Genomic DNA, 48,673 nt, shown 5'->3' with positions numbered 1-48,673 from the left:
TGCGCGCCCGCAGCGTCCATCTCCTGCCTGATGACGGCGCAGATCCGCTCTAGCACTATCTTTCCTAGCGGCAAAAAATTATAAAGCCCGCTGCCCAGCTGCTCGATAAATCCCGCGCGGATCAAAAGCGCGTGGCTAGGTAGTACCGCGTCTCTGGGGGCCTCTTTTAGGCTCGGAGCGAAAAGCTTGCTAAATTTCATTCTGTCTGTCCTTTTTCTCATTTTCTTGATTTAAAAATTTTTCGTAGTTTTCTTGCAGTTCAAAAATTTCGACGAGCGCGTTTACCGCGTTATCGGCATTATCCGCGTCGCCAAGGTTTTTTAAATTTATCGTCGGAGCGTGCAAAAACGCTTTAAAAACCTGATGGATAAGCTTGCGCGCCTCCTCTGCATCGCTGTGCTTTAGATAGCCCTTTTTAAGCGCTTTGGCTAGCTCTAGCTCGGCTACTTGTTTCGCGCTTTGGCGCAAAGCCTTGATGATCGGCGTGGATGCCGCTGCCTTGAGCCATTTGAAAAATTCATTCGTGCATTTCGCCACGATCGAGTAAGCGATCTGCGCCTGCTCCTCGCGAAGCAGCAAATTTTTCTTTACGATCTCCTCCAAATCATCGACGCTGTAAACCTCGACATCCTCGCTCTGACTAAGCTCTACGTCGCGCGGCACGGCTATATCGAAAAAATATCGCTTAAAGCTTTTGGGCTCAAGCAAGCTATCGGTAATGATCGGCTCTTGCGAGCCAGTAGCGCTGAAAAATAGGCTATTTACGTTTAGGTATTTTTTGAGATTATCAAGGCTATCGATTTTAATGCGGGATTGCGCCTGTGCGGAGAAATTCGCGCAGGCGGTGGAATTTTTATCGTCCTTGGGATTTTCGCCTGCTATGCGAGATTCATTGCTGTCTGCGAAAATCTCTTTATTAAAATTTACGCCGTCTTTGGAATTTTGTTTTTGCGCGGGATTTTCATCCGCGCAATCTTTCGCATCCAAGGAATTCTCGCCAAGCAACGAGGCGGCTAGCCTCTGCGCACCGGCTAAATTTCGGTTCAAGATCGTGATATTAACGCCGTTTGCGAGCAGGTGTTTGCACGCTAGCTCGCTCATCTCTCCCGCGCCCACTACCACGGCGTCCGCGCCCTGCAAGGAGCCCAGCCTGTCCTTTGCCATCGCCACGGCGACGCTTGAGACCGAGATCGGATTTTTTGAAATTTCGGTTTGGTTGCGGATGCGCGCCGCGCACTTTAGCGCTTCATCTATGGCTTTTGCGATTTGAGCGCCGGCGCGAGCGTTTTGCATCGCGAATTTATAGGCGTCTTTGAGCTGGCCTACTATCTGCGTTTCGCCCACTACGAGGCTGTCAAGAGAGGCTGCAACGGCGAAAAGGTGGTGTATCGCGCCGCGATCCTCATATATGTCGGCTAGGTTTTGCAGCTCTTCAAAGCTCACGCCGCTAATGCGCGAAAGTGCCAAAAGCACGAACTTTTGCGCTTCATCAAAGTCGCTTACGACGGTAAAAATTTCAACGCGGTTGCAGGTGCTTAGCACCAAACACTCCTCTATCGCGGAGTTCGAAGCCAAAAGGCGCAAAATTTCTTTCTTGCGCACGTCGTTTGAAAACGAAAGTTTCTCGCGCACCGTGATGTCCGTGTTTTTGTGGGTGAAGCTCACGCTCATATACGCCATCAAAACTCCCTATCTATCATATCTCGCACGATTTGCTCCAGCTTGTCGTTTTTAAATTCCGCCACGGCTTCAAGCGCCTTTTGCCCGTAGGCGCGAGCTTCGTTTATACAGCGCTCGATGATGCCGTGCTCGCTAAGCTTCGCCTTGATCCATGAAATTTCGCTCTGGCAAAGCTGCTTTTTAAAAAATGATTTTAGCTTTTGACGTTCCGAATCATCTAAATTTTCGTATAAATAGATGTAGGGCAGGGTGGTTTTGCCCTCCGCAAAATCGCTCAGGCTCGGCTTGCCCAGCGCTTCTGAGCTTTGTGTCACGTCTAAGATGTCGTCGATAATCTGAAAGGCAAGCCCCAAATTTTTGCCATATTCGCCGAATTTTGCGCTCGCGCTTGAAATTTCATCATGATCTTTCGCGGCTTTTGGATTCCTGCCCTCGTTTTTTGCGCCGTTAATATCTGAAATTTCGTCGCGATTTTCCGCGCCGCCGAATTTTAAAAACGCCCCGCAGCGCGCGACCTCTTCGATCAAAGCGGAAGTTTTTAGATAGATCATCTGCAGATATTTGCTCGCATCATCGTTGAAATCGTTGCTTAAGCTCACGTCCATCAGTTCGCCCACTGCGAGCTTCGTGACGGCGAGCGAAAGCGCAGCGGCGATGCGGCTTTCAAATTTGCTAAGCTCGAAGTATGCCTTGGAATAGAGTATGTCGCCCAGCATCACGGCGTTTTTGGAGCCGTAGGTGGCGTTGATCGAGGGTTTGCCGCGGCGCACCGAGCTTTCGTCGATGACATCGTCGTGAAGCAGGCTTGCGGCTTGAATGAGCTCGATGATCGCGCACAGACGCAGCGATTTTTCATCCTTTTGCGCGATGTTTAGCAGCAGCTTGGAGCGCAGTTTTTTGCCGGGGCTTAGCTTATCAAACATCTCGCTAGCAGGCTCGTAGCCGCAGTCTGCGATGAAGCTTTTCATAATTAAATCAATTTGATCTTGCATTATTCGTTGTTGCTTAGGATATTTCCGCTCATTTGCAAAAATTTGTCGTTTAGCTCGTCTTGTAGATCCTGCTGCGCGATGAAGCTTTCGATCTCGCGCTCGCTAATGCCGCGCGCTTCGCAGAGCCGCTCACAGGCGATGAGGCGGATTAGAGCTTCTTCGATTTCGTTTTGCACTAAAGTAGGGCTTGCAGCGGATAAAATTTCAAAGAATTTCTCTCTTGGGCTGCTTTCAAAAATATCCATTTACCTTCCTTAAAATTTCGCGATTATAGCAAATGTAAAATTTAATTTAGGTTAGGGCGCGGCAAACTATCGGGGCTTTTAAACAGGAACGATTGCATAGATTTTGCGCTTGCGTGCGGTAAATTTTAAACTTAAGCGCGGGATTTTGAGCTTTGAATTTCATAAATTTTAAAATTTTACTTGTTTGCGAGATAGGCAGAGCGAGCGAAATTTAAAAATTTAATCTTGGTTGCGTGGCGGATTAAACGCGAATCTTTGCAGATAGGCGAAATTTTAAATTTACAGATAAGCGGCTTAATTTTTTGCGGAAATTTTAAAATTTTGTGGCGCGAGTGAAATTTTAGATTTCTTGTGAGCGGACAGAATTTCGCTTTGTTTGAGCGATAAAATTCTTGAATTTCGCGCAGGCGGAGAGGATTTTGGCTTTGCTTGTGCGGTAAAATTTTGATTTCTGAGCGGCGGATAAATTCTACTTATGCAAAATCTACTCGTGCGCGCAACACGCATCAGGCTTCTTAAAATTTTAAAATTCCGCCGCTTTACGAGAATTTGAAATTTCATGGACGCGGTAGAATGCTAAAATCGCATTTGACATTAAATTTTAAGTCTGGTTTTCGAGGCAAATTTTAAATTAAGCTGCGATAGGGTGCCTTTAAATTTTAAAATTTCGCCACCTTTTACAGATAGAATTTCATTTTTCGCGCAGATAAAATCGCGTGCCACAAGAGCTACTTTTAAAATTTTAAATTCCACTCGTGCAGATGAAATTTCGGTTTCTCGTGCTGGCGGAATTTTTCGCGCAAGGATTATTTTTAAATTTTAATTTTGCTTACGTTGCGCACGAGGATGGAATTTGCTCCGTTTTAAGAGTTAAGCGTGATTTTGCCATGCTGCAATACTGCTTTTAATTAGCTATGTCTAAAAAGCCAGGCTGCTTAAATTCCGCCGATGATTTCGCGCGCCTGTGCGATGTTTAGGGCATTGCGACTTAGTTCGCTAGGCTCGCCAAACCCCCAGCATACCTGCAAATACTCAAGTTTTGCGCCTCTTAGATCTGCCAAGTTTGCCTGAAAATATCGCGCCGCCGCAGCTTGTGCGCTTTCCGTCGCTTCTGCTTTTGCGGAAATTTTAACGCCTTTAAAGCTTAGAGTTGCCGCCTTGCTAGCGCCCGAGTCGTTAGGGCAGAATTTTTCATCCGCGTTAAGATTTTTGTCGCAAGAGTTTAAGCCCTCGCTGCTAGCGCTGAAATTCTTTCTACTCGTGTCACGGCTAGCATTTAAGCTCTCGCCGTTATTGACGCCTTGAAATTCTAAATTTTGTAAAAATTCTGCGCCACGGATCGCGGCTAGCTCATCTTTTTTGCTATCACCTAAAAAAATCGCGTTTTTGTGCGGTGAGCGTGCGATTACGTGTAGCAGCATCGCAGGGTTGGGCTTTGATGGCATCTGCTCGTCCGCGCCTACGACCAGATCAAATAGCCTGCGCACGCCCGTTTTTTCTAAGATCGCGCTTAGGGTGTAGGAAGGTGCATTGGAGGCGACTGCGAGAAAAAATCCTGCTTTTTTGCACGAGTGCAAAAGATCTTCGATACCCTCGTAAAGCACGGCAAAATCGCGGTAATTGCTTACGAATTCCTTCTCGAAAAAAGCAAGTTCTTCGGCGCTTGCTTTGGTTTTGCCATAAAATTCCAAAAAGGCGTTTTTGCTAGGATCGTTGATGGTGTGGACGATGAAATTCTTTTGTAGCGGCGCTAGGCCGTAGAGCTCGCGGCGAGTGTTATTGACGCTGATTTCGATCGCGCGAGAAGAGTCAAGCAGCGTGCCATCCATATCAAAAATCACGGTTTTCATCTAATAATCCTTTAAAAAATCGATTTTGTGCTTGTCTTTTTTGTAACTCTTATTATTTTTGAGCTTTTGCAAAGCGTTTGCTTCATGCTGCAGTGCCGATCTAAACGCAGCATGGCTGGTCTGTCCTGCCTCGCTAGCATCAAGGACGTTTTTAGCAAAGCTCTCAAGCGCCTTGGTGTAGGGACTATCGAGATTTACAGCGGCCGCTTTAGATAAAATTTCGTAGTTTTTAGCTGTTCGCTTCGCAAAAAGCTCTGCATCGAAATCCTCGCGCTTTAGCAGTGCTACGGCAGATTTTACAAAGCGCTCTAGTGCGCGGATATATTTAACGCGCTCATCTTTTTCTTTGATTTGCATGATCTTTCCTTAATTAAAGCGCGCATTATAGCAAAATTCGAAATTTTGGCAAAATTACGCATATTGTAAAACTATATTTTAATAATATTTTTTCTATAAATCCCGTTATTATAGGCGTTTTAAAACCATATAAAAATACTTGACTTTATTTTAAAATTTAGCTATTATTCACCAAATTTTTTACAAAGGACGAAAATGCAAAAAGAAACCCTCGCAACTCATTTTGGTTACGACTCCGTCGCCGGCTACGGCACGATGGCTGTTCCCATTTATCAAAGCACCGCGTTTAACTTCGGTTCTAGCAAAAAGGCCGCCGATCGCTTCGCACTTCGCGATCTAGGACCGATTTATGGGCGTTTGACAAATCCTACTACTGATGTTTTTGAGGCGCGACTTGCGGCGCTGGAAAACGGCAAAGCCGCAATCGCGGTCTCTAGTGGGCAGGCGGCAATATTTTTTGCGGTAGCAAATTTAGCCGCAGCGGGCGAAAATATCATCATTGCCGAGAAAATTTACGGTGGCGCGACCACGCTTTTAGCGCACACGATCAAGCGCTTTGGCATCGAAGCTAGGGTTTTTGACTCCGAAACGGCAGATAATTTGGAAGGTTTAATCGATGATAAGACTAGAGCGATCTTTTTCGAGACGCTTTCAAATCCTCAAATTTCAGTTGCAAATACCGCTAAAATCGCTACAATCGCAAATAAGCACGGCGTAGTAACGATTGCGGATAACACGATCCCAAGCCCTGCGCTTTACAATCCGCTTGATGACGGCGCCGATGTCGTAATCCACAGCGCTAGCAAATATATAAGTGGGCAAGGTCTTAGCATCGCAGGTGCGATCGTTTCGAGCAAAGGATTAAATTCTAAACTCAAAGGCAATCCGCGTTACGCACATTTCAACGAGCCTGATGAGAGCTATCACGGCTTAGTTTATGCGGATTTAGTAGATGATTTCGACATTTACACGCTTAGAATTCGTTTGTCCTTGCTTCGCGATATTGGTGCAACTCTATCGCCGTTTAACGCGTTTCAGCTCATCCAGGGGCTTGAAACACTGCCGCTTCGTATGCAAAAACACTCGCAAAACGCGCTAAAAATAGCAGAATTTTTACAAAATCATCCGAAGGTAAAGCAGGTCAATTATCCGGGGCTTGCAAGCTCGCCGTTTAATGCCGCAATCAAAGCGAAATTTAAAAACGGCTATGCAAGCAGTCTGATGAGCTTCATCGTAGATAGCGAAGAAACAGCGCTAAAGGCGGTTAGCAAGGTTAAAATTTTCTCCGTCGTAGCAAATATCGGCGATACGAAGTCGATCATCACTCATCCTGCGAGCACGACGCATTCGCAGCTAAACGAGGAGCAGCTAAACCGCGCTGGCGTGCCTGCGAGCTTAATCCGCCTAAGCGTGGGTATAGAGGACGTGAACGATTTGATTTCTGATCTTAGCGAGGCACTGAAATAATGGCACTTTTAAGCACAAAGGGCGTTTATGGGCTGGCTGCGATTTTGCAGATCGCCAAAGCTAGCGAAGTAGCGCCGATAAGTATAAAAGAGATCGCCGAGCGTACGGGAGTTTCTAAGAATTATTTGGAGCAAATTTTAAATACCCTTAGAAACGAAAAGCTAGTGTGTAGCATCAAAGGTAAAAACGGCGGTTACCACCTAGCTAGAGATGCTAGCGAGATTTCTTTCGGTGAAATTTTTACCGCGCTTGAAAAGGATCTGCGGATGACTAGCATTCAGATGAGCGATCCCGGACTGCGGGCGTTTTTTGAGAAATTTGACGTCAAGCTTGCAGAGATATTTAACGAGCCTCTAAGCAGCTACGAGGAGATGATGGCGCGAAGCGTCCAGTATTTAAATTTCAGCATTTAAAGGAAAAATATGAAAATAGCAAACGATGTTACGGAGCTCATCGGCAATACTCCGTTAGTCAGAATCAATACGTTTGGCAAAAATGCCCTCATCCTAGCCAAGGCGGAATTTTTAAATCCAAGCCACTCGGTCAAAGATCGCATCGCGTGGCAGATCGTAAAAGACGCGCTAAGCTCGGGCAAAATCGATAAAAATAGCGTTTTGATAGAGCCTACCAGCGGAAACACGGGCGTAGGGCTTGCGATGATCGCAGCAAAGCTCGGTATGAAGCTAATTTTAACGATGCCAAGCTCGATGAGTATCGAGCGCCAAAAGCTCATCGCCGCATTCGGGGCTAAAATCGAACTAACCGATCCGAAATTTGGAATGAAAGGCGCGGTAGATAGGGCAAATGAGCTGGCTGCGAGCACTCCAAATAGCTTCATCCCGAGCCAGTTTGATAACCCAAGCAATCCAAAAGCGCATTTTCAAAGCACTGGACCTGAAATTTGGGAGCAAAGCGGCGGTAAGGTAGATATTTTAGTCGCGGGATTTGGCACCGGCGGCACGCTCAGCGGCACGGCGAAATTTTTAAAATCTAAAAATCCAAACCTCAAAGCCTACGGTGTGGAGCCTGCTAGCTCGCCGCTTCTTACGTGCGGCAGTGCGGGTGGGCATAAAATTCAGGGCATCGGCGCAAATTTTATCCCTGATAATCTTGATAGAAGCGTCATCGACGGCTTTTTGAGCGTTGAGAACGACGATGCGTTTGCGGCAGCTAGACAGCTGGCACAAAAAGAGGGTCTGCTCGTGGGTATCTCAAGCGGTGCGAACGTTTATGCTGCCGCTCAGATCGCTGCCAAGCCCGAAAACAAGGGCAAAGTGATCGTTACGATCCTTTGCGATACCGGCGAGAGGTATCTTTCTACCGAGCTTTTTAAATAGGCGGCGGTTTTGCGTGGGTGCGGCGTTAGCGCGGTAATTTTACGCATTTTACGCGGGCGTGCAGCTTCGCGAGATTAAATTTTACGCAGGCGCCGAAATTGGCACGATGAGTTTTGCGCGATCGCGCGGGTTATTGCGACGATTGCCCGACTATATTTTACATTTTCGCGTTACGTAGGCGTGAGAATTAATACGATAGTTTCTACGCGGGCGAGGCGATAGTTGCGATGGTTACGCGATGATTTTATGAGAGAGCAACGATTTTTTAGGCTTTGCTGATTTTGCGTTTATTGATTTGCTAATTTAGCGGCTCGCCGCCCGTTGAGAGATAAAATTTAGCCCCAAAATAGGGCTAAATTTTAAAATTTCATCTTACGCGCCTCACTGATTGCGGGAGTGCTATGTATACGGCGCGACCGTGCAATACGCAGGCATTAAATTTAGAGCCGCTAAGCCCGTCAAATCTGCGCTATCCGTACGCCGCAAAATTTTATATCGCCAGCCCGCGCACGCGGCATAAAATTTTAAAATCCTATTCTGAAATTTTAAAGCTCGCTCGCGCAGCTAAAATTCCAAATTTGCGCCGCGCATAAATTCCAAGCCAACGCCGTGTATAAATTTCAAAACCTCGCCGTATGTAAAACCTAGAACCGCTCTTTAAATTTAGCCGAATTTCAAAATTTAATCATAAAAACGCTATCATCGGGACAAAATTTTTAAGGTTGCAAAATGAGTTTGAGCTTGAAATTTCGCCCCAAAAGCCTAGAGCAGATCGTGGGACAGGGTAAGATCGTAGCGGTTTTTAAAAAATTCGTCGCTGCAGGTAGCATTCCGCACAGTATATTTTTCGGCGCCGCAGGCAGCGGCAAAACGACGATGGCGCGCGTGATCGCAAGCGAGCTGAACTACGATTTTTACGAGCTTGACGCCACGAGCCTGAAGGTCGAGGATATCCGCAAAATTCTATCCTCGCACGCGGGCTCGCTCATCAAGCCGCTCATTTTCATCGACGAGATTCACCGCCTCAGCAAGACGCAGCAGGAGGTGCTGCTAATCCCGATGGAAAACTACGCCGCGATCATCATCGGCGCGACGACGGAAAATCCGCAGTTCGTGCTAAGCAGCGGCATCCGCTCGCGCTCGATGATCTTTGAGTTCGAGCCGCTTAGCTACGAGGATTTGGAGGCTCTTTTGGCGCGGGTACAGGGCGATATCGGCTTTGAGATGGACGAGGAGGCGCGAAAATACCTGCTAAACTCCAGCAGCGGCGATGCAAGGAGTATGTTAAATTTGCTAGAATTTGCGCTTTTGGCAGACAGCGCCATTACGCTGGATACGCTTCGTACGCTGCGCGCAAATGCCGTGGCTGCGGGCGTTAGCAGCGACGACGTGCATTACGAGCTTGCTAGCGCGATGATCAAAAGCCTACGCGGCAGCGATGCCGACGCCGCGCTGTATTATGTCGCAAGGCTGATAGATGCGGGCGAGAGCGCGGATTTCATCGCGCGCAGGATGGTGATCCTAGCTAGCGAGGATATCGGCAACGCCAATCCAAACGCCCTAAATATCGCTACTAACACGCTAGCTGCCGTCAGCAAGATCGGCTATCCCGAAGCTCGCATCATCTTAGGGCAATGCGCGATCTATCTGGCGCACAGCCCCAAATCAAATGCCGCGTATTTGGGCATCAACGCCGCTTTGAAATTCGTCCGCTCCGCCGCTCCGCTGCCTACGCCGCGCTATCTCATCAACTCCGATAAGCAGATCGCAGACTACAAATACCCGCACGACTTCGGCGGCTGGGTTGAGCAGGCCTATATGAGCGAGGCGGCGAAATTTTACGAAAGCAAGGGTATCGGCTTTGAAAAGACGCTGGATGAGTGGCTGGCGCGATTGCGCAAAGAAAAGATCGATATTAAGGAACGAGAATGAACTTCAGCAGCGTCCTAAAACTAATGAAGCAGCGCTATGGCGCGGACGGCGAATATCTGTGGGATGAATATCCCAATTTTGCGGTTTTTCGTCACGCAGGAGGGAAGCGCAAGTGGTTTGCACTTCTGATGCGCGGGCTTGCAAACGAAAAGCTCGGTCGTGCGCTTCCTGGCTCAAGCGACGTGATAAATTTAAAAGTTTCGCCCGATTTGGCGGCAATTTTGCGTGACGAAAAGGGAATTTTTGCAGCCTATCATATGAATAAAAAGCACTGGATCAGCGTCTACCTTGATGCGGTGCCGCGCGAGCAGATCGAGGATCTAATCGAGCATAGCAGGGAGCTTACGAGGTAGAATTTTGCGCCTGGGTTAGGTTTAAATTTGCGTGCGAAAGAGGCTAAATTTGAACCGAGAGCGCAGATTTTAGCGGCTCGTGAGGCTTAAATTTAAAAATATTCGCAAGGAGCGCGGATGAATGAGCAAAATTTAAAATATATCGCAAATTTAAAAGTGCAGGACGTGCCGTGGAGCAGGCTCACGACCGCTTACGGCAGGGCGAGCGAGTTTGCTGAAATTTTTGAGAAACTCGCGCGGGCAATCGAAGCTTGTGATGCGGCGCGCAGTTCGGGTGGCGAGCAAAATTTAATAAGCAAGCCCGGCGCAGGGCAAAATTTAAAAAGCAAGCCCGGTTGCTGGCAAAATTCTACGGATGCGGTAAGATGCGGCGCGGCGCAAAATTCCGTAAATTTAGCGCAAAAGAGCGAGTCCAAATTTCAAAAGGCGGATAACGGGGCTGCGAAATTTAAAGCGGGCGGAGAGACGGAGCTTAAAACAGACGCGGCGAAGTGCGGCGAGGCGGAATTTAAGAGTGCGGATAGCGCGGCGATAAAATTTAAAGCGAGCCAGGCGAGTAAATTTAAAACGAGCGCGGCGGATGAGAGCTCGGATGCGAGCGAGCGGGAAAAATTTGATACCAAAGCTATCCAGGACGCGCTTAGTAAGATTTTTAACGAGATAGAGCATCAAAGTACGCTTTGGCACGCAACCCCTTTTGCGCTGCTCTTTTTGGCGCGCATCTTTATGCGGGCGCGAGCGGCTGCGGGCAAAAACGCGAATAAAAATAATCAAAACGCCGCTGCGGAAGAAATCGGCGGAAATAATCAGAACGTGGCGGATAGAAATGCGGATAAAAGCTGGCAAAATGATGCGGCGAGTAGAAACGACGAAAACTGCGAAAACGAAGCGGCAGGCTTTATCGCGGCTCGGCTCGGCAGGTTTTTTTCGTTTATGATTGAGATTTGCGATGATGCCGATAAGATCTCGTACGCAGCGCCGCTGTCGAACTTTTCGGATATGCTTGCGGAAAAATATCTGTGGCCGCAGAGCGATGAGAATGACGAGGAGCGCTGGGAGGAGTACTTTTACGACGATGAGCTATTTTACAGCCTCTATTTTTATTCGCGGGCGGTTTTGGACGCGACGGGAGTGGACTTTGCGCAGTTTAAGCCTGGGACGGGTGGCGTTTAAGGCTGCGCCATCTCGCCTTTTGATTCTAAATTTAGCGCAACGCGGCGCGCTTTGGCGACGCTTTGTTTAAATTTAGACTTCAGAAAATTTTAAATTTTTTAAAAATTTACGGCGTGCGGAATTTACAGATCGTCTGTTTAAATTTAAAATTCGCGCGATTTTTTTTGATTGGCGGTATGGTTAAAGTGCGGGTAAAGCTTTTAAATTTAGATCGCCGCGAAGCTACAAACTCGCTTGTGGCGCGGCTTTTTATGTGGTTTTAAAAAGATACCAATTCGGCGCAATTTTTTCTATCATTATAAACTCGCTAGGGCTCATTTGCGGCAGGTCAGCTTCATCTTGCACCCGCAAAAAGCCCACGGAGTTATCGGTGATCCCACCGATAAGCAGCATAAATCTTTTGCCCTCCGTCTCGGCGTGAGAGAGATGCAGGCTTTTGATCTCCGCCTTTGCGCGCTCGGACTCGCCGCCGGCGTAAAGCTCGTAAATTTTTTCAAATGCCGCTAGATTTTGTTTTCCAAACTCCATGAGCTCTTTATCGGGCGCTAAGATTAGCTTTAAATTTGCGATATCGGCATCGGTTTTTTGCTCAAACTCCCGCTTCTGCGCCTCGCTAAATTTTTCATATTCGCTTACAACGGCCTCAATAATGGCAGTTTGCGCCAAAACCCTCACGGCGTAGATCCCGTCCTCCTTGGTATAGACGTAAAGATCGAAGTGCTTCTCTTTGCAGCCCAAGAATACATGAAAAATCTCGCTAAATTCGTCGCTGCGTCCAAGCGGAGCGATCGTGATTTCGCTATAGTTATCCGCCGCGTAGAATTTGCGCTTTAAATAGCTTCTCATCTCGCCTTTGAAATAAAGATTTTTATCGAAGTTTGCGTCGCTAAACAGCGAGCGGACGAGCTCTTCATTGGGGCTCGCGTTTAGGTTTAACGCACAGCTTGCGCAAAGTATTAGAGGAGCAAAAATTTTTGAAAATCCTGCCGTTTTAAAAAATCTGAATAAGCTCAAAATTTAGCCTTTTGAAATTTTATAAATTTAAAAAGTCTATAAATTCTGGAAGTTTTAAAATTTTGCAAATTTTAAAACTCCGTAAATTTTCGCCTTTTATAGGTTCGCCATCGCTTCAGCGCGCGCAAGAAGCTGCTTTGCGCCCTTTTCGATAAAAACGCGCGCGAGCTCCGTGCCTACGCTTTGGTATTGAGATTTTTGCGCGACGATGCTTTGACGGATACTCTCGCTGCCGTCGGGCAGGCCAACTATCGCGCTGATGTGGATATTTTCGCCCTCAAGGCGCGCGTTGATGCCGATCGGCACCTGGCAGCCGCCCTCCAAAACTCTGACAAAATCCCGCTCCACGGTCGTTTCGATAATCGCGCGTTCGTCTTTTAGAAATTCTATCGCGCGCAGGATTTGCGGCTCGTCCACCGCCTCGATGCCGAGCGCTCCTTGCCCCATCGCAGGGATCATCTGCAAGACCTCAAAGGGCGCTACGTGCTTTACCTCGGCGCGTAAATTTAATCGGTTGATGCCCGCCATCGCCAAGATGATCGCGTCAAATTCCCCGTCTTTGAGCTTTCGCAAGCGAGTTTGGACGTTGCCGCGCAAGGAGATTATCTCTAAATCAGGCCGCATGCTAAGCAGCTGCATCTTGCGGCGAAGGCTCGTGGTACCGACTTTTGCGCCGCGAGGTAGCTCGCCGAATTTAGAGTATTTTTCGCTGATCATCGCATCGCGCACATCTTCGCGCGCGCAGATCGCCGCTAGCACTAGCCCCTGCGGAAACTCCACGGGCACGTCTTTTAGGCTATGTACGGCGATGTGTGCTTCGCCGCGAAGCATGCTCTCCTCAAGCTCCTTCGTAAAAAGCCCCTTGCCGCCGATCTTTGCAAGCGGCGTGTCTAAAATTTTATCGCCTTTGGTTTTCATGCTTTTTAGCTGCGCTTGGATGCCGCTAGCTTCAAGCAGCGACGCGATATGTTCGCTCTGCCACAGTGCAAGCACACTGCCGCGAGTAGCGATGATCAAATTTTTCATTTTTTCTCTCCTATGCTTTTTCTAATCTCAATTTCGTTCTCTTCGATCACCTCAACGTCGATTACGTCATTGCTTGCGCGGCTGCGTCGCCAGAATTTTCGCTCTCTTTTTTCGGAATTTTCGCTGCTAGCGTTAAATTTAGGCACGTCGCTGGTGACGCAGTAAAACGACGCAGTGATTATGCAAACGCCCAAAATATCGCCGAAAATGCCAGGTGCAATGAGAAAAACGCCGCCTACGACGAAGCCCACGCCGCTTAAAATTTCCTTCGGCGAGATTTTCATTAGATTAAAAAAGCCCATCCACGAGCGGTTTGCTACGACGTAACCGCCTAAAATCGCGCTTATGACGATCTCTACCGCATACGCCGCGAAGCCGTTTGCGCTTACGAAATAATAGGTCGTAAATGCCTCAATTATCAGATATGGAACAATCAAAAGCCTAAACATATTTTTCCTTGAATTATCGCTTTAAGCCGCGCCTCTTTAAAGACGCTAAAATTTAATCGCGGATTTTAGCAAATTCCGTCTGAATTTTTAATGTATCGCAAGAGCCCCTCGCAGCCGCGCTTGATATCTGCGTAGCAGCGCTCAAAGTCGCGCGTGTAGTAGGGATCGGCGATTTGTAGGCGTCGGGGATCGATCAAATTTAAACCGATGTCTTTTAAATTTAAGCCGGTTTGTTTTAGCGCGCCTTTAAAATTTGGCGCATCGCAGTCTGTAAAATTTCTCTCTTCAAATTCTAAAAGAAATTTTACCTTAGCCATATCCTTGCCGCGAAAAATTCGCCCCAGCGAGCGCATATTTTCATCGTCCATACAAAGAATGAGATCGTAGCGCTCGTAGTCTGCGGGTGTGACCTGCACGGCGCGATGCGCTACGAGTGGCACCTTTTGCTCTTTTAGCACGCGCTGCGTTTCGTAATAGGGCGGCGAGCCGATCTCGTCGGTGTGCGTCGCCGCGGAATTTACGCTCACGCGCGCTTTAAGTTCGCTTTGATTAATAAAATTTTGCATCACGGACTGCGCCATCGGCGAGCGGCAGATGTTACCGTGACAGACGAAAAGTAGCCTCACACGCGCCTACTGCGTGATGATGTCGTAGTTTTTGGGGATTGCGGGCTTAAAGATCGCCTCGTTTACCGGCGCGTTTTTGCGGACATTGCTTAGATTGATGACGACCTTATTGTCCATTTTGTCGGTGTAGCTGATTTTGCTCGGCAGATCACCTTTTAGCTCGATTAGATATTTCACATCGTCGAAGCTCGCCTCATAAACGCCGTTTTTATTGGGTTTTGCGTTCGCTAGGATCGCGGTTAAATTCGGCGTTTCTTTGATATTTGTGATGATAGCTTGCTCGAGTTCCGGCTCGATTACGACGACCTTTGTGAAGCTAAAAAATATATTTTTTATCGCAGGGGTCTTGTAATGCCACACGGCGTGCTCTTTCGTGGCGCTAAAATCGCCGCCGTAGCTAATTTTCGCATCGTCGCTCTGCACGGTTTGCGAAAAATTTGCGCTCAGCGTGTTAAATTCTATTCCGCCCGCAAACGCAAAAACGCAGCTTGCCGCTAAAGAAATAAGAGTTTTTTTCATAAATTTTGCCTTTATTATTTGAAAATTTGCGCGTATTATAGCCGTTTTTCTAGGATTTAATTAAATAGAAACTAAAAATATGTTAATATGCGCGGTTAAAATTTTAAAACTAAGGTTTGAGATGTTTAAAAAGGTCATCCACGGGATTTTCGGTACTAAAAACGATAGGATCGTCAAACAATACGCCAAGCGCGCGGCGCAGATCAGCGCGCTTGAAGAAAACTACGCGGCGATGGACGATGCGGCGCTTAAGGCGGAATTTGAAGCGTTAAGAGCGCAAGTTCGCGCGGGCGAAAAGAGCACGGATGACGTGCTTAACGAAGTGTTTGCTATCGTGCGAGAGGCGGGCAAAAGAGTGCTAAATATGCGTCACTTCGACGTTCAGCTGATAGGCGGTTTGGTGCTAAACGACGGCGCGATTGCCGAGATGAAAACGGGCGAAGGAAAGACCCTCGTAGCAACTTTGGCGGTAGTGCTAAATGCGATGGAGGGCAAGGGCGTTCACGTCGTGACCGTAAACGACTACTTAGCCAAGCGAGATGCCGAGCAGATGGGCGAGCTATATGAATTTTTAGGGCTTAGCACCGGCGTGATCGTAGGTGGAGAATACGATGACGCCAAGCGCAAGGCTGCATACGCGTGCGACATCACTTATGGCACAAACAACGAGTTTGGCTTTGACTACCTGCGCGATAATATGAAATTTAGCGCGGATGAAAAGGTGCAGCGTGGGCATCATTTCGTAATCGTCGATGAAGTAGATAGCATCCTGATCGACGAAGCTAGGACGCCACTTATCATTTCAGGTCCTACGAACCGCACTCTAGACGGCTACATCAAGGCAAATGAAGTAGCTCACCAAATGATCCGCGGTGAGGCGCCAGCAGATCCTAAAGGCAAGGCGACGGGCGATTTTACCGTAGATGAGAAGAACCGCGCCGTTTTGATTACAGAGGCAGGAATCTCAAAAGCCGAGAAGCTTTTTGGCGTGGATAACCTCTATAGCCTTGAAAATGCCGTGCTTAGCCACTACCTTGATCAAGCACTTAAGGCGAATTATCTATTTGAAAAGGATGTGCACTACGTCGTGCGCGACGGGCAGGTCATAATCGTGGATGAATTTACGGGTCGTCTTAGCGAAGGGCGCAGATTCAGCGAAGGCTTGCACCAGGCTCTTGAAGCTAAAGAGGGCGTGCAGATCCAGGAGGAGAGCCAAACTCTTGCCGACATTACCTTTCAAAACTACTTCCGTCTTTACGAAAAACTTGCTGGTATGACGGGTACGGCGCAGACGGAAGCAACGGAATTTTCTCAAATTTACAAACTCGAAGTAGTCTCTATCCCTACAAACGTGCCGGTCATCAGAAAGGATCAAAACGATCTTATCTACAAGACCGAGCGCGAGAAATTTGACGCCGTCATAAATGAGATCAAGCGGCTAAATTCCAAAGGTCAGCCCGTGCTAGTAGGTACGGCGTCTATCGAAAAGAGCGAGAAGCTGCACGAGCTTTTGGTCAAAGAAAACATCGCGCACTCCGTGCTAAACGCCAAAAATCACGAGCGCGAGGCGCAGATTATCGCCGAGGCGGGTGCTAAAGGCGCGGTGACGATCGCTACGAATATGGCCGGACGCGGCGTGGATATCCGCATAAACGATGAAGTGCGCGCTTTGGGCGGGCTGTATATTTTAGGTACCGAGCGTCACGAAAGTCGCCGTATCGACAACCAACTCCGCGGTCGAAGCGGACGTCAGGGCGATCCGGGCGAGAGTAGATTTTTCTTAAGCCTGGAGGATAATCTACTTAGAATTTTCGGTAGCGACAAGATCAAAAATATCATGGATCGCTTGGGTTTGAAAGACGGCGAACATATCGAATCAGGCATGGTTTCGCGCGCAGTAGAAAATGCACAAAAAAAGGTCGAGAGCTTGCATTTTGAAGCGCGTAAAAATATCCTAGAATACGACGACGTCGCAAATGAGCAGCGCAAGACGATCTATAAATATCGCAACGAGCTTTTGGACCCCGACTACGATCTGAAAGATAAAATCGTCCAAAACCGCGAGGAGTACATCTCTAGCGTGCTTGAGGAGCTTGAAATTTTCGACGGCGTAAATATCAAAGAGGTCGATAAATTCCCGATCGTCGCCAAAATCGCTCAAGAAACGGGCGAGGTACTCGAAAACAGCGAACTTGAGAAGGTCGATGATTTCAAAGAGCTAAAAGAAAAGATCGTCGGCGCGCTTGCCGTTTCGTATGAAAATAAAATGGAGCCGATCGATCCGCAGCAGCGCAAAAGTATCGAAAAGATGCTTTATCTGCAGATCGTCGATCGCGACTGGCGGGAGCATCTGTATCAGATGGATATCCTAAAGGCGGGTATCGGACTTCGCGGCTACAACCACAAAGACCCGCTTACGGAGTATAAAAAGGAGAGCTACAACCTTTTTATGGAGCTTGTAATGCGCCTCAAATCCGACAGCATCCGCTTGCTGCATTCGATCCAGTTTAAATCTAGGGAGGAGATCGAAGCCGAGCAGCGCGCGATGCAGGAGCGCATGGAGAGCTCAAACGCCAAAGAGCTCGCCGCCGCAAGCACGAATGAAGCGCAGCTAAAGGGCCCTGATGAGTTTGGCGACAAAAAGCCTAAGCGAAACGATCCTTGCCCTTGCGGCAGCGGCAAGAAATACAAAGACTGCCACGGCAAGGGCGGTCCGAAAAAAGGCGGCTTTGCAAGGTAAACGTGGCGATCGGTCCTAAGTATCGCACGATCGGTGATCTCGATTGCGAGCATTGCGCGATCGGCGCTTTTTGACCTTGCCTTACTTTGGTATTTAGCGGATCGGTCGCGGGCGGAAAGCGTCATAAAATTTTAAAAGAGGCTTAATCGCGAGGCGGCGCGGACAGAAATTTTAAAAGAGCTTGATCGCTAGGCGGTGCGGACGGTGCGCAAAGCTGCGCGAGAGAGCGGAATTTTGGTTTTAAAATTTCAAAGCACACTTAGTGCCCTTGGCTACTTGTTTTCGCAGCGCCGTTGCGGTGCGCCGGTGCGGCAAAACGCAAGCCAATCAGCGCGTGATACTTAAATTTAGCGTACGGCTAGGACACTGCGTGGCATTTGAAATTTTAAATTTATGCGACGCGGGCGAGCTTACAAGCGAAATCAGCCTTAAATTTTAAGAATTTCAAAATTCTAAAGAGTTTTAAATTTCTAAAATTTTAAAGTTTCGAGGCATTTGAAATTTTAAAATTTAGAATTCGGGTTTAAAATTTCAAAGTTTTGGCAAGACGATATGTTTGATTTGCCGTATCGGATATCTTGGGGCGAATTTCATTGCGTATAAATAGATTTCGGCGCGATTTTAAATTTCAAAGCCGGCTGGAGCTTCTATATTTGACGCTGCAAAACCTGTTTTTGGAATTTTAAAATTCCAAAATACTTAAAATTTCACATAGAATTTAACGCTAAATTTTATGTGAAATTTTACAAGGACGGCTTTTTGGTAAAGTATTTATTATTCAAATATCTCAGATTCGACCGCTCTCAGCCCTTCATTACGCTTTCAGCGCTGCTTGCGTTCTTGGGCGTCGGCGTGGGGCTTACGGTGCTGATCGTTGCAATGGCGATAATGAACGGCTTTGATAAAGAATTCGAGCGCAAGCTCTTTACGATGAACTACCCGATCACGATCCACAGCCATTTTCGCGGCGGTATTTCAAAAGACGACGTGGAGGGGCTGCGGGCGGACTTTCCCGATCTAATCTTTAGCCCGTATATTAGCTCGCAAGTTATCGCTAAAAGCGGCGAGAAGCTCGAGGGCGGGCTGATTTTTGGCGTAAATTTAAACGACGAAAAGCGCATCAACTCCGTCGTCGCGGCAGGCGCCAAAGACGCTAATCTAACGGACTACGGCATCATGATAGGGCGCGGGATCAAAGACGAGTTTATGTTGGATGAGGGCAGCAAGATCACGATGATCTTTACGAAGAGCGATCCGGGCGGCTTTGCGCTGATCCCTAAGATGAAGCGCTTTGACGTGCGCGCGGATTTCAGCTCGGGGCTGATCGCCTACGACAAGGCGTATTCCTACGCGGACGCAAGCGATTTAGCCAAAATTTTGGGCTACGACGAGGGGACCTTCGACGGCGTGCATGTTTTTTCAAACGATCCGTTTAAAGACCTGGAGCGCATCAAAAGAAGCCTCCCCGGCGGTGCTAGCGCCGTGGGCTGGTGGCAGCAAAACGGCAATTTTTTCAGCGCCCTTGCGCTTGAAAAGCGCGCGCTTTTCATCGTGCTGATGCTGATAATCCTGGTCGCGAGCCTAAATATCGTAAGCTCGCTCCTGATGACCGTGATGAACCGTCGCCAAGAGATCGCGCTTTTACTTAGCTTGGGAGCCAGCAAAAAGGAGGTTAAAAGAACCTTTTTCGCGCTCGGAGCCACGATCGGCGGCGGCGGCATCATATTCGGGCTTATTTTGGGCCTATTTGGCGTGTGGCTGCTCGGAAGCTTCGACATCGTAAATCTACCGGCCGACGTTTACGGAAGCTCGAAGCTGCCGATGGAGCTCTCGCTAGGCGATTTGGCGATGATTTTAATCGGCGCGGTGCTTATCGTGGCGCTATCGTCGTGGTACCCGGCCAAAAAAGCCACGCAAATCGACGTTCTGCAAACGCTGCGCAACGAGTAAATTTACGCGGCGCTTTAAAATTTAGCTAAATTTTAAAATTTCAGAGCGGCGCGGCTGTGTTCGGAGCGGTATTTCGGCGTGCGGACGGAGGCTGCGCGATCTTGCACGGCGCGCGTTGCGTAAATGTCGCACTAAATATGATTTGCATCGCCAGAATTTTGATTCTTTCGCGAGATTGTAAGCTGCGCGAAGCCTAAATTTTGACGTAATTTGTGTCGTTAGAATTCGCCAAAATTTTAAATTTAAAAAGAGGGCAAATTTTATGAAATGCTTTCTAAATTTTGTAAAATTTTGAAATCACTCAAAGATGAAATCATAAAAATTTTGAAAGGAGCTATGGTGCAAAAGATCGTTTTGTTTCTGTTCGCGGCGCTGTTTCTATGCGGCTGCTCTAGGAGCGGACCGCAAGATGTCCCAGAGCCAGAGCAAAATAAGGCGCCCGGCTACCATTATACAGGCTACTATTACGCATAAGACGTATATTGCGCGGTGGGCGCGATGCGGAGCGTTTAAAGGCGAGCAAATAACAAGGTCGTAGTAGTTCTTGCTCAAACAAGGCTTCATTCTGCAATACAAGCCGTGGCCTGAATGTAGCGGCGACAAGGCGTCCATCCGTCTATAATGACGATAAAATTTAGGCTTATTTGAGCAGGCATAAATTCAGGACGAAATTCTTTTTAAAATTCTTTCAAATTCCCATAAAATCCCGCTGAATAAATCTAAATTTTATAAATTTTAGGGTAACATTTGCCTTATTTTTCAAAAAGGCTTTAAATGACTTTAATCGACGGCAAAAGCATAAGCGCGAAGGTAAAAGATGAGATCAAATCAGCCGCTTCGGATCTTGCCGCAAAGGGCGTAGAGCCCGCGCTGGCGGTGATTTTGGTAGGCGAGGACGCGGCTAGTAAGACCTATGTCGCGAGTAAGGAAAAAGCCTGCGCCGCCTGTGGGATCCGATCCGTAGCGCACCGCTTGAACTCCGATGTGAGCGAGGCGGCGCTTTTAGAACTGATAGAAAATTTAAACGAAGACGAAAGTATCGACGGCATCTTGGTGCAGCTGCCGCTTCCAAAGCACATTGATACGAATAAAATTTTAGAAAAAATAAGCCCGCAAAAGGACGTGGACGGATTTAGCGCGATAAACGTAGGCAAGCTTACTAGTGGGCTTTCGGACGGTTTTGCGCCTTGCACTCCGCTTGGCGTGATGCGCCTGCTTGAGGAATACGGCGTGCAGATCTCGGGCAAAAATGCCGTCGTGCTAGGTCGCAGCAATATCGTCGGAAAGCCGATGGCGAGCCTGCTGTTAAATGCCGATGCCACCGTCACTATCGCTCATAGTAAGACGAAAAACCTAAAGCAACTTTGCGCAGACGCCGACATTTTGGTCGCGGCGGTCGGTAGGGCGCATTTTGTGGACGCCGATATGATAAAACAAGGCGCGGTAGTGATCGATGTGGGGATCAATCGCGGCGAGGACGGCAAACTAAGGGGCGACGTCGATTTTGATGCGGTAGCGCCAAAATGCTCGTTCATCACGCCCGTGCCCGGAGGCGTGGGTCCGATGACGATTGCGATGCTTTTAAGCAATACGATAAAATCGGCGAAAAATCGCTTAAGACAAAGAGTCTAAATGAAAATACTAAGCAAAATTTATCACTTTTTATCGAGTTGGACGGGAACGGTCATCGTCGTTTTATTCGTCATTCTTTTTGTTGCGCAAGCCTTCGTGATCCCCAGTGGATCGATGCGCACTACGCTTTTGGAGGGCGATTTTTTATTCGTTAAAAAATTTAGCTACGGCATCCCGACTCCGCATATTCCTTTTGTAGAGTGGCAGGTAGCTCCAGACAGCGACGGAGATGGGCATATCATCCGCGGCAAGGGTCCGAAGCGCGGCGACATCGTGGTTTTTCGCTATCCGCTTAATGAAAAAATGCACTTTGTAAAGCGAAATTTTGCCGTAGGCGGTGACGAGGTGATATTTGATCTGAATAATTTCTACCTTCGCCCGCATGAAGGCGATGAGTTCATTGCCGCAAACTATGATGCCCGCGACATTGTGATTTTGGGCGGCGAAAAATATGTTAAAGAGCCGTATAAATTTAAGGGCATCCACTACGACCCTAATGCTAGGAACTCGATGCTAACAAATGTCAAAATCGCACTTGAGAAGGGTGAATTTTCTATGAAGCCCATTAGTCTAAGCGAAATTCCTCACAGCTTCGAAGCTGCGGGGATAAGCTTTAATGCCTTTTACATCAAAGTGCCGCAGGATGAGTATTTTATGATAGGCGATAATCGAAATAATTCCGCCGATAGCCGCTTCTGGGGTCCGGTACCTTATCGTCTGATCGTCGGTAAGCCGTGGTTTACATATTTTAGTATCGATGCTGATCGCAAGATCCGCTGGGAACGAATCGGGCGTTTCGTCGATACCTTGCAAAACGACGAGAGCCTGATCTACGAGCAAAAATAAGGAGTGGCAATGCAAATAAATAAAATTTTCATAGCGAGCGATCACGCGGGCTTTCGTACCAAAGAGCAAGCCAAAAAAACGCTCGCCGCTTTAGGTTACGAAGCGGTCGATCTTGGCACGCATAGTGCCGAAGCGAGCGTGGACTATCCCGATTTTGCAGGCGCACTGGCGGAAGCTATTTTAGCTGAATGTGAAGCCTGCGCGAGAAGTGAAAATTTTAAAGAAAACGACGGCATAAATTCTGCTGCAGCCGCGGAAAATTCTGAAGCAGGCGGTAATGGCGGCAGCGAAAATTCCAGCGCGAGTATAAACGGTAGCGGAAATTTTAACGACGCCGTACAATGTAGCGAGAAAAATGAAAATTTTAACTCTGTTAAAAACGCTAGTCGTCAAAATTTTAACGCTAGCGAAAGCAAGACTACCAGCGCAAATGCAGCCGTAAGCCAGAATGCGAGCAAAGATAAAATTTTAAATTCCACCGACTACGGCATTTACGGCGTTTTGATTTGCGGTACGGGCATCGGTATCAGCATCGCCGCAAATCGTCACGCTCACATCCGCTGCGCGCTGTGTCATGACGCAACGAGCGCTAGACTAGCCAGAGAGCATAACGACGCCAACGTCCTAGCCTTCGGTGAGCGATTGATGGGCGCGCTAGTGATTGAAGATATGATTAGGGCGTTTTTCGGCACTGATTTTGCGGGCGGTAGGCACATTAAGCGCGTCGCAAAGCTAGCTGCTTGCGGCAGTGCGAATTTTACGCATGGATTTGATGGGGAGAATTTCATGCAGAATTCCGCTCAAAATTTTGCGGAACAAATCTGTGACGCTAATTTAAACGGACGAAATTCCAAATTAAGCTTCGGTGGCAAAAATCCTTCTAGCAAAAATCCTATCGACACGGATTCCGAATTAAATTGTGCACGGAGCTTTAACGATAAAAATTCCTTCTTTACCGGCAAGAATCCCTTGATAAGCTTTTGCGGTGCACGTCATATAAATTTAGATTCGACGCACGCAAAGATAATCTTTAATGAGAAAAATCCGCTAGATAAAAATTCCACTAGCACAAATTCTACGTTGAATTTTACGCGTGAGAATGTTTGCGATAAAAATTTCACTCAAAAAGCTAGCCGCAAAGATTTTGTCAGTTTGAACCCAGCAATTATAAATTTCAAGGCTAAAAATTCTGTTTGCATGAGCGTTAAGCCAGAAAACGTAAATTGCGCTAGTGCGGGTTTAACAGATGAGAATTCTGCTATTACGAGCGTAAATTTAAAGGGAGCAAATCTTTCTAGTGCGTATTTTAGGAGCATAAAATCTGTCTATTTTAGCGCGACTCCCGTTACTATGCGCTTTGCAAATCCAAATGAAGGAGACGAGCAATGAGCGTAGTATTAGGCGTTTTAGCGCTATTTTTTGCAGCACTACTTATTCTATCGATCCGAAAAAATTCTAAAATTTACGCCTTACTTCGAAAGAGCGAAGAAAGAATTTCAAAGCTTAAAAGCGATAACGAAAAGCTCAAAACTGCCCTTCGCTTCGGCATTGAGGCCCTGCAAAATGAGGAGAGCGAAAACTGCAGCTTAAAAATCCAAAACGCAAGATTGAAAAGAGGTAAGCTATGAAAAGTCTAAGCAGCGAGCAAAAAAGCTATTTATTTCGCTCGATCCGCACCGTGCGCGACTTCCCAAAGCCCGGTATTTTGTTTTACGATATCACGACGCTCGTAGGCGATCGCGAGGCGTTTAATTTCCTGCTTGATCATCTAGCCGAGCGCTACGCCGATTATGGACTTGATTACATAGTAGGCATAGAAAGTCGCGGATTTATTTTTGCAGCGGCACTTGCTGCGAGGTTGAGGGTTGCTTTTGTGCCAATTAGAAAGCCAAAGAAGCTTCCTTATATCACGATTTCGCAAAAATACAGCCTTGAATACGGCTTCGATCAGGTCGAGATGCATGTGGATGCATTCTCTGGCGTGCAAGATGCCAAGGTGCTGCTAATCGACGATCTAATCGCCACCGGAGGTACCGCACGGGCGGCATTAGATCTCATCGCACAGACGCAGGCTAAGTGCGTCGAAGCCTGCTTTTTGCTAAATTTACGTGAGTTAAACGATCTAGGCGAGTTTTCGCGACGCACAAATGTTTATTGCGTTTTAGAGGCGTAATTTTGGAAGAGCTACTTAAAAATTTACTGCAAGAATACCACCAATACGCCTATATCGTGCTTTTTGTTTGGTGTATTTTAGAAGGCGAAATTGCTCTGATTTTAGGCGGCATAATGGCGCACGAAGGGCACATAAATTTGCCGCTAGGTATCTTTGTCGCGGGCCTTGGGGCATTTTGCGGCGATCAGTTTTATTTTTATATCGGTCGCTACAATAAAAAATATATCAGTAAAAAGCTCGCGGCACAGCGCCGAAAATTTGCGATCGCGCACCTGCTTTTGCAACGCTACGGCTGGCCGATAATTTTAATGCAGCGCTATATGTATGGCTTCCGCGTCATCATCCCGATGAGTATCGGTATCACTCGCTACAGCGCAAAGAAATTTGCGATTATCAATCTTTTTAGCGCTTGGTGCTGGTCGGGTGCGACGATGGTTTTGGCGTGGTATTTCGGCGAGGAGATCTGGAGCGGGCTGCGGCTAATCGAGCAACACTGGTATTTTGCGATACCTATCATAGGCGGGATTTTATATCTATTTTTTAGGTTATTTAAACGTATGGAAAATCACTTTATGAGCTCACGAAAGGAACGAGATGAAAGTAAAACTACTAGATCGTAAAATTAACGAGATAGAGGCGGATTTTGAAGTTATTTTAGTCGTAGATAAAAATTTAAATCACGAATTTATTAAAGACGCGGATAAGTTTGCGCTTTTTAATTACAAAGGCGAGGGCAATCTGCTGCTTGCCGAGAGTGGACGGCTGTACATCGGCGTCAAGGCGCTAGAATATGACCGCGTCCGCACAGCACTTGCAAGTGCATACAACGCGCTTAAGGGCTACGCAATTAAAAATTTCAAAATCGCCTTTTACAAATGCGGCTGCGACCGCAGAAGCACGATGGCGATGGTAGAGGGCGTGCTTTTGGGCGGCTATGAGTTTAACAAATACAAAAGCGATAAAAAAAGCTCTAGCTTAAATGAAATTTTAATCTCGACGCAGGAGTATAGCGGAGCTAAGCCTGACGTGCAAAAGATGAACTACGGCGTGCAGCAGGGCATCGTGATGGCAAACGCTGCAAATTTTGCGCGCGACGGCGTCAATGAGATCCCTGAAATTTACACGCCCGAGAAGATGGCGAGCGAGGCTGAAATTCTAGCCTCGAACTACGACGACGTGAGCGTTAAAATTTACGACGAAGACTTTTTGCGCGAGCAGAATATGAATGCGTTTTTGGCGGTCAATCGCTCCAGCGCTCATCCGCCGCGCCTCATCCATCTGATCTATAAGCCGCAGCGCAGCCTAAAGCGCGTCGTTTTCGTGGGCAAAGGGCTTACTTACGACAGCGGCGGGCTAAGTCTGAAGCCTGCCGATTATATGCTTACGATGAAAAGCGACAAAAGCGGCGCGCTCGCTGCGATGGGCATCATCAAGGGCGCCGCCGAGCTCGAGCTGCCGTTTGAGATACATGCGGTCATCGGCGCTACCGAGAATATGATCGGCGGCGATTCGTATAAGCCCGACGACGTGCTACTTAGCCGCAGCGGCGTGAGTATCGAGGTTCGAAACACCGACGCGGAGGGGCGGCTCGTGCTTGCCGACTGCTTAAGCTACGCGCAGGATCTTGCTCCCGATCTACTGATAGATATGGCGACGCTTACCGGCGCTTGCGTCGTGGGGCTGGGCGAATACACGAGCGGTATAATGGGAAACAGCGAGGAGCTAAAGCGTAAATTTAAAGATCTTAGCGGATCAAGCGGCGAGCTATTTAGCATTTTGGAATTTAACGATTATCTGCGCGAGCTAATCAAAAGCAGTATCGCAGACGTCTCCAACTGCGCTTCTAGCAGGTACGGCGGCGCGATAACCGCGGGACTATTTTTGGATAAATTTATAAAAGACGAGTATAAAGACAAGTGGCTGCACCTTGATATCGCGGGGCCTGCATATCTGGAAAAGGCGTGGGGCTATTACGCGGCAGGCGCGACTGGCGCGGGCGTGAGAGCGAGCCTGTACTTCCTGCAGGCTCTAGCCAAAGAGCTGAAGGACGCGTAAATGGGGCTTTCAGTAGGGATCGTAGGGCTTCCGAACGTCGGTAAATCCACCACCTTTAACGCACTTAGCGGCGCGCAAAACGCACAGGCGCAGAACTATCCGTTCTGCACGATCGAGCCCAATAAAGCGGTCGTGCCCGTACCCGATGCCAGGCTCGGCAAACTAGCGCAGATCGTTAAGCCCGGTCGTATCGTGCATTCGACTATCGAGTTTGTAGATATCGCGGGCCTAGTGCGCGGAGCTAGCAAGGGTGAGGGGCTGGGGAATAAATTTCTTTCAAATATCCGCGAGTGCGAGATCATCCTTCATATCGTGCGTTGCTTCGAAAGCGGCGACATAACTCACGTCGAAGGCTGCGTCGATCCTATCCGCGATATCGAGATCATCGAAACCGAGCTTATTTTAGCGGACATCGAGCAGCTTAGCCGCAAGATCGAGCGCCTCGGCAAGGAAGCCAAAGCAAATCAAAAGGGCGCTAAAGAGGCGCTAGCCGTAGCAAACGAGCTTTTAGCGCATCTAAACGACGGCAAGCCCGCTTCAAATTTTGCGCTCAAAGAGGACGAAAGCTACATCGCTTTAAATCGCGAGCTGCGCCTGCTTAGCGCCAAAGATGTAATCTACGGCGCAAACGTGGACGAAGACGGCATCGCGCAGGATAACGAATATGTCGCGCGCGTAAAAGAATACGCAAATGCCCGTGGCGCCGAGGTGATCAAGCTCTGCGCCAAGATCGAAGAGGAGCTCATAGGGCTAAGCGACGAGGAGACGCACGAGATGCTGCAAAGCCTGGGCGCGCAGCAAAGCGGGCTGGAGCTCATCATCAAGCGCTCCTTTGCTAAGCTCAGCCTCATCAGCTACTTTACCGCGGGCGAGATGGAGGTGCGCGCGTGGACGATCACGAAGGGCTGGAAGGCTCCGAAGGCCGCGAGCGTGATCCACAACGACTTTGAGCGCGGATTTATCAGGGCCGAGGTGATCGGATTTGATGATTTTATCGCGTGCGGCGGCGAGAGTAGGGCGAAAGAAGCGGGCAAAATGCGCCTTGAGGGCAAGGACTACGTCGTGCAAGACGGCGACGTGATGCATTTTAGATTTAATGTTTAAATTTGCGCTGCATTCGAGCGAAATTTAAAATTTACAGAGTTTCAATTTGCGTCGAATTTGCACATCCGATTCAAATTTTTAAATTTGCGAAATTTGAATTTCTATGGCGTACGAGAATTTGGAAATTTAAAAATTTTAGTTGAAAGCAGCGATTTAAAATTTTTGAAATTTCATAAAAAATCTCTGGGATCGAATGTATGCTCGGGTTTGGCTCGATTTTAAAATTATATAAAATTTAACTCGCGCAGGACGGAACTTTAAACATTATCGTAAGTAAGCTCAACTTTACAATTCTATGCATTTTAATCCGCCGTACCTTTCGGTGGGCGAATTTCGCGCACGGACTATAGATATGAACCTTCTGCCAAAATCTGAAGCTAAAAGCAAAATCACGGGCAGAATCGAAAATTTGAGCGTCCATACATTGCGAAAAGTATCGACGCATTCGTGCTTTTTGCGTTTTCGCATACGCTGTGAAGCCTTTAATTCTAAACGAGAGTGATCACGTGCGCGTACATTTTCGCAAAGATAGGTATTTGGGTGTGCTTGCGGCTTTAGAAGTACGGCCACGCCCAGATGCTTAAGACTTTGCGCTATATGCTGTATCGGATATAATTCAGGTGCTGTATATAGCAATCGCATTTGGCTTTGTTTTTGCCGTGTCTGCGATACTGTTTGCAATATACTTTGCGTTTGCAAAAAAGGGGCTCGCTCGGTTGTAGCGAATTTCTATGATTGCGTGTCGTTAACATTGATTTTGATGGGACTTCTCGCCTATCTTGACGCGGGTGTATGAAAATTAAAATTTTAGCGCGAACGCCACAGAAAGCAGCGCGGATTTTACGAAATTTTACCGAAATTTGGAGGAAAATAATGTGGCATTTAAAAAAGAAAGCTTCAAGTGAATTGAAATTTTTCACAATTATCGGCAAGATGGAAAACTTAGAAATAGACTGGGGGCGAGACGGACTGTATATAACATTTGAGGTAAAAGGAATAAGATTTTTCGACTATCCCGATCAATGGTTTGCTGATAACGGCGATATAGTCGAGGTAACGTATTGTTATCTTTCCCCTGAGTCGCCCAGCATAACGCATATTTCGATTTTGGCTAAGTATTCAAATTATATGAGAGTGAAACAGACTCTAGCTATAATTTGGGATTTTATATTAATAGTTTTTTTAATCGTAACGTTTCCCATATGGTTTTACGGCATTAGTAAGTCATCCATTTTATTATATATTGCCTTAGGGTTCTGTATCTTACAAAGAGCTTGTAAAAAAATCAAAATTTTATATGAAATCGAGAAAAATAGAGGCTAATTTATCTTTATTTTTCGGCGTATTAACGCGTAAATAAAAAATCATTTGTCTAAGCATCGTCTTGTGCGCCTTATCATAGGTCTCATTCTGCCGCCGTAGTTTTTACGTGCGGTTGCCAAACGCCTTCAGTGTTTTTAACTTATCTTTGTTGAGATTGTATGGCGCGCAAATTTTGGTGATATGAAAGTTTGCCTTTGACCTTCGTAAAAAAGCTTATCGATAGAAATGTAAAATTTATACCGTACGGCGGTAGGTTCTGAGCCAAAACCGCATAAACGAAAGCAGCGATATACAAATTTAATGCGCGCGCAAAATGTTACCGTTCGGCGAAAATTATATCGCTAAAATTTTATCGAAATGCCAAAAATACGAAGCGATCTTGCTCTTGCGTTGCAAAGGCTCATTGGATATAAATTTAAAGCGTAAATTGCAATCCAGGGCTCGATTTGATCAACTTGAGCCCTGGATTCGAAATTCGTTTTAAATTTTGGATCGAAACACACCAAGAACTAAAACGTTATCTCCCAGTTAAATCTAAAATTTCTGCGCGGCGCGTAAAATCTGCCGATACCTGCGCCGGTGTTTTGATCTATCAAATTCGTCGTTCCGAATCCCCTGATGGATCTGGCTGAATCCCAAGTGATATATTTGGTGTTCGTGATATTATAAACGCCGAAGCCGAAATTAAAATTTTTATGAGGTCTTGCGTAGGTTATGATGTCCAAAACCGTATAATTTCCGCTCCTCCATGCTAGCGTGCTATCGGTCACGGGTTTTCCTTTGATCTTTTTGCCGGGCACGATCTGACCGCTATCGGGGTCTATGTGCTCCATCTGCTCTTTCCAATACATATTGTAGCTATCTTTGGCCTTTTTCTCTCCGACGCTCGTTATGAAAAGGTCTATGCCGTATTTATCGCCTGGTGCGGAGTAGCCGATATTATAAACCGAAGTCGGCGGCTGAATGGCGTTCATCGGTATATCTCCGTCCATCCTACCTCTTTGCTTGGTAAATTTATATCCTATCCTAAAGCCTTCAAGCGCGGAGGAGACATCGCCTAATTCCATATGGGCGTTTATTTCAAAGCCATTGACTTTGGCGCTATCTCTGTTTTTGTTCTGCCAAAACGGATATTGCAAAGCGCTTCCTACTTCAACGGCCTTCATCCTTAAAAATACCAAATCTATAAAGTTATCGTAATCGGTTTTAAAAATATCAAACGTTATGAAGCTTTGATCTTTATAAAACGTCAAGGCGGCCTCTTTTGTTTTTGCGATCTCGGCTTTTAAATCAACGTTAGGCGCGATCGAAAAGCTCGGATGCTTAAAGGTCATATACATCTCATCCGATGTCGGAGCGCGAAACCCTTTTGAATATTTAAGCTGAAATCTCATAAAATCGAGCGGATCCAAATTTAACCCGAGCGTATAAGAATCGCTTTTAAATTCTTTATTTTGAAGCAGTATTGCTAAATTTTGTCTGATATTTTCGTTCATACAAGGGGTATTGTATCCGCACGTAGCTCCCGGCCCGTAAGCATTGCCCGGTAGCGGCACGAAGATGCCCGCTATCAAGCCCTTCGGCACGGGAATGTTCTCGTCGTATTTGGGCATATGTTTTACCTTGTCGTATCGATAATTTAAATCGAGCCCCAACCAATCCGTGATCTTAAAATCATCTCCGATAAACAAAGCGGTAGTTCTAGTCTCTACGGGGATGAGATAGGTTTGCTTCATTCCCGTGTTGCTTTTCGGGCCATTGGCGCCCGGATACCAATTCGGCTTTAAAACATATCCGTTCGAATCCGCATTCGGATTGCTCGGCTCAAATTTATAGCCGTAAAATTTATTCGCCCACCATTTTTCATTTTCACCTTTAAAGCCGTCTTGATCTATCATTACTTTTTTCGTTTTCTCTAAAAGACCGCCGTATTTTATATAGTGCTGGGTTTGAAATACTTTAAGTTCTTTTTCAAATTTTATATCAAACTGATTCGTATCGGTATTTAAATCTCTGTCGTGATATTGATCTTCTGCATAGCCCGCCGATTTCGGCCTTATGATCCTTGTATCCTCGTCAAAGATACCGCCTGAATCTTTTTCGACCTTTACTCTACCGTATTTCGTGCCGTCGGGAGCCGTTTTTATCTCGATATCTCTATCTACGTAGTCGTGTTTCCAGTTTCCCATATTATCTTGATATAGCCTTGAGACTCGAAATTTCTTAGTACAGTCTATCTTAGAGCAGTCTAAAAGCATATAATCGAGCCTACCTCCGTCTTCTTGCCACTCGACCTTGTTGCCCTTGCTGTCTTTAAAATCTCTTTCCGTACTCCATCCGCTGGTATCGAGATCGGGCGTAAGCTCTTTGCCGTATTTATCTACTATTTTATATACACCCGCTTTCTTATCATATACCAGATCTAGACCGTTTGGGTTTCTGACGTTATTGCACTTGTCGTTGTTGCAGTATTCGTCGGTCCTTGCTTTATTTCGTATCTTTTGCGTAGAATACGATACTTTAAAAGTATCCCAAAACGGCGTTTCTACAAAATTTTCGTAGGCGAATTGAATGTTTTTTCTATGAGATTTATCGTTTGTTATCCTCTCTCCCAGCTTCGTATCCTGCAATGAGTAGCTGTATGAGCGAAGCGAATAGGATAAATCCTCTCCTTTGGATTTAAGAGTTGAATCATCATTCATAATGCTAAATCTATGCTCATCGGCCGGCTGAAAACCGATCTTTACCATAGTGCTGGTGCGGGTTATATGATAGGGATCTGCCTTTTCTCTTTCCCTGCCGACTTTTGTTCTATCCTCTTTTGGCGAATAGATATTGTAGAAATAATTTTTGATCTCGCGGCCGTTTCTTTTCGTGTTTATTACCAACAGATCGAGCCATTTGTATCTTCCTGCGAAAGTAAGCGATCTCATATTTTGGGAATTCATACTTTGATATCCGTTTTTAAAGCCAAAGTGAAAGTCTTTGTTTACCAGATAATCCCTTGCGTCTTTCGTCTCAAACATTACCGATCCGCCCAGCGCTCCCGAGCCCGTTTTTATCGAATCCGCGCCTTTTGTTATGGTCGCAACTTTGACGTTTTCCATCTCCACGCTATTGCGGGTGTTATTGAAATTTCCGTAACCTTCGAAAAGCTCTTTGAAGCCTTGCGAGCTTAGAGTTTCTGCCTGACGAAGTCCGTCTATCGTTATGGCGACGCGGTTTTCATCCACGCCGCGCACGGCATAGCCGCTCGTGCCGAAACGACCGGCCTCTACCGCCGTAACACCCGTTTGGTATCGCACCAAGTCTCTACTATCGGTGATCTGCTGCTTCTTAATAGTCTGCGCGGTGGTTTTTGTTTCGCCGACCTTTTGCTCGGCTACGCTTTGCGAATCGACATTGCCGGTTACCTGGATAGTTCCTAATTCTTGTGAGTTGGTCGGCTCTTCCGCGTAAAGCGAGCCATAAAAGAGCAGCGAGGCATAGAGAGAGAGAGAGAATCTTCTAAACATTCATATTTCCTTACTTAATGATTATAGAATTGATTATTAACGCGGTGAATAATAATACAAAGATTTTTAATGTTTAATTAAATTGCAGTTTAAATTCAAGTATAAATTTTAAATGGCTAAAATTTTGATTTTTAAGAAGTAAAAAATTTTGAATAGTCAAGAAATGCGTAATAGGCGTATTTTAAGCTTTAATCTAGCTCTAAATTTTGCAAAGCGTTTTTGAAACGGCTAGCAAAAATACTAAAAATTATAAAAGGGCGAATGATAATAAAGCGCATTTTATAATAAGTAACGCGCTTTTTAAATCATGATATTTTTGCCGGTAATTTTAAAATTTTTTGTGCCCAATCGCTGCATTGTAAATTTATCATTTTATAGATTGTCGCCTCTCGGGATTTGTTAGCAGATTTATTTATCGGTGCCGGAATAGGGCATAAATTTTTGCCGGGTAGAATTTCACGCTACGCTATAAATTTTATGCGCCCCGAAATTTTGAAATTTTGTTTTCCACAAATACGGCGAGCGGCAAAATCCCACCACATAAATAAACCATATCACTACGTTGCGGGCATTGATAATTTACTCGTTTATTTCGCCAAATTAACCCATGCCGCCGTAAATTTTATGTTTTAAAATTTTACGCCGAATCTTTTGCGGCTAAAAAATACCTCGCAGAGCCGCTGTACCCTCTACATGCCTGTACGGCAAGAAATAATGCACAAACTTCGTGCAAGTGCCCCCAGACACGCATATTTCGGTGCTTAGCTTATGCCTTACGTGGATGGAGTCGATACTCGGGATTTTTACCGATGCGCTTGCGATGCCGCTGTATTCGCTAACCTCTATCGGCGCCTCTAGCTCATCCCTTTCAAATACTACGCGCCCGCTTTGCTCTTGCTCTAGCTTAGTGTTTTTCAGCACGATCTTCGGCGCATTTTCGCGGTTTATATAATTAAATTTTATGTTTAGCTCATACGGAGCGCCCGTGGAGTTATCCTCTGAAAAATCAGGTAGCGGATCCCCTTGCCGATGCTCGAATCTCTTGCCGATAGTCGTAACGCGCAAGTCCGTATCTATCATAAAATTTTGCAGCTCTACGCGGGCGCCACCAAAAGAACGAACTAGCATCATAGATTCGTAGTTGCGGCCGAAAAAATTATCTGCGATAACATAGCTACCCAAAAGCGAGCTTATGACCACCCAAAACAGAAATATAAATTTAAAAACCTTGCGCAAAACAAACCTTAACGTCTTCATCATTATCCTTTCAATCTAAAGCTTAAGCGGAATTCCACCCGCAAATCCGTGGCTTAAAATTCCGTGCAAGATTTCGCTTATGAAATCCCGCGCCCTTTCGGTCTATGGCGGAATTTTAAGACAGAATTCTATGGTGAAATTTTGCCGCGAAATTATAAAACAAATTTCGCCCATGAAATTTTACCTAGAATCTCTCCTGTAAAATTCCATAACGAAATTCGAAGATGAAATTTTATGGGCGAAATTCCATAGCTAAAATTTCACGGCAGACCTCAGAAATCAATTCCAGCAGCAGAATTCCACGCCTTAAAATTTTAAGAAAGTATGAAATTTCTTATCTGATCGCAGATCGCTTCTTCGGATTGCGCGGCGTCGATTTGCAGGGTCTCAACGCCGCACGACCTGCATACCTGCGCCATCAACTCCTGCACGCGCATTAGGTATCTCAGCCCGCGAGCCTCGATTATATCGCTGCTAGCGCGCGTTTTAAGCCGCTTTTTGACGAGCTGTTCGTCCGCCGAAAATAGCACGATTTTATCTGCAAATTTGCCCCCAAGCGCAAATTTATTAAGCGCGATAAGCTCGCTAAGATCCGCGTTTTCGTCGTTTGCCAGCGCATAAGCAAGCCCCGAGATGAAGCCGCGATCGCTTAGCACGAGCTTGTCCGCGCCGCCCTTTATCACGCGCTCGTAGTGCTCGGCGCGGTCTGCGAGAAACAAAAGCAGCTCGGCGCGCTTTGAGATTTCGCCGCAGGCCTCGCGCAGATTTATGCTGCTGCGCCGCCACTTAAAATCCTCGCCCAAAACGAGGCTTCGTACCGCCTCGCCGAGCTTCGTGCCGCCTGGTTCCTTAGTCACGATCGCCTGCGGAAAAATCGCTGCCAGCCGCGCTATCTGCGTGCTTTTGCCCACGCCGTCGATACCTTCGAATATTACATACATTTTTCGCCTTTAAATTTGTGCGCTATTTTACAAGCTTATAGCTAAATAGCGGCTTTTTTAAACAGCCGGACGCTAAATTTCGCCTCCAAATTGGGCTTTTGCGCGAGCTTGTGCGAGCCGCTTTTGATCTTTCGGCGTAAAATTTTATCTGGCGCTCTGCCTTACTCGGCTCCTGCTTTTTGCGGTGCGGCTCGCGGCTAAATTTAGCGCTCGGACGGATGCGCCGAATAGGCAGTGAGTAAATTTTGCGCTTACGGACATGTACCGAGCGAAGCAGGGCGCCAGTCGATAAAGACGGCGCGCCGTGCGGATATGATGGCACGTCGGGCGAGGTAGGGCGCCATTATATACATAGTAGGATATGTGCTTTGCGAAGCGGATAGCGTTATACGGAGTAGGGACGGTGCTTTTGGCGGAGCAGTGCGGTAGCGTCGTGCAGAGTGAGAAATGGTTTATCGGCGGCGCGGGCGGGCAAAACGCTATGTGCGATGAGAAAATCGCGACGATGAAATTTTAAATTTTGCCCTTATACGCGCTTACAAGCTCTGGATTTATCGCTTTGAAATTTTTCCGCAGATCGCTAAGATCATAATCGCTCGCCACGAGCGCAAAATCCTTGCTCACGTCGAGCCCGAGCTCGCCGATATCCGCCTTAAGCTGCTTCGCGCACTCTAAAATAAGCTTTTTGGCTTGCGGATATCTGCCGTTTAGTCGCGTTTCTTGATTAAAAAGATCGAAAAGATTTGCCGTCTCGTCATCCTCGTCCAACTCAGCCTGAAACTCGTAATCGGCGACGTTCCAAACGATCCAGTTATCGTCATCGCCCTGCGCAAGCCACTGCGCGCGCTGTTCTTGCGAGCCGAATCCGATCTGAGGCGGCAGCGAGCCCGTGTCGTCGTAGGCTAAATTTATGCAGTAGAGCTTGCAACCGGGCGCATGCTTTTTGATCGTCTCTTTAATCGCGGGCAGCAACCTTTGCGCGGCGAGCTCATAGAGCTTTTTGTAGCTCATTTTTTTATCAGGTTTTTTGTAGTGCACGTAGCCGCCCTCGACTATTAAGCTTAGCTCGCCTATCGCGTCAAATTCGTAGTTTATGACGCGGTCGAATTTGCCTCCGTATGGATCTGTGCCGCACCACTGCTTTTGCGCGAGCTTGCCGCCCTCGTAAGTAAAATTTTCTATCCAGTAGCCTTCGCTCGCAAAAGCCGAGTAGATGGATTTTAGCGTGCCATCCTGATAGACAAATCTTTTTACGTTCACGCATTTTTTATCGTAATAATCAAATCGGTAGCTTAAAATTTCATCCTGCCGCCAAAAATAAAACTCTTCGTAAAAATATTTTTCGCTCACATACTGCCTCTCAAAAACGGCGCGATCTTGCGCGTCAAAGCCGTATTCGTAGGCGTTTGCGATGTTTTTGGGCGCCTCTTTTAAAACCCTGCCTTTTGAGAAGCGATTGAACTCAAAATAAAACGGCTCAAAATTTAAATACTGATTTGATGCCCAGCGCCTGCTTGCAGCCTGCGCTTCGGCTCTCTTTTTTAGAGTTTCGTAGTCGTTTTTCGCGCTTTTAAAAAGCACTTGCAATTTTTCTATATCATCCATTTGCTTATTCATTTTTATTTCCCGTGCGGCTTGCAAATTTTAAATTTAGCCGCGCCCGCAGACTAAATTTCAGTCGCTTGCGAGCTCATTTTTTCAAAAATTTTAAAATTTCGCTCGGCACCAGGTGCGAAACATCGCCGCCGTGGCTCAAAACGGAGCGGACGATCGAGCTTGAGATGAAGGCGTTTTTGAGCGTCGGCATCAAATACACGCTCTCAAATTTCTCCCATAGCGAGGCGTTTGCATAGCCGATCTGCAGCTCGTACTCAAAGTCGCTAACCGCGCGAAGCCCGCGGATTACGAAGCGCACGCCGCAAGATTTAGCAAAATCCACGAGTAGATTATCAAAGCTTTGCACGCTCACGCCACGAAGCCCGCGTGTCGCGGCTCGCGCCATCTCCAGTCTGGATTTTAGGCTGAAGTAGGGCTTTTTGCTCTCGTTTAGCGCAACTGCGACGATGACTTCATCAAAAAGCCCCAGCGCGCGCTTGATGACGTCCAAATGGCCGTTCGTGATAGGATCGAAAGTGCCCGGATAGATACATTTTCTTGAGTTTTGCATTATTGCCACCTTTTAAATAGCTCGTTTTGCACGCCCAGCGCGTCGCACCACTTGCCGATTATGAAATTTTTTAAATTTTGCACGCCGCAGTAGCCTGCGATCACGGGCGGAGCGATGATGACGCCGAGCGCGGCTAGCTCGCTCATTTGTCGCAGGCTGATCGCAGAAAGCGGCATCTCACGCACGCCAAGAACTAGCCGCTTGTGCTCTTTTAGCGCTACTGCGGCGGCGCGAGTGCTTAGGCTGTCGCAAAGCCCGCCGTAAATTTTAGCCAAAGAGCCGATAGAGCAGGGCGCAAAGATTGTAGCGTCAATGCCGAATGAGCCCGAAGCGGGCGGCGCGCTCAGATCGTCGTCGGGATAAAATTTTGCGCTCCTAAATTCCGCGGATTTTAAGACCTCGTCCGCGTCTATGCCGCTTTCAGCGCGTAGAACGCGGCGCGCGCCCTGCGTAAGCACGGCGTGAATTTCATGCGGTGAGCTAGCAAGAAATTTAAGCAGATCAAGCCCGATCTCGCAAAAACTGGCGCCGCTTACGCAAACTAAAATTTTCATTTCAAAGCTTTCATATCGAAATTTTGTGCTTCAAAAGCGAGCGAAACGGAAGGAATTTTAAAATTTGAAGTTAAGATGGAGCGGGAAACGAGAGTCGAACTCGCGACATCAACCATGGCAAGGTTGCGCTCTACCACTGAGCTATTCCCGCATGCGGTAAAAATAAAGCGCGATTGTAGCCTATAAATTTTCATTTGTCAATAATTTCTCGCTTAAATTTCATAAATTTTTACGATTTCTCCAGCGCGAACTTTGTCACATTCGGGATCAGCCAAGAAAAAATGCGATGCCGCAGCCAGCGGCCTGATGCGCCCAGAAGGCGACGGCATAGGCGTAAAAACTCCGCCTTCATATGCGCCTACGGTTAAATTTACTCTGCCGCTTTTTAGCTTCAGATCGCTTGCGAGCTTGGCATAGATCGCCGCTTCTGCGCTAAAAGCCTCACTTGCGCCGCTAAGCTTAAATAAGATCGGCAGTATGACTGCGCGTGTGAGCACGAAAGCAGCCATCGGATTGCCTGCCATTGCAAAGACGAATTTGCTGCCTTTTGCGAAGCACTTGCTGGGGCGACCGGGCTTGATATCAATGTGATCGAAAACCTGCAAAAATCCAAGTTCACTCATAGCACTTTGCATAAAATCCGCCTCCCCGGCGCTTGCTCCGCCGCTGGTAATTAGCACGTCAAATTTACGCGTAGCAGTATCTAGCGCCTCGCACACCTCGCTAAAATCATCCTTTAAAATCCCTAAATACTCATTTTCAAAGCCGTATTTTTGCAGCAATGCAGCAATACCGCTAGAGTTGGCGTTATAAATTTCGCGCTCGCTTGCGCCCTGCCACGGCTCTTTTAGCTCGTTTCCGCTGGAAAATAGGGCGATTTTAGGACGCGCGTAAACGCTTACTTCGTAAATTCCTTGCGCGGCAAGAAGCATAATTTTAGCAGGGTTTAAAATTTTGCCACGGCGTAATAAAAGCTCGCCCGCATGCACCTCCTCACCTTTTTTACGAAAGCCGTCGTGGGCATGAACGGAAGCAGGGATTTTTAGAGTTCCGCCTTGCACGTCTACATCCTCTAGCCTCGCGACAGAGTCCGCGCCCGCAGGCATTGGTGCGCCGGTCATTATCTTTTGCGCTTGCGCAGCCTTTATTTCATAAAATTTTTCGTCTCCTGCAAAAATCGTAGGCTCTACGATCTTTAGCTCTTCGTCTTTGAAGTCCGCCGCGTAGGCATAGCCGTCAAGCGCCGAATTATCGAAGCAGGGTAGGTTTTTAATCGCAGAAATATCGCTAGAAAGAATGCGACCTAGAGCGCTGGGAAGAGGCACCTTTTCGCTCCGCCTGCTTGATGTGATTCTAGCCGTAGCCAAATCTATAGCCTCATTTATTCCTATCATTTTAAGTCCTTTTTATCATTTTTTACATTTAAAATTCATATAGTTAAGACCTCGCATAGTCTTAAATTCTATGTTTCGCCGGAGCTTGCAAAGCAAAATTTTACCCAAATAAATGCGCGAAATTTCACAGGCTCAAACTTGCCTTATTTTAATGCGAGCGTTACTTAAAATTTCAAAGCATATCACTCGTAGAATTCCGCGAGCTTGCTGCAGCAATTCCGCTCGCATGTGCTTAAAGAATTCCACCACGGCTCGTTCATTAAATTTTGCCAAAGCTCACCACTTAAATTCTTAAGAGACTCATCCTTGAAATTCTACCAGCATTTCCTTCAAAATTCCGCCGCATTTAGCTTTAGCGATTTAAATGCATTGCTGCTATAGAATTTACGTGGCTCTTGCGCGGTGCGTTATTTCGAAACGCGTTTTGCGTAAAATTCCGCATCGCTTGCTTGCGCAAGATTTTTATTCCGAAGTCTTCATTCCTCCAGCCTCTGTATATCGGCACCAAGCGCGCTAAGCTTTTCCTCGAGCTTTTCGTAGCCGCGATCTAGGTGGTAAATTCTATGTATTTTGCTCTCGCCGCGCGCTGCAAGGGCGGCTAAAACGAGTGCCGAACTAGCTCGCAGATCGGTCGCCATAACGTCCGCGCCGTTTAGCTTGCCGCCGCTGATCGTCGCGATGTGTCCGTTTAAACGGATATCCGCGCCCATTCTCGAGAGTTCGCTAACGTGCATGAAGCGGTTTTCAAAAAGCCTCTCGTCGATGGTGCTGACGCCCGTGGCTACACACGCCAGTGCCATAAACTGCGCCTGCATATCGGTAGGAAAGCCCGGATATTCGCTCGTGATGATCTCTACGGGTTTGATCTTTGAGGCGGGCAGGATCGTTATTTCCTCGCCGCCGTTTGAAATTTCAAATTTAAAGCCCATATCTTCAAATTTTGCAAGCACTGCGCCAAGATGAGCCGCGCAAGCGCGGGTAATCGTGATGCGGGAGCCGGTGATCGCGCCTGCGCACAGATAGGTGCCCGCCTCGATGCGATCGGGAATGATCGAAATTTCATCCAAGCTTAAAAGCTCGCCGCCGCTTCCTTTGATGAGGATCTCGTTCGTGCCGATGCCCTCTATGTCGATGCCTGCGCTTTTTAATGCGTTGCAAACGGCGATCACTTCGGGCTCTTTTGCCGCGTTTATGATATGAGTGGTGCCGCTTGCTAAAGCCGCCGCCATTACGATGTTTTCGGTGCCGGTGACGGTAATTTTGTCAAAATTTATAGTCGCGCCCTTAAGCCCCTTTTTTGCGGTGCAAACGACGTAGCCTTGCTCGATCTTAACCTCCGCGCCCATCTTTTCAAGCGCGCTAAGGTGCAGATCGATCGGTCTTGCGCCGATCGCGCAGCCTCCGGGAAGGCTTACCTCGCAGTGCCTAAACCGCGCTAAAAGCGGCCCCAGCACCAAGATAGAAGCTCGCATTTTACGTACTATGTCGTAAATCGCCTTGGTCGAGTTTACCTCGCGCGGATCGATTTTGGCGGTATTGGCGTCAAGAAACTCGCACTTTGCGCCTAAATTTGAAAGCAGCTGAATTAGCGTGTGGATATCGGAAACTGCGGGTAAATTTTTAATTACGACTTCGTTTTTTGAAAGGATAGATAGAGCTATGAGCGGCAGTGCGGCGTTTTTTGCGCCACTTATTTTGACGCTGCCGCTTAGTTTTTTGCCCCCGTTAATTCGTAGATAATGCATGATTTCTCCGTGTAAAATTTCGGCGATTATACAGAATTTAGCTTTAAAGTTACCATTTTGTTACCACTGAGCGCTAAAATTACGCCTAAATTTAACCGTTACATAATTTTATAAGGATTTTTTATATGAAACAACTAATTATTTGCGCTTTGGGTGCGTTTTTGCTGGTCGGTTGCTCCTCAAAAGCCCCGTCTGCTGGCAGCCAGCAAGCGTATGTCTTAAACGATCATGAAGAAGGAATAACTTCGGTGCCAGGAAGCGAGTTTAACCGCCCGCTAATCGCATCGGTGGACGATTACACCGGCACTCGCGCGGGAGGGGACTGCAGCGGATTTATCACCGTGCTAAATGATAAATACGATGATCTATTTTTTAACTCAAAAGATCTGCCGAAGTACTTCACAAACGGACGTAAATCCCAAGCAATATATAATTATTACAGCCGTAAAAATTTACTCAGCAATACGCCGCGAGTGGGGGATTTGGTATTTTTTCAAAACACCTTGCGCTCTAACAAAGGCAAGGTCAATAACGAGATCAGCCATATCGGTATCGTGCGTGAGATCTATGCTGATGGTCGCGTGAAATTTGTCCACAATACTCGCGGTAGAAATCAAGCGGACTTCGTAAATTTAAATAAGAAAAACGTCCATGTAGCGGGACAAAAGATGGAAAATAGCTATATCGTCCGCTGCGGCAAAGACCGCATAAGCTGCCTAGCATCGAACCGCTTCGCAGGATACGGACGGGTGAATAACTAGAATTTTGAAAATTCTTTCGCCGTATTTTTTTGGAAATCTTTTCATAACTTTTGAAATTTGTTAGATTTTATGGAATTTTGTTAGACCTTTTAAAAATTCGCGGCGGTTTGATTTATGCTCTAAAATTTCAAGTAAAATTTTGCAGATAATTTAGCTTGGGATTTTAGCTGTAACCTAGCTTTGTAGAATTTATTAAATTCCTAAAATTCTAATCAAATTTTAGAATTTTATGGTTTTTAAACTCCTGTAGCAAAAACTTACCAATAAAAACTCACTTTGATGCTGTTATGGCAAATCAAATTAGCATTTTTAACGCGCAATATAATAAGCATTTAAAATATTTACTCTAAAATTTATTTTGAACTCAAATTTTTGTTATTCTTGGTGAAATTATACTTATAATTTTACATAAAATTCTACAAAATGGCTTCATATAACTGAAATTTTATCGTTATTAAATTTAACGGCATGTTTGTTTTTTAATTGATATCAGATAAACTTTATAAATTCCAGTAAGGCTTTCAAAAAAGATTTACGGTCTAAATTTTATTACGGAGATTTTAATTCAAAGCTCTATATCTAAATTTTAGCGCAGCTATTTATTAAGGCGCTTGCAACTAAAACTATTCGCCGAAATTTTGATGCTAACACTTATCTATGAAATTTATCTCGAGCCTATAAATCACACGACGCCTTTAATTTAATCAAAATTTCGCTACTATGCGTGAAAAATTTAAGGAGTTTCATGCAATCAGGCAAATTTACTCTCGCGATTATTGTGGCGAATGTCCTATTTTTCGTGATTTCATTCGCATTAGAATATTTTTTTGGTTTTAAGTCCTATCTATTTTTTGGGCTCAATCCGTATTTTTTCGAAGGGATGCCGTGGCAGCTACTAAGTTCATTTTTTATGCACGGCGGAATGATGCATCTAGCTATGAATATGGCGGTTTTATATCAATTTGGTGGGATTTTAGAGCGAGCGTTCGGTGGGATAAAATTTACGCTACTTTACATCGTAGGCGGGCTGCTGAGTGGCGCTTTATGTCTGATTTATATCCGTTATGCCATAAGCATGGGAGAAATCGTCAATATCGTAGGCGCTAGTGGCGCTATTTGCGTGCTTTTAGGCGTGATTGCTTATTTTGATGAACGCAATGCGGGCGGGATTTTTGTCGCGATTTTGATAATGAGCTTTGCGCCGATGTTAATGGGCATAAATGTGGCATGGTATGCGCACATAGCGGGATTTGTGGTCGGTTATGGCTTTGGTATGATCCAGAAAAAATTTAGAATTTTGTAGAATTTAACGCTAAATTATACATAAAATTTTATGAAAGGATGCAGATGAAACGGATATATTTTATAAGACATGCCGAGGCGCAAAGCGGCAACGGAAGCGATTTTGAGCGGGCATTAAGCCGTGTGGGCAAACTTTGCGCAATTAAACTCGGAGAAAAGCTGCGTAGCTTGGGATTTGCGCCTGATTTGATTATTACAAGCTCGGCTATACGCGCACTCCATACGGCGCAAATTATCGCTAATACGCTGGGCGCGACAAAAAGGGTAGTGCCATTGCGAGAGTTATACGACGCAAGCTTATGGGATTTGGCAAAGTTTGTTCGCAGCTTGGATGAGAAACGATTTTTTGAGTGCGGTGTGAATGTTGAAAAATACAATGCGGTTGGTCTGAGTAACGAAAAACATCGCGACGCAAACACTGAAAATTCTGCTTTTAAAAGCACTAAAATTCCCGCTAGCATTGGCGAAAATAATGCTATATCTTGCAATGATGTAAAAATTTCTAGCACAGACGTTATGCAAAATTTTAATGCAGCTAGCGCAGAATGCGTATTTATCGTTGGACATAATCCGGCAATAGGCGGAATTTGCTCGCTTTTAGGCAAGAAGGAAGTCGATAAATTTCCTCCTTGTTCGATTTGCGGCTTAGAATTTAACATTCATAAATTCTCAGATATTACCGATCATAGCGGCAAAATGGTAATGCTACAACGCCCTTAATTACGCTTTTAACGCTTCATAATTACAATCGGGCGGCTCGTTGACGCATTTATGCCGAGCACTGCAATATGCTAGTGAAATAAGACCATATGGCAAAATAGTAAATTGCTTTGAGATAACTTTAAATTTTAAAAAATTTCCAATGATGTGGCTCGCCTTGAAAATCGCAGACTAAATGAGTCAAAAAACTAAATTTTATATTTTTAGATAATCGAGCGTTAGCGCTTTTGCTTCAAATTTCATTTGCTTTGAAAAATCTTAAGTTTAGATTTTGCGGATGGAAATTCCGTGCCAAAATTTTCTCAAAAACATAAATTTATTGAGAAGAATAAAATTTATTAAGTAAAATTTAATAGTAGCCGTGATATCATTCCCTAAAAATTTTGATAGGGAATTGAAATGAGACAGTACGAAACTTACAGATGCGACAAATGCGGCGCGGAGGTCGAGGTGCAAAAAGTAGGCGGCGGCGCGCTTAGCTGCTGCGGCGAGCCGATGAAATGTATAACCGAGGATCTGACGCAGGTAAATTTAATGAAAGCGTTCGCAGGCGAGTCTCAAGCGCGTAACAAATACGATCTTTATGGCGATTTAGCCAAAGAGGCAGGCTTTCACGCCATTGCGCGACATTTTTACGAGGCTGCCGAAAACGAAAAATGGCATGCCAGAGCTGAGCTAAAGGCGCATCACGCGGCCGCAGGTATTCCGCTTGATAAAATGGATAAAAATCTGCTTGATGCTGCCGCCGGCGAGCGCTACGAGCACGAGAGCATGTATCCGAGCTTCGCTAAAATCGCGACCGAAGAGGGTAAAAAAGAGGTTGCGCGCCTTTTTAACGCTATCGGCAAGGTCGAGCAGGAGCACGAGCGCGAATACAACGAGCTTCAAAAGATCCTGCTAGAGGAGGGCTTTTTCGAGAGTTTCGATGAGGAAGTTTGGGTGTGCGAGGTCTGCGGCCACGTCCATCGCGGCAAAAGGGCTCCCGGCGCCTGTCCGCTCTGCAAGGCTCCGCGCGAGTATTTCAAAAAACAAAGGCTTGTCTGATTTGATGCTTGTGACACAGCGTTTTTTGCGATAGTTTTTGAAGCCGTCGCAAATCTCGTTTATTGTCGCGAGCCAATCGCTTAAATCTTGGCTTAAAATTTTGCGCGAGATTTCGTCTTTTTGCTCCTTTTTGCCGCGGACTCCGTGGGTAGACGAAATCTCGGGCTAAATTTATTTAGCCTAAACTCCTTTTCTTATCCCCCTAAGAAATGAAATCCTGCTCGCAAGAGCGGGATTTCTGTCGTAAAATAAATCTAAAATGATCATGCCAATGATTTTATCTCTTTAAATTTTTAGTATAAATTCTTATATGATTCCTGCGCTGTTTACAAAACAAGCTTCGCGTCAGTAAATTTTGCAGCAAACTTTGGTGGCAAATCTTTTGCATTTTTAAATTTTAAGGAGAATTCGGTGCGATGAGAATTTGAAGGCATATCAAACTATAAAATTTTGAGGGTTTAAATTTTAAATCAGAAATTCTACCCTTGTGAAATTTACAGATAAATTTTTATATCCGCTACCTCTTAATATGCCGTTTATCTTTTGCTTATAAAATCATTGGATGAAATCCCGTATCGTCAAAATTTAAATGAAATTTTGCACTAAATTTATCTGGAATTTTAGGCAAAATCGCATGAGAAAACCTAAAAAGTAAAATTATTCTATACTCCAAAAGAGTAAAATTTTAGATTTTTTGCAATCAAGATCTAAGGCTCGCGCGTTAATTTAAAATTTTGCCGAGTTAAATTCTAAAGTGCGCAGGGTAGAATTTTGGGCTTTGTTATGCGAGTATGAAAAACAAATTTTAAAATTTTTCAAAATAAAATTCCAAATTTTTTAGAAAATAAATTCCATAAAAAACGATTTCAAAGCCGTCTCAAAACGAAATTCAAAAAATCTCGCTCAAGTAAGCCTCGCGCCATCTCAAATTTTAAAATTTCACTCTTCGAATTCCTCTGCGACCTTCGCCGCAAGGCGCAGTTTGTCGCTGTCGAAGTGGGTGTAGATGCGCGAAGTATTTAGGCTCGCGTGGCCGAGGGCTTCCTGGACGAGTACGAGGTCCTTTTGCTTTTTGTAAAGCATCGTTGCGAAGGTGTGGCGCAGCATGTGGGCGCCGTTTTTTTCCTTGCGTATGCCCGCGCTCATTAAAATTTTCTCCACGATGCCGCTGACGTATGCCTGAGTGAGCGGCGCACCGTTTTTGGTGACGAAAAGATAGCCCTCTTTGTTGGCAAAGTTCGTCTCCAGCGCGTTTAGATGCTCCTCGATCAGGTGGCGTTTGATCATTACGATGCGGTATTTGTTGCCCTTACCGCGGATTCGGATGATGAAAAGATCGCCCTCTGGCGCGATATCTTTGCGCTTTAAATTTATCGCTTCGCCCACGCGGATGCCCGTATAGACGATGATTTTTACGATCAGGCGGTTGCGATGCGCAAAGGAGCGAAACTCGCTTAGATTTATCGCGTCCAAAAATCGCTTCAGCTCCTCCTCGCTCATAAACTCAGGAAGCTTTGTGCCTCGACAGCCGCTAATGCCGCCCCAGTGCTTAAGCTCGATGCCGAAGTTGTGCGAGGTGCCGTCCTGCTCATTTTGTCGGTCGATGAAGCCGAAAAAATTTATCAGCGCAATACGGTAGTTTTTTTTGCTCGCATCGCTCAGCCCGCCCGTAATCGAGGCTAAAATTTCGCTCAAAAGCTCCTCGTCGATATTTCTCATGCTTTCAAGGTTATATTCTACGATCGCTTCGTAAAATTTTTTAAGCGGATTAAAATAGGTATTGATGCCGGTAAGACCTGCGTTTCGAGCGTCTTTTGCGAGCCGCTCGAGTTCATTGATATTCGCGACCTCGTGATTTAGCGCCAGGCTTGCGCGGCGAAACAGCGCGTAGTTTTTCAGCTCCTTATTCGATAGCGCGCTTAGCTTGTAGCGCACGAATTTTACGAGCCAAAACAGCAGCGATTTTTCAAAGCTATCCTTGTAATCAAGCGGGAATTTCATTTGCTCTCCTCGCTGTCGCCGAAGATTACAAAAGGCAGCATCAGCGTGTTTTTGATGAGATTATACGGCGTTTTTAGCACGTCTGTCGCAACGCCGGTCGAGTAGGTAGGCTTTTTCATCGTGCCGCGAATCTCGATGATCGTGGAGATCGTGTTATTCTCGCCCAAGATGATATGATTTAGCAGCGGGATTTTTGAGATTATCGAGCTTGCGTCTTTGAGGTATTTAAGCTCCAGATCGATATTTAGCGCGCCGCTTTTCATATCCACTTCGCCGTTGCCCGCGATGTCTGCGCTGCTGCCCGTAAAGTTCATCGCGTTTATGTAAATTTTATCGCCGCTGCGGCGGAAGTAAATTTTGCCCTTCTGCACGCTAAAGCCGCGATCGTTGAAATCGGGCGTCTTAAACGTAAGTAGCGACGGCACGGAGTTTATAAAGCTAAGTAGCCTTTGATAGATGATGTAGTCCTTCAGATAGGTGTTTTGCACGTTGATCTCGCCGCGATAGTTGCGCGGATCGATGCCGCTTGCTTTTAGCGTAAATACCCCTCCGTCGAAGCTTTGCGAGCCTAGGAATTGATTGAGCGCCTCGCCGCTGATGTTTTGCGCAAAAATTTGAAGCAAGCTCTTTTTAAAGATCAACTTCACGTCGCCGCGTTTGAAATTTGCGTTCAGGTTCATATTTTTGCCGTCCAGCACGCCGTTAAAGTGCGTAAATTTAAGCGTTTTATTTAGATCGGATAGCACGATTGCAGAATTTTGCCCGCTGAAATTTATCGGCGAGCGCTCCTTCGTGCCGCTATTAAACTCGCTGGTTTGCACGCTCGTATTGATCGCGACGTCCACGTCTTTTAGAGCGACGAAGTTACCGCCTTTGTTTATTTTAAGAGAAATTTTACCGCTTCCGCTAGAGCCGTCCAGATCGCCCCCGCGCACTCGAAGCGCGAAAGAATCGTTTTTGTAGTGGCTACCGTCTTTATTTAACAGACCGAAATCAAAGATGAGATTGTTGCTGCTGATATCTAAGTTTGTAAAATCGCTGGTTAAAATTTTAAGGTCTCCGCCGCTAATGCCCGCGTTTTTAAGCGTCTTAGAAAAGGGCAGAATTCCGCTAATATCGGGCGAGCTGATCTCGATCCGCTCGCCGAAGCTCATCTTTGCGCCTAAAAATTGCGAGCTCAGCACCGGCGCTTTGCCGCTAAAATCAAGGCTTATATTATCTCGCGCGTCGCCAAATTTTAAAATTTCTTTGCCGTTTGGGGAGAGATTGAAGCTATGAATAACGCCGTTAAATTTAGCTTTGCGCGTGGCGATATCGATACTGCCGCTTGCCGTGGCGTTAAAAATTTCATTTTGTAGATTCGCGTCTTTGATGTCGATCTTTTTTTCCGTGATGTGCACCCGCGCGGCTTTGGAGTGAAATTTCGCTTTAGAGATCATCAGATCGGCGTCTTTTAGCGTCACGTTCGCATCGACCTTGGCGCTTTCTTTTTCGACGTCCACGTCTATCAGCACGCGCGCATCGATCCCGCCGCCAAGCGGATATACGGGCTCATCTATGCCGTAGCTTTGCAGGATCGCTATAAGGTCCTTGCCCAAACTCTCCTTGGTTCGCAGATCCAGATATACGATCGGTCTTTCTTCAAAAAGCCCGCCGATACGTACGCTGCTTCCCTCCAGGCTTTTGCCTTTAAATTTAGGCTCATTTAGCGTGAAATTTAGAAAATCGTTTTTAAGCGTGATATTGGCGTCTTTTACCGTTACGGCTTCGATTTGCGGTTGAAATTTTATCGTAAGATCCTGCGCGTAGGCCGTGGCGCTAACATTTTCGGCGATCGGGCGCGGGTCTTTCAGATCGACTTTGGCATGCAGATTTTCGATGTAGTAGTTTTGCGCGACCGCCTTACCGTAGATCCACTCATTCGCAAGAGGATTTAGCCCCGTAAGCGCGCCCAGCTCATTCATAAAATTTTTCAGGCTCAAGGCCGAGGCGCGGTTTATCTCGATATTTAGCTGTGAACCGATATTGTGCACGTCAAGCTCGCCCGCGATCTCGTGCGAAGCGAAGGTGCCGTTAAAATCATACGTATCGGCTTTGAAATTTGCTCGCGCCGTGCCGTGCAGAGTGAGATTAAAATCATTTAGCTCAAGCTCGATCGGATCAAAGCTCAGCCCGTCTGCGCCCGGCATAATCTTTGAGCTTAGCCTAAAAAATCGGGTATCTGCGTAAAAAACGTCGCTTTTGTATTTTAGCTTTAGACTTTCGCCATTGATCTTTAAATTTTGCACGTCGATCTCTTCAAAAAAGGAGTTGATGAGCGAGATTTTTTTGCTAAATTCTAAAATTTTCTCGCTTTGCGTGCGCAGATCGGTGGAATTTTGCTCTAAATTTTGTGTATTATTTTGCGTAATTTCAAGATTTTTGATACG

Annotated in this window: 46 protein-coding genes, 1 tRNA gene and 3 pseudogenes (1 of these 50 running past the window's edge); 27 read left to right on the top strand and 23 right to left on the bottom strand. The window is 46.2% G+C overall.

Going from position 1 to position 48,673, the window contains the following annotated elements; genetic code table 11:
* From QZ176_RS05820 to QZ176_RS05790, 7 genes and pseudogenes are all read right to left on the bottom strand, one after another.
* A pseudogene (locus QZ176_RS05820) lies at nt 1-200 on the bottom strand (proline--tRNA ligase); the annotation flags it as partial.
* Nucleotides 190-1,680 carry a glutamyl-tRNA reductase gene (hemA, locus tag QZ176_RS05815; RefSeq protein ID WP_295151883.1) on the bottom strand — a complete coding sequence of 497 codons (1,491 nt, stop codon included), beginning with the start codon at nt 1,678-1,680 and terminating at the stop codon, nt 190-192. The gene hemA and the pseudogene QZ176_RS05820, both read right to left, overlap by 11 nt.
* Complete coding sequence (locus QZ176_RS05810) at nt 1,680-2,672, bottom strand: polyprenyl synthetase family protein (RefSeq protein ID WP_295151881.1); 993 nt, start codon at nt 2,670-2,672, stop codon at nt 1,680-1,682. The genes hemA and QZ176_RS05810 overlap by 1 nt, the downstream gene beginning before the upstream one ends.
* Nucleotides 2,672-2,917, bottom strand: a complete 246-nt coding sequence (locus tag QZ176_RS05805) for a DUF2018 family protein (RefSeq protein WP_295151879.1) — start codon at nt 2,915-2,917, stop codon at nt 2,672-2,674. Before QZ176_RS05805 ends, QZ176_RS05810 begins: the two co-directional genes overlap by 1 nt.
* Nucleotides 2,918-3,511: 594 nt before the next feature.
* A complete protein-coding gene (locus QZ176_RS05800; RefSeq protein WP_295151877.1) occupies nt 3,512-3,640 on the bottom strand; it encodes a hypothetical protein in 129 nt (42 codons plus the stop codon).
* A gap of 212 nt (nt 3,641-3,852) precedes the next feature.
* On the bottom strand, nt 3,853-4,767 hold the full coding sequence (locus QZ176_RS05795) for an HAD family hydrolase (RefSeq protein WP_295151875.1): 915 nt from the start codon (nt 4,765-4,767) through the stop codon (nt 3,853-3,855).
* Nucleotides 4,768-5,127: a hypothetical protein gene (locus QZ176_RS05790; protein ID WP_295151888.1), complete on the bottom strand. Its 360-nt coding sequence runs from the start codon at nt 5,125-5,127 to the stop codon at nt 4,768-4,770.
* A 192-nt stretch (nt 5,128-5,319) separates the two neighbouring features.
* Here QZ176_RS05790 and QZ176_RS05785 point away from each other — a divergent pair, with 192 nt between their 5' ends.
* The 8 genes from QZ176_RS05785 to QZ176_RS05750 all read left to right on the top strand — a co-directional run bounded on the left by QZ176_RS05785 (nt 5,320) and on the right by QZ176_RS05750 (nt 11,649).
* Nucleotides 5,320-6,591, top strand: a complete 1,272-nt coding sequence (locus QZ176_RS05785) for an aminotransferase class I/II-fold pyridoxal phosphate-dependent enzyme (protein ID WP_295151873.1) — start codon at nt 5,320-5,322, stop codon at nt 6,589-6,591.
* Nucleotides 6,591-7,004: an Rrf2 family transcriptional regulator gene (locus QZ176_RS05780; protein ID WP_005870604.1), complete on the top strand. Its 414-nt coding sequence runs from the start codon at nt 6,591-6,593 to the stop codon at nt 7,002-7,004. The genes QZ176_RS05785 and QZ176_RS05780 overlap by 1 nt, the downstream gene beginning before the upstream one ends.
* A 9-nt stretch (nt 7,005-7,013) precedes the next feature.
* Complete coding sequence (cysK, locus tag QZ176_RS05775) at nt 7,014-7,928, top strand: cysteine synthase A (RefSeq protein ID WP_295151870.1); 915 nt, start codon at nt 7,014-7,016, stop codon at nt 7,926-7,928.
* A gap of 401 nt (nt 7,929-8,329) precedes the next feature.
* The gene (locus tag QZ176_RS05770; protein WP_295151868.1) at nt 8,330-8,521 is read left to right on the top strand and encodes a hypothetical protein; all 192 of its coding nucleotides are present in this window, start codon (nt 8,330-8,332) and stop codon (nt 8,519-8,521) included.
* A 136-nt stretch (nt 8,522-8,657) separates the two neighbouring features.
* On the top strand, nt 8,658-9,860 hold the full coding sequence (locus QZ176_RS05765) for a replication-associated recombination protein A (protein WP_295151866.1): 1,203 nt from the start codon (nt 8,658-8,660) through the stop codon (nt 9,858-9,860).
* The gene (locus QZ176_RS05760) at nt 9,857-10,213 is read left to right on the top strand and encodes an MmcQ/YjbR family DNA-binding protein (protein ID WP_295151864.1); all 357 of its coding nucleotides are present in this window, start codon (nt 9,857-9,859) and stop codon (nt 10,211-10,213) included. The genes QZ176_RS05765 and QZ176_RS05760 overlap by 4 nt, the downstream gene beginning before the upstream one ends.
* A gap of 117 nt (nt 10,214-10,330) precedes the next feature.
* Entirely contained in the window at nt 10,331-11,386 is a 1,056-nt protein-coding gene (locus tag QZ176_RS05755; RefSeq protein WP_295151862.1) for a hypothetical protein, read from the top strand.
* A gap of 62 nt (nt 11,387-11,448) precedes the next feature.
* Complete coding sequence (locus QZ176_RS05750; protein ID WP_295151860.1) at nt 11,449-11,649, top strand: hypothetical protein; 201 nt, start codon at nt 11,449-11,451, stop codon at nt 11,647-11,649.
* Here the strand turns inward: QZ176_RS05750 and QZ176_RS05745 are convergent.
* From QZ176_RS05745 to lolA, 5 genes are all read right to left on the bottom strand, one after another.
* Nucleotides 11,636-12,400: a hypothetical protein gene (locus QZ176_RS05745; RefSeq protein WP_295151858.1), complete on the bottom strand. Its 765-nt coding sequence runs from the start codon at nt 12,398-12,400 to the stop codon at nt 11,636-11,638. The two genes, QZ176_RS05750 and QZ176_RS05745, sit on opposite strands and share 14 nt — an antisense overlap.
* 96 nt (nt 12,401-12,496) lie before the next feature.
* Nucleotides 12,497-13,426, bottom strand: coding sequence for a hydroxymethylbilane synthase (hemC, locus tag QZ176_RS05740; protein ID WP_295151856.1), 930 nt, complete (start codon nt 13,424-13,426; stop codon nt 12,497-12,499).
* Entirely contained in the window at nt 13,423-13,875 is a 453-nt protein-coding gene (locus QZ176_RS05735) for an FxsA family protein (protein WP_295151854.1), read from the bottom strand. Before QZ176_RS05735 ends, hemC begins: the two co-directional genes overlap by 4 nt.
* A gap of 65 nt (nt 13,876-13,940) precedes the next feature.
* Nucleotides 13,941-14,501, bottom strand: coding sequence for a low molecular weight protein-tyrosine-phosphatase (locus QZ176_RS05730; RefSeq protein ID WP_295151852.1), 561 nt, complete (start codon nt 14,499-14,501; stop codon nt 13,941-13,943).
* A 6-nt stretch (nt 14,502-14,507) separates the two neighbouring features.
* Entirely contained in the window at nt 14,508-15,020 is a 513-nt protein-coding gene (gene lolA, locus QZ176_RS05725; protein ID WP_295151851.1) for a LolA-like outer membrane lipoprotein chaperone, read from the bottom strand.
* A 121-nt stretch (nt 15,021-15,141) separates the two neighbouring features.
* Between lolA and secA the strand changes: the two genes are divergently transcribed.
* The 14 genes and pseudogenes from secA (at nt 15,142) to QZ176_RS05655 (ending at nt 28,843) form a co-directional block, all read left to right on the top strand.
* Nucleotides 15,142-17,760 carry a preprotein translocase subunit SecA gene (gene secA / locus QZ176_RS05720; RefSeq protein ID WP_295151849.1) on the top strand — a complete coding sequence of 873 codons (2,619 nt, stop codon included), beginning with the start codon at nt 15,142-15,144 and terminating at the stop codon, nt 17,758-17,760.
* Between the two features lie 268 nt (nt 17,761-18,028).
* Nucleotides 18,029-18,199, top strand: a complete 171-nt coding sequence (locus QZ176_RS05715; RefSeq protein WP_295151847.1) for a hypothetical protein — start codon at nt 18,029-18,031, stop codon at nt 18,197-18,199.
* Nucleotides 18,200-18,519: 320 nt separating this feature from the next.
* Nucleotides 18,520-19,710 (top strand): ABC transporter permease, encoded by a 1,191-nt coding sequence (locus tag QZ176_RS05710; protein WP_295151845.1) that lies wholly within the window; start codon nt 18,520-18,522, stop codon nt 19,708-19,710.
* A 339-nt stretch (nt 19,711-20,049) separates the two neighbouring features.
* Nucleotides 20,050-20,184: a membrane lipoprotein lipid attachment site-containing protein gene (locus tag QZ176_RS05705; protein ID WP_295151843.1), complete on the top strand. Its 135-nt coding sequence runs from the start codon at nt 20,050-20,052 to the stop codon at nt 20,182-20,184.
* 300 nt (nt 20,185-20,484) lie between these two features.
* A complete protein-coding gene (folD, locus tag QZ176_RS05700) occupies nt 20,485-21,342 on the top strand; it encodes a bifunctional methylenetetrahydrofolate dehydrogenase/methenyltetrahydrofolate cyclohydrolase FolD (RefSeq protein WP_295151841.1) in 858 nt (285 codons plus the stop codon).
* A complete protein-coding gene (gene lepB / locus QZ176_RS05695; RefSeq protein ID WP_295151839.1) occupies nt 21,343-22,188 on the top strand; it encodes a signal peptidase I in 846 nt (281 codons plus the stop codon). It abuts the gene before it with no gap.
* A gap of 9 nt (nt 22,189-22,197) precedes the next feature.
* A pseudogene (locus QZ176_RS05690) lies at nt 22,198-22,365 on the top strand (RpiB/LacA/LacB family sugar-phosphate isomerase); the annotation flags it as partial.
* Between the two features lie 315 nt (nt 22,366-22,680).
* A pseudogene (locus tag QZ176_RS05685) lies at nt 22,681-22,923 on the top strand (RpiB/LacA/LacB family sugar-phosphate isomerase); the annotation flags it as partial.
* A gap of 650 nt (nt 22,924-23,573) precedes the next feature.
* Nucleotides 23,574-23,816 (top strand): hypothetical protein, encoded by a 243-nt coding sequence (locus QZ176_RS05680; RefSeq protein WP_005870567.1) that lies wholly within the window; start codon nt 23,574-23,576, stop codon nt 23,814-23,816.
* Nucleotides 23,813-24,361, top strand: coding sequence for an adenine phosphoribosyltransferase (locus tag QZ176_RS05675; RefSeq protein WP_291937052.1), 549 nt, complete (start codon nt 23,813-23,815; stop codon nt 24,359-24,361). Before QZ176_RS05680 ends, QZ176_RS05675 begins: the two co-directional genes overlap by 4 nt.
* 2 nt (nt 24,362-24,363) lie before the next feature.
* A complete protein-coding gene (locus tag QZ176_RS05670; RefSeq protein ID WP_295151836.1) occupies nt 24,364-24,981 on the top strand; it encodes a DedA family protein in 618 nt (205 codons plus the stop codon).
* On the top strand, nt 24,956-26,416 hold the full coding sequence (locus tag QZ176_RS05665) for a leucyl aminopeptidase (RefSeq protein ID WP_295151834.1): 1,461 nt from the start codon (nt 24,956-24,958) through the stop codon (nt 26,414-26,416). Before QZ176_RS05670 ends, QZ176_RS05665 begins: the two co-directional genes overlap by 26 nt.
* Nucleotides 26,417-27,520: a redox-regulated ATPase YchF gene (gene ychF / locus QZ176_RS05660; protein WP_295151832.1), complete on the top strand. Its 1,104-nt coding sequence runs from the start codon at nt 26,417-26,419 to the stop codon at nt 27,518-27,520.
* 792 nt (nt 27,521-28,312) lie between these two features.
* Nucleotides 28,313-28,843, top strand: a complete 531-nt coding sequence (locus QZ176_RS05655; RefSeq protein WP_295151830.1) for a hypothetical protein — start codon at nt 28,313-28,315, stop codon at nt 28,841-28,843.
* A 509-nt stretch (nt 28,844-29,352) separates the two neighbouring features.
* Here QZ176_RS05655 and QZ176_RS05650 read toward each other — a convergent pair.
* From QZ176_RS05650 to tmk, 3 genes are all read right to left on the bottom strand, one after another.
* Nucleotides 29,353-32,358 (bottom strand): TonB-dependent hemoglobin/transferrin/lactoferrin family receptor, encoded by a 3,006-nt coding sequence (locus QZ176_RS05650; RefSeq protein ID WP_295151828.1) that lies wholly within the window; start codon nt 32,356-32,358, stop codon nt 29,353-29,355.
* Nucleotides 32,359-33,015: 657 nt separating this feature from the next.
* The gene (locus QZ176_RS05645; RefSeq protein WP_295151826.1) at nt 33,016-33,615 is read right to left on the bottom strand and encodes a hypothetical protein; all 600 of its coding nucleotides are present in this window, start codon (nt 33,613-33,615) and stop codon (nt 33,016-33,018) included.
* A gap of 314 nt (nt 33,616-33,929) precedes the next feature.
* The gene (gene tmk / locus QZ176_RS05640) at nt 33,930-34,556 is read right to left on the bottom strand and encodes a dTMP kinase (RefSeq protein ID WP_295151824.1); all 627 of its coding nucleotides are present in this window, start codon (nt 34,554-34,556) and stop codon (nt 33,930-33,932) included.
* Nucleotides 34,557-34,917: 361 nt separating this feature from the next.
* Here tmk and QZ176_RS05635 point away from each other — a divergent pair, with 361 nt between their 5' ends.
* Nucleotides 34,918-35,073 (top strand): hypothetical protein, encoded by a 156-nt coding sequence (locus QZ176_RS05635; protein WP_295151822.1) that lies wholly within the window; start codon nt 34,918-34,920, stop codon nt 35,071-35,073.
* Here the strand turns inward: QZ176_RS05635 and QZ176_RS05630 are convergent.
* The 6 genes from QZ176_RS05630 to murA all read right to left on the bottom strand — a co-directional run bounded on the left by QZ176_RS05630 (nt 35,070) and on the right by murA (nt 40,416).
* On the bottom strand, nt 35,070-36,173 hold the full coding sequence (locus tag QZ176_RS05630) for a hypothetical protein (RefSeq protein WP_295151820.1): 1,104 nt from the start codon (nt 36,171-36,173) through the stop codon (nt 35,070-35,072). The genes QZ176_RS05635 and QZ176_RS05630 overlap by 4 nt on opposite strands.
* Before the next feature lie 73 nt (nt 36,174-36,246).
* Nucleotides 36,247-36,723 carry a pantetheine-phosphate adenylyltransferase gene (gene coaD / locus QZ176_RS05625; RefSeq protein ID WP_295151818.1) on the bottom strand — a complete coding sequence of 159 codons (477 nt, stop codon included), beginning with the start codon at nt 36,721-36,723 and terminating at the stop codon, nt 36,247-36,249.
* Nucleotides 36,723-37,277: a UbiX family flavin prenyltransferase gene (locus QZ176_RS05620; protein WP_295151816.1), complete on the bottom strand. Its 555-nt coding sequence runs from the start codon at nt 37,275-37,277 to the stop codon at nt 36,723-36,725. Before QZ176_RS05620 ends, coaD begins: the two co-directional genes overlap by 1 nt.
* A 76-nt stretch (nt 37,278-37,353) precedes the next feature.
* Nucleotides 37,354-37,428: transfer RNA gene (locus QZ176_RS05615), tRNA-Gly, on the bottom strand.
* A gap of 61 nt (nt 37,429-37,489) precedes the next feature.
* Nucleotides 37,490-38,671, bottom strand: coding sequence for a molybdopterin molybdotransferase MoeA (locus QZ176_RS05610; RefSeq protein WP_295151814.1), 1,182 nt, complete (start codon nt 38,669-38,671; stop codon nt 37,490-37,492).
* A 476-nt stretch (nt 38,672-39,147) separates the two neighbouring features.
* Nucleotides 39,148-40,416: a UDP-N-acetylglucosamine 1-carboxyvinyltransferase gene (gene murA, locus QZ176_RS05605; protein ID WP_295151812.1), complete on the bottom strand. Its 1,269-nt coding sequence runs from the start codon at nt 40,414-40,416 to the stop codon at nt 39,148-39,150.
* Nucleotides 40,417-40,541: 125 nt separating this feature from the next.
* Between murA and QZ176_RS05600 the strand changes: the two genes are divergently transcribed.
* The 4 genes from QZ176_RS05600 to QZ176_RS05585 all read left to right on the top strand — a co-directional run bounded on the left by QZ176_RS05600 (nt 40,542) and on the right by QZ176_RS05585 (nt 44,243).
* Nucleotides 40,542-41,177 (top strand): NlpC/P60 family protein, encoded by a 636-nt coding sequence (locus tag QZ176_RS05600; protein ID WP_005870540.1) that lies wholly within the window; start codon nt 40,542-40,544, stop codon nt 41,175-41,177.
* A 745-nt stretch (nt 41,178-41,922) separates the two neighbouring features.
* Complete coding sequence (locus QZ176_RS05595) at nt 41,923-42,480, top strand: rhomboid family intramembrane serine protease (RefSeq protein ID WP_295151810.1); 558 nt, start codon at nt 41,923-41,925, stop codon at nt 42,478-42,480.
* 44 nt (nt 42,481-42,524) lie between these two features.
* Nucleotides 42,525-43,199: a histidine phosphatase family protein gene (locus QZ176_RS05590; protein WP_295151808.1), complete on the top strand. Its 675-nt coding sequence runs from the start codon at nt 42,525-42,527 to the stop codon at nt 43,197-43,199.
* A 399-nt stretch (nt 43,200-43,598) separates the two neighbouring features.
* Nucleotides 43,599-44,243, top strand: a complete 645-nt coding sequence (locus tag QZ176_RS05585; RefSeq protein WP_295151806.1) for a ferritin family protein — start codon at nt 43,599-43,601, stop codon at nt 44,241-44,243.
* Nucleotides 44,244-45,182: 939 nt separating this feature from the next.
* Here the strand turns inward: QZ176_RS05585 and QZ176_RS05580 are convergent.
* Nucleotides 45,183-46,244 (bottom strand): tyrosine-type recombinase/integrase, encoded by a 1,062-nt coding sequence (locus QZ176_RS05580; protein ID WP_295151804.1) that lies wholly within the window; start codon nt 46,242-46,244, stop codon nt 45,183-45,185.
* Nucleotides 46,241-48,673 carry the 3' portion of an AsmA-like C-terminal domain-containing protein gene (locus QZ176_RS05575; protein WP_295151802.1) on the bottom strand. The gene runs 159 nt beyond the window's last position, so 2,433 of the gene's 2,592 nt are visible here — the last part of the coding sequence; its start codon lies beyond the right edge, outside the window; it ends in the stop codon at nt 46,241-46,243. Before QZ176_RS05575 ends, QZ176_RS05580 begins: the two co-directional genes overlap by 4 nt.

The sequence above is a fragment of the uncultured Campylobacter sp. genome, from assembly GCF_905373215.1.
Lineage (GTDB): Bacteria > Campylobacterota > Campylobacteria > Campylobacterales > Campylobacteraceae > Campylobacter_B.
The sequence above is the reverse complement of the archived record's forward strand: the minus strand, read 5'-3'. Positions and strand labels throughout refer to the sequence as shown.

What these genes read in the sequence shown, in the direction of transcription:
- hemA (WP_295151883.1), bottom strand. Translation starts at nt 1,680, where the DNA reads ATGGCGTATATGAGCGTGAGCTTCACCCACAAAAACACGGACATCACG.
- QZ176_RS05810 (WP_295151881.1), bottom strand. Translation starts at nt 2,672, where the DNA reads ATGCAAGATCAAATTGATTTAATTATGAAAAGCTTCATCGCAGACTGC.
- QZ176_RS05805 (WP_295151879.1), bottom strand. Translation starts at nt 2,917, where the DNA reads ATGGATATTTTTGAAAGCAGCCCAAGAGAGAAATTCTTTGAAATTTTA.
- QZ176_RS05795 (WP_295151875.1), bottom strand. Translation starts at nt 4,767, where the DNA reads ATGAAAACCGTGATTTTTGATATGGATGGCACGCTGCTTGACTCTTCT.
- QZ176_RS05785 (WP_295151873.1), top strand. Translation starts at nt 5,320, where the DNA reads ATGCAAAAAGAAACCCTCGCAACTCATTTTGGTTACGACTCCGTCGCC.
- QZ176_RS05780 (WP_005870604.1), top strand. Translation starts at nt 6,591, where the DNA reads ATGGCACTTTTAAGCACAAAGGGCGTTTATGGGCTGGCTGCGATTTTG.
- cysK (WP_295151870.1), top strand. Translation starts at nt 7,014, where the DNA reads ATGAAAATAGCAAACGATGTTACGGAGCTCATCGGCAATACTCCGTTA.
- QZ176_RS05770 (WP_295151868.1), top strand. Translation starts at nt 8,330, where the DNA reads ATGTATACGGCGCGACCGTGCAATACGCAGGCATTAAATTTAGAGCCG.
- QZ176_RS05765 (WP_295151866.1), top strand. Translation starts at nt 8,658, where the DNA reads ATGAGTTTGAGCTTGAAATTTCGCCCCAAAAGCCTAGAGCAGATCGTG.
- QZ176_RS05760 (WP_295151864.1), top strand. Translation starts at nt 9,857, where the DNA reads ATGAACTTCAGCAGCGTCCTAAAACTAATGAAGCAGCGCTATGGCGCG.
- QZ176_RS05755 (WP_295151862.1), top strand. Translation starts at nt 10,331, where the DNA reads ATGAATGAGCAAAATTTAAAATATATCGCAAATTTAAAAGTGCAGGAC.
- hemC (WP_295151856.1), bottom strand. Translation starts at nt 13,426, where the DNA reads ATGAAAAATTTGATCATCGCTACTCGCGGCAGTGTGCTTGCACTGTGG.
- QZ176_RS05735 (WP_295151854.1), bottom strand. Translation starts at nt 13,875, where the DNA reads ATGTTTAGGCTTTTGATTGTTCCATATCTGATAATTGAGGCATTTACG.
- lolA (WP_295151851.1), bottom strand. Translation starts at nt 15,020, where the DNA reads ATGAAAAAAACTCTTATTTCTTTAGCGGCAAGCTGCGTTTTTGCGTTT.
- secA (WP_295151849.1), top strand. Translation starts at nt 15,142, where the DNA reads ATGTTTAAAAAGGTCATCCACGGGATTTTCGGTACTAAAAACGATAGG.
- folD (WP_295151841.1), top strand. Translation starts at nt 20,485, where the DNA reads ATGACTTTAATCGACGGCAAAAGCATAAGCGCGAAGGTAAAAGATGAG.
- lepB (WP_295151839.1), top strand. Translation starts at nt 21,343, where the DNA reads ATGAAAATACTAAGCAAAATTTATCACTTTTTATCGAGTTGGACGGGA.
- QZ176_RS05680 (WP_005870567.1), top strand. Translation starts at nt 23,574, where the DNA reads ATGAGCGTAGTATTAGGCGTTTTAGCGCTATTTTTTGCAGCACTACTT.
- QZ176_RS05675 (WP_291937052.1), top strand. Translation starts at nt 23,813, where the DNA reads ATGAAAAGTCTAAGCAGCGAGCAAAAAAGCTATTTATTTCGCTCGATC.
- QZ176_RS05665 (WP_295151834.1), top strand. Translation starts at nt 24,956, where the DNA reads ATGAAAGTAAAACTACTAGATCGTAAAATTAACGAGATAGAGGCGGAT.
- ychF (WP_295151832.1), top strand. Translation starts at nt 26,417, where the DNA reads ATGGGGCTTTCAGTAGGGATCGTAGGGCTTCCGAACGTCGGTAAATCC.
- QZ176_RS05655 (WP_295151830.1), top strand. Translation starts at nt 28,313, where the DNA reads ATGAAAATTAAAATTTTAGCGCGAACGCCACAGAAAGCAGCGCGGATT.
- QZ176_RS05650 (WP_295151828.1), bottom strand. Translation starts at nt 32,358, where the DNA reads ATGTTTAGAAGATTCTCTCTCTCTCTCTATGCCTCGCTGCTCTTTTAT.
- QZ176_RS05645 (WP_295151826.1), bottom strand. Translation starts at nt 33,615, where the DNA reads ATGAAGACGTTAAGGTTTGTTTTGCGCAAGGTTTTTAAATTTATATTT.
- tmk (WP_295151824.1), bottom strand. Translation starts at nt 34,556, where the DNA reads ATGTATGTAATATTCGAAGGTATCGACGGCGTGGGCAAAAGCACGCAG.
- QZ176_RS05635 (WP_295151822.1), top strand. Translation starts at nt 34,918, where the DNA reads ATGTGCTTTGCGAAGCGGATAGCGTTATACGGAGTAGGGACGGTGCTT.
- QZ176_RS05630 (WP_295151820.1), bottom strand. Translation starts at nt 36,173, where the DNA reads ATGAATAAGCAAATGGATGATATAGAAAAATTGCAAGTGCTTTTTAAA.
- coaD (WP_295151818.1), bottom strand. Translation starts at nt 36,723, where the DNA reads ATGCAAAACTCAAGAAAATGTATCTATCCGGGCACTTTCGATCCTATC.
- QZ176_RS05620 (WP_295151816.1), bottom strand. Translation starts at nt 37,277, where the DNA reads ATGAAAATTTTAGTTTGCGTAAGCGGCGCCAGTTTTTGCGAGATCGGG.
- QZ176_RS05610 (WP_295151814.1), bottom strand. Translation starts at nt 38,671, where the DNA reads ATGATAGGAATAAATGAGGCTATAGATTTGGCTACGGCTAGAATCACA.
- murA (WP_295151812.1), bottom strand. Translation starts at nt 40,416, where the DNA reads ATGCATTATCTACGAATTAACGGGGGCAAAAAACTAAGCGGCAGCGTC.
- QZ176_RS05600 (WP_005870540.1), top strand. Translation starts at nt 40,542, where the DNA reads ATGAAACAACTAATTATTTGCGCTTTGGGTGCGTTTTTGCTGGTCGGT.
- QZ176_RS05595 (WP_295151810.1), top strand. Translation starts at nt 41,923, where the DNA reads ATGCAATCAGGCAAATTTACTCTCGCGATTATTGTGGCGAATGTCCTA.
- QZ176_RS05590 (WP_295151808.1), top strand. Translation starts at nt 42,525, where the DNA reads ATGAAACGGATATATTTTATAAGACATGCCGAGGCGCAAAGCGGCAAC.
- QZ176_RS05585 (WP_295151806.1), top strand. Translation starts at nt 43,599, where the DNA reads ATGAGACAGTACGAAACTTACAGATGCGACAAATGCGGCGCGGAGGTC.
- QZ176_RS05580 (WP_295151804.1), bottom strand. Translation starts at nt 46,244, where the DNA reads ATGAAATTCCCGCTTGATTACAAGGATAGCTTTGAAAAATCGCTGCTG.